The 56,529-nt window shown below is 64.4% G+C and carries 53 protein-coding genes and 2 tRNA genes (1 of these 55 cut by a window edge); 31 read left to right on the forward strand and 24 right to left on the reverse strand.

The annotated features are described in order from the left end of the window. Positions 1-44: 44 nt before the first annotated feature. Together QZV93_RS05205 and QZV93_RS17570 are read right to left on the reverse strand one after the other, a co-directional pair. Positions 45-1,358 carry a PLP-dependent transferase gene (locus QZV93_RS05205; protein WP_295556553.1) on the reverse strand — a complete coding sequence of 438 codons (1,314 nt, stop codon included), beginning with the start codon at positions 1,356-1,358 and terminating at the stop codon, positions 45-47. Between the two features lie 173 nt (positions 1,359-1,531). Beyond that, entirely contained in the window at positions 1,532-1,714 is a 183-nt protein-coding gene (locus QZV93_RS17570; protein ID WP_363156601.1) for a hemin uptake protein HemP, read from the reverse strand. 366 nt (positions 1,715-2,080) lie between these two features. Between QZV93_RS17570 and hutX the strand changes: the two genes are divergently transcribed. From hutX to QZV93_RS05225, 3 genes are all read left to right on the forward strand, one after another. After that, the gene (hutX, locus tag QZV93_RS05215) at positions 2,081-2,605 is read left to right on the forward strand and encodes a heme utilization cystosolic carrier protein HutX (protein ID WP_295556557.1); all 525 of its coding nucleotides are present in this window, start codon (positions 2,081-2,083) and stop codon (positions 2,603-2,605) included. 46 nt (positions 2,606-2,651) lie between these two features. Beyond that, positions 2,652-3,137 carry a hypothetical protein gene (locus QZV93_RS05220; RefSeq protein ID WP_295556559.1) on the forward strand — a complete coding sequence of 162 codons (486 nt, stop codon included), beginning with the start codon at positions 2,652-2,654 and terminating at the stop codon, positions 3,135-3,137. A gap of 221 nt (positions 3,138-3,358) precedes the next feature. Continuing rightward, positions 3,359-5,041 (forward strand): OmpA family protein, encoded by a 1,683-nt coding sequence (locus QZV93_RS05225; RefSeq protein ID WP_295556561.1) that lies wholly within the window; start codon positions 3,359-3,361, stop codon positions 5,039-5,041. An 18-nt stretch (positions 5,042-5,059) separates the two neighbouring features. On the opposite strand, the gene QZV93_RS05230 is transcribed toward QZV93_RS05225, so the two are convergent. Next, entirely contained in the window at positions 5,060-8,344 is a 3,285-nt protein-coding gene (locus QZV93_RS05230) for a tetratricopeptide repeat protein (RefSeq protein ID WP_295556562.1), read from the reverse strand. Positions 8,345-8,555: 211 nt separating this feature from the next. Between QZV93_RS05230 and rfbF the strand changes: the two genes are divergently transcribed. From rfbF to chrA, 12 genes are all read left to right on the forward strand, one after another. Then, on the forward strand, positions 8,556-9,329 hold the full coding sequence (gene rfbF / locus QZV93_RS05235; protein WP_295556564.1) for a glucose-1-phosphate cytidylyltransferase: 774 nt from the start codon (positions 8,556-8,558) through the stop codon (positions 9,327-9,329). Further along, a complete protein-coding gene (rfbG, locus tag QZV93_RS05240) occupies positions 9,320-10,420 on the forward strand; it encodes a CDP-glucose 4,6-dehydratase (RefSeq protein ID WP_295556673.1) in 1,101 nt (366 codons plus the stop codon). Before rfbF ends, rfbG begins: the two co-directional genes overlap by 10 nt. Further along, entirely contained in the window at positions 10,407-11,642 is a 1,236-nt protein-coding gene (locus QZV93_RS05245) for a class I SAM-dependent methyltransferase (protein ID WP_295556566.1), read from the forward strand. Before rfbG ends, QZV93_RS05245 begins: the two co-directional genes overlap by 14 nt. Then, on the forward strand, positions 11,639-12,181 hold the full coding sequence (gene rfbC / locus QZV93_RS05250) for a dTDP-4-dehydrorhamnose 3,5-epimerase (RefSeq protein ID WP_295556567.1): 543 nt from the start codon (positions 11,639-11,641) through the stop codon (positions 12,179-12,181). The genes QZV93_RS05245 and rfbC overlap by 4 nt, the downstream gene beginning before the upstream one ends. Continuing rightward, on the forward strand, positions 12,178-13,425 hold the full coding sequence (locus tag QZV93_RS05255; RefSeq protein WP_295556569.1) for a glycosyltransferase family 2 protein: 1,248 nt from the start codon (positions 12,178-12,180) through the stop codon (positions 13,423-13,425). The genes rfbC and QZV93_RS05255 overlap by 4 nt, the downstream gene beginning before the upstream one ends. 160 nt (positions 13,426-13,585) lie before the next feature. Beyond that, positions 13,586-14,734 carry a DegT/DnrJ/EryC1/StrS family aminotransferase gene (locus QZV93_RS05260; RefSeq protein WP_295556571.1) on the forward strand — a complete coding sequence of 383 codons (1,149 nt, stop codon included), beginning with the start codon at positions 13,586-13,588 and terminating at the stop codon, positions 14,732-14,734. 23 nt (positions 14,735-14,757) lie between these two features. Then, complete coding sequence (locus tag QZV93_RS05265; RefSeq protein WP_295556675.1) at positions 14,758-15,510, forward strand: CmcI family methyltransferase; 753 nt, start codon at positions 14,758-14,760, stop codon at positions 15,508-15,510. Further along, positions 15,495-16,034: a GNAT family protein gene (locus tag QZV93_RS05270; RefSeq protein ID WP_295556573.1), complete on the forward strand. Its 540-nt coding sequence runs from the start codon at positions 15,495-15,497 to the stop codon at positions 16,032-16,034. Before QZV93_RS05265 ends, QZV93_RS05270 begins: the two co-directional genes overlap by 16 nt. Next, entirely contained in the window at positions 16,031-16,756 is a 726-nt protein-coding gene (locus QZV93_RS05275) for a WbqC family protein (RefSeq protein ID WP_295556574.1), read from the forward strand. The genes QZV93_RS05270 and QZV93_RS05275 overlap by 4 nt, the downstream gene beginning before the upstream one ends. After that, positions 16,753-17,613: a phytanoyl-CoA dioxygenase family protein gene (locus QZV93_RS05280; RefSeq protein WP_295556575.1), complete on the forward strand. Its 861-nt coding sequence runs from the start codon at positions 16,753-16,755 to the stop codon at positions 17,611-17,613. Before QZV93_RS05275 ends, QZV93_RS05280 begins: the two co-directional genes overlap by 4 nt. Further along, complete coding sequence (locus tag QZV93_RS05285) at positions 17,610-18,755, forward strand: methyltransferase domain-containing protein (RefSeq protein WP_295556577.1); 1,146 nt, start codon at positions 17,610-17,612, stop codon at positions 18,753-18,755. Before QZV93_RS05280 ends, QZV93_RS05285 begins: the two co-directional genes overlap by 4 nt. 132 nt (positions 18,756-18,887) lie before the next feature. Beyond that, positions 18,888-20,261, forward strand: coding sequence for a chromate efflux transporter (gene chrA, locus QZV93_RS05290; RefSeq protein ID WP_295556578.1), 1,374 nt, complete (start codon positions 18,888-18,890; stop codon positions 20,259-20,261). A 25-nt stretch (positions 20,262-20,286) separates the two neighbouring features. On the opposite strand, the gene QZV93_RS05295 is transcribed toward chrA, so the two are convergent. Beyond that, positions 20,287-21,594: an outer membrane protein transport protein gene (locus QZV93_RS05295; RefSeq protein ID WP_295556580.1), complete on the reverse strand. Its 1,308-nt coding sequence runs from the start codon at positions 21,592-21,594 to the stop codon at positions 20,287-20,289. Between the two features lie 444 nt (positions 21,595-22,038). Between QZV93_RS05295 and QZV93_RS05300 the strand changes: the two genes are divergently transcribed. Beyond that, a complete protein-coding gene (locus QZV93_RS05300) occupies positions 22,039-23,895 on the forward strand; it encodes an EAL domain-containing protein (RefSeq protein ID WP_295556677.1) in 1,857 nt (618 codons plus the stop codon). A 45-nt stretch (positions 23,896-23,940) separates the two neighbouring features. Here the strand turns inward: QZV93_RS05300 and QZV93_RS05305 are convergent. After that, positions 23,941-24,025 (reverse strand) — tRNA-Tyr (locus QZV93_RS05305). A gap of 363 nt (positions 24,026-24,388) precedes the next feature. On the opposite strand from QZV93_RS05305, the gene rlmB reads away from it, so the two are divergent. After that, complete coding sequence (rlmB, locus tag QZV93_RS05310; RefSeq protein WP_295556679.1) at positions 24,389-25,111, forward strand: 23S rRNA (guanosine(2251)-2'-O)-methyltransferase RlmB; 723 nt, start codon at positions 24,389-24,391, stop codon at positions 25,109-25,111. Between the two features lie 79 nt (positions 25,112-25,190). Here the strand turns inward: rlmB and QZV93_RS05315 are convergent, their stop codons facing one another. Together QZV93_RS05315 and QZV93_RS05320 are read right to left on the reverse strand one after the other, a co-directional pair. Beyond that, the gene (locus tag QZV93_RS05315; RefSeq protein ID WP_295556582.1) at positions 25,191-25,511 is read right to left on the reverse strand and encodes a hypothetical protein; all 321 of its coding nucleotides are present in this window, start codon (positions 25,509-25,511) and stop codon (positions 25,191-25,193) included. Between the two features lie 205 nt (positions 25,512-25,716). Continuing rightward, the gene (locus QZV93_RS05320; protein ID WP_295556584.1) at positions 25,717-26,094 is read right to left on the reverse strand and encodes a hypothetical protein; all 378 of its coding nucleotides are present in this window, start codon (positions 26,092-26,094) and stop codon (positions 25,717-25,719) included. Positions 26,095-26,297: 203 nt separating this feature from the next. On the opposite strand from QZV93_RS05320, the gene galE reads away from it, so the two are divergent. The 3 genes from galE (at position 26,298) to QZV93_RS05335 (ending at position 28,664) form a co-directional block, all read left to right on the forward strand. Next, entirely contained in the window at positions 26,298-27,275 is a 978-nt protein-coding gene (galE, locus tag QZV93_RS05325; protein ID WP_295556586.1) for a UDP-glucose 4-epimerase GalE, read from the forward strand. Between the two features lie 70 nt (positions 27,276-27,345). Continuing rightward, positions 27,346-27,420: transfer RNA gene (locus QZV93_RS05330), tRNA-Thr, on the forward strand. A 212-nt stretch (positions 27,421-27,632) separates the two neighbouring features. Then, complete coding sequence (locus QZV93_RS05335; protein ID WP_295556587.1) at positions 27,633-28,664, forward strand: FliG C-terminal domain-containing protein; 1,032 nt, start codon at positions 27,633-27,635, stop codon at positions 28,662-28,664. A gap of 61 nt (positions 28,665-28,725) precedes the next feature. Here QZV93_RS05335 and fae read toward each other — a convergent pair whose 3' ends face one another. Then, on the reverse strand, positions 28,726-29,262 hold the full coding sequence (gene fae / locus QZV93_RS05340) for a formaldehyde-activating enzyme (protein ID WP_295556589.1): 537 nt from the start codon (positions 29,260-29,262) through the stop codon (positions 28,726-28,728). A gap of 226 nt (positions 29,263-29,488) precedes the next feature. Here fae and QZV93_RS05345 point away from each other — a divergent pair, with 226 nt between their 5' ends. Then, positions 29,489-30,367: a TIGR01459 family HAD-type hydrolase gene (locus tag QZV93_RS05345; protein ID WP_295556590.1), complete on the forward strand. Its 879-nt coding sequence runs from the start codon at positions 29,489-29,491 to the stop codon at positions 30,365-30,367. A gap of 41 nt (positions 30,368-30,408) precedes the next feature. Here the strand turns inward: QZV93_RS05345 and ribA are convergent, their stop codons facing one another. After that, a complete protein-coding gene (ribA, locus tag QZV93_RS05350; RefSeq protein WP_295556591.1) occupies positions 30,409-31,044 on the reverse strand; it encodes a GTP cyclohydrolase II in 636 nt (211 codons plus the stop codon). A gap of 275 nt (positions 31,045-31,319) precedes the next feature. Between ribA and QZV93_RS05355 the strand changes: the two genes are divergently transcribed. Continuing rightward, on the forward strand, positions 31,320-33,425 hold the full coding sequence (locus QZV93_RS05355; protein WP_295556593.1) for a glycoside hydrolase family 3 N-terminal domain-containing protein: 2,106 nt from the start codon (positions 31,320-31,322) through the stop codon (positions 33,423-33,425). A 56-nt stretch (positions 33,426-33,481) separates the two neighbouring features. Here QZV93_RS05355 and QZV93_RS17575 read toward each other — a convergent pair whose 3' ends face one another. From QZV93_RS17575 to QZV93_RS05375, 3 genes are all read right to left on the reverse strand, one after another. Next, positions 33,482-34,369, reverse strand: a complete 888-nt coding sequence (locus tag QZV93_RS17575) for a CoA-binding protein (protein WP_363156609.1) — start codon at positions 34,367-34,369, stop codon at positions 33,482-33,484. Further along, positions 34,354-35,154 (reverse strand): enoyl-CoA hydratase, encoded by an 801-nt coding sequence (locus tag QZV93_RS05370; RefSeq protein WP_295556683.1) that lies wholly within the window; start codon positions 35,152-35,154, stop codon positions 34,354-34,356. The genes QZV93_RS17575 and QZV93_RS05370 overlap by 16 nt, the downstream gene beginning before the upstream one ends. 85 nt (positions 35,155-35,239) lie before the next feature. Next, entirely contained in the window at positions 35,240-35,815 is a 576-nt protein-coding gene (locus QZV93_RS05375) for a hypothetical protein (protein ID WP_295556595.1), read from the reverse strand. 435 nt (positions 35,816-36,250) lie between these two features. Here QZV93_RS05375 and rplM point away from each other — a divergent pair, with 435 nt between their 5' ends. The 5 genes from rplM to QZV93_RS05400 all read left to right on the forward strand — a co-directional run bounded on the left by rplM (position 36,251) and on the right by QZV93_RS05400 (position 39,259). Then, positions 36,251-36,712, forward strand: a complete 462-nt coding sequence (rplM, locus tag QZV93_RS05380) for a 50S ribosomal protein L13 (protein ID WP_295556596.1) — start codon at positions 36,251-36,253, stop codon at positions 36,710-36,712. Between the two features lie 5 nt (positions 36,713-36,717). Further along, positions 36,718-37,197, forward strand: coding sequence for a 30S ribosomal protein S9 (gene rpsI / locus QZV93_RS05385; protein WP_295556597.1), 480 nt, complete (start codon positions 36,718-36,720; stop codon positions 37,195-37,197). A gap of 191 nt (positions 37,198-37,388) precedes the next feature. Beyond that, positions 37,389-38,114, forward strand: coding sequence for a TerC family protein (locus tag QZV93_RS05390; RefSeq protein WP_295556599.1), 726 nt, complete (start codon positions 37,389-37,391; stop codon positions 38,112-38,114). Beyond that, positions 38,111-39,040, forward strand: a complete 930-nt coding sequence (gene argC, locus QZV93_RS05395) for an N-acetyl-gamma-glutamyl-phosphate reductase (protein ID WP_295556601.1) — start codon at positions 38,111-38,113, stop codon at positions 39,038-39,040. Before QZV93_RS05390 ends, argC begins: the two co-directional genes overlap by 4 nt. Positions 39,041-39,136: 96 nt before the next feature. Next, a complete protein-coding gene (locus QZV93_RS05400) occupies positions 39,137-39,259 on the forward strand; it encodes a hypothetical protein (RefSeq protein ID WP_295556603.1) in 123 nt (40 codons plus the stop codon). Between the two features lie 15 nt (positions 39,260-39,274). On the opposite strand, the gene QZV93_RS05405 is transcribed toward QZV93_RS05400, so the two are convergent. After that, on the reverse strand, positions 39,275-40,342 hold the full coding sequence (locus QZV93_RS05405; RefSeq protein ID WP_295556605.1) for a COX15/CtaA family protein: 1,068 nt from the start codon (positions 40,340-40,342) through the stop codon (positions 39,275-39,277). A gap of 136 nt (positions 40,343-40,478) precedes the next feature. On the opposite strand from QZV93_RS05405, the gene QZV93_RS05410 reads away from it, so the two are divergent. Continuing rightward, entirely contained in the window at positions 40,479-40,697 is a 219-nt protein-coding gene (locus QZV93_RS05410; RefSeq protein ID WP_295556607.1) for a DUF2842 domain-containing protein, read from the forward strand. On the opposite strand, the gene QZV93_RS05415 is transcribed toward QZV93_RS05410, so the two are convergent. Together QZV93_RS05415 and QZV93_RS05420 are read right to left on the reverse strand one after the other, a co-directional pair. Further along, positions 40,657-41,784, reverse strand: a complete 1,128-nt coding sequence (locus tag QZV93_RS05415) for a polysaccharide deacetylase family protein (RefSeq protein ID WP_295556609.1) — start codon at positions 41,782-41,784, stop codon at positions 40,657-40,659. The genes QZV93_RS05410 and QZV93_RS05415 overlap by 41 nt on opposite strands. A gap of 78 nt (positions 41,785-41,862) precedes the next feature. Further along, positions 41,863-44,253 (reverse strand): exopolysaccharide transport family protein, encoded by a 2,391-nt coding sequence (locus QZV93_RS05420; RefSeq protein WP_295556611.1) that lies wholly within the window; start codon positions 44,251-44,253, stop codon positions 41,863-41,865. A 153-nt stretch (positions 44,254-44,406) separates the two neighbouring features. On the opposite strand from QZV93_RS05420, the gene QZV93_RS05425 reads away from it, so the two are divergent. The 3 genes from QZV93_RS05425 (at position 44,407) to QZV93_RS05435 (ending at position 47,857) form a co-directional block, all read left to right on the forward strand. Then, positions 44,407-45,078 carry a polysaccharide biosynthesis/export family protein gene (locus tag QZV93_RS05425; protein WP_295556613.1) on the forward strand — a complete coding sequence of 224 codons (672 nt, stop codon included), beginning with the start codon at positions 44,407-44,409 and terminating at the stop codon, positions 45,076-45,078. Continuing rightward, positions 45,078-46,250 carry a glycosyltransferase gene (locus tag QZV93_RS05430; protein WP_295556615.1) on the forward strand — a complete coding sequence of 391 codons (1,173 nt, stop codon included), beginning with the start codon at positions 45,078-45,080 and terminating at the stop codon, positions 46,248-46,250. The genes QZV93_RS05425 and QZV93_RS05430 overlap by 1 nt, the downstream gene beginning before the upstream one ends. A gap of 113 nt (positions 46,251-46,363) precedes the next feature. Next, positions 46,364-47,857 (forward strand): undecaprenyl-phosphate glucose phosphotransferase, encoded by a 1,494-nt coding sequence (locus QZV93_RS05435; protein WP_295556616.1) that lies wholly within the window; start codon positions 46,364-46,366, stop codon positions 47,855-47,857. On the opposite strand, the gene QZV93_RS05440 is transcribed toward QZV93_RS05435, so the two are convergent. The 9 genes from QZV93_RS05440 to QZV93_RS05480 form a co-directional block, all read right to left on the reverse strand. Then, positions 47,835-49,739, reverse strand: coding sequence for a cyclic nucleotide-binding and patatin-like phospholipase domain-containing protein (locus QZV93_RS05440; RefSeq protein ID WP_295556618.1), 1,905 nt, complete (start codon positions 49,737-49,739; stop codon positions 47,835-47,837). The two genes, QZV93_RS05435 and QZV93_RS05440, sit on opposite strands and share 23 nt — an antisense overlap. Positions 49,740-50,002: 263 nt before the next feature. Next, positions 50,003-50,443 (reverse strand): hypothetical protein, encoded by a 441-nt coding sequence (locus tag QZV93_RS05445; RefSeq protein WP_295556620.1) that lies wholly within the window; start codon positions 50,441-50,443, stop codon positions 50,003-50,005. A gap of 6 nt (positions 50,444-50,449) precedes the next feature. Beyond that, positions 50,450-50,683, reverse strand: a complete 234-nt coding sequence (locus QZV93_RS05450) for a hypothetical protein (RefSeq protein WP_295556621.1) — start codon at positions 50,681-50,683, stop codon at positions 50,450-50,452. A gap of 316 nt (positions 50,684-50,999) precedes the next feature. Then, on the reverse strand, positions 51,000-52,025 hold the full coding sequence (locus QZV93_RS05455) for an efflux RND transporter periplasmic adaptor subunit (protein ID WP_295556623.1): 1,026 nt from the start codon (positions 52,023-52,025) through the stop codon (positions 51,000-51,002). Positions 52,026-52,040: 15 nt separating this feature from the next. Further along, positions 52,041-52,808: an ABC transporter ATP-binding protein gene (locus QZV93_RS05460; protein ID WP_295556624.1), complete on the reverse strand. Its 768-nt coding sequence runs from the start codon at positions 52,806-52,808 to the stop codon at positions 52,041-52,043. A gap of 260 nt (positions 52,809-53,068) precedes the next feature. Further along, positions 53,069-54,262 carry an ABC transporter permease gene (locus QZV93_RS05465; RefSeq protein WP_295556625.1) on the reverse strand — a complete coding sequence of 398 codons (1,194 nt, stop codon included), beginning with the start codon at positions 54,260-54,262 and terminating at the stop codon, positions 53,069-53,071. A 199-nt stretch (positions 54,263-54,461) separates the two neighbouring features. Then, a complete protein-coding gene (locus QZV93_RS05470; RefSeq protein WP_295556626.1) occupies positions 54,462-54,965 on the reverse strand; it encodes a hypothetical protein in 504 nt (167 codons plus the stop codon). Between the two features lie 196 nt (positions 54,966-55,161). Further along, complete coding sequence (locus QZV93_RS05475) at positions 55,162-55,749, reverse strand: hypothetical protein (protein ID WP_295556628.1); 588 nt, start codon at positions 55,747-55,749, stop codon at positions 55,162-55,164. A gap of 190 nt (positions 55,750-55,939) precedes the next feature. After that, positions 55,940-56,529 carry the 3' portion of an alpha/beta fold hydrolase gene (locus tag QZV93_RS05480; protein WP_295556630.1) on the reverse strand. It continues 268 nt past the right edge of the window, so the window shows 590 of its 858 coding nt (coding positions 269-858); the start codon falls outside the window, past its right edge — the gene reads right to left on this strand; the stop codon is at positions 55,940-55,942.

The following is a 56,529-nucleotide window of genomic DNA, read 5'->3' on the forward strand; positions in this document are numbered from 1 at the left end:
TCGATGCGCGGCGTCACGACGACGTTGAACCACGACGACCGCACCTAGGCGGTCGCGGCAGCGAGGGCCTGGTCGAGATCGGCGAGAATGTCGTCGATGTGCTCGATGCCGACCGCAAGGCGCACGTAGCCCTCGGTCACGCCGGTTGCCGCCAGCTCATCGCCCGCAAGTTGCGAGTGAGTCGTCGACGCGGGATGGATGGCGAGGCTCCTCGCGTCGCCGATATTGGCGACGTGATAGAAGAGCTTCAGCGCATCGATGAAGCGCCGCCCGGCCTGACGCCCGCCCGCCAGCTCGAAGCCGAGGAGGCCGCCCTCGCCGCCCTTGAGGTAGCGCTCGGCGCGCGCACGCTGCGTGCCAGACTGCTGGGACGGGTGAATGACGCGTGTCACGGACTTGTGCTTCGCGAGCCAGTCCGCAACAGCGGCGGCGTTCTCGGAGTGGCGCGCGATGCGCAGCGGCACGGTCTCGATCCCCTGCAACAGCAGGAAGGCGTTGAACGGCGAAAGAGCCGCGCCGAGGTCGCGCAACAGCGTCGTGCGCGCCTTGATGATGTAGGCGATGGGACCAAGCGGCTTCACGGCCTCGTTCCAGATCGCGCCGTGATAGCTCGGATCGGGCGAAGAAAGCGCGGGCTGGCGATCGGGGTGCGCGGCCCAGTCGAAATTGCCGCCGTCAACGATGACGCCGCCGATCGAGTTGCCGTGCCCGCCGAGATATTTCGTCGACGAGTAGACGACGATGGCGGCACCGTGATCGAGCGGACGGCAGAGCACGGGCGCGGCCGTATTGTCGACGATGAGGGGAATCCCCAGCGGGCGGCCGATCTCCGCCACCTCGGCGATGGGGAACACGGTCAATTTCGGATTGGGCAGCGTCTCGGCGTAATAAGCCCGCGTACGGCTGTCGGTCGCACGGCGAAAATTCTCGGGATCCGTTGGATCGACGAAGCGAACCTCCAGACCCTGATCCTTCAGCGTGTTGGCGAAGAGATTCCAAGTGCCCCCATAGAGATCCGTCGAGCTCACGACGTTGTCGCCGGCGCGCGCCAGGTTCTGGACGGCGAAGGCGGACGCGGCCTGGCCCGATGCGACAGCGAGCGCAGCCACGCCACCCTCGAGTGCGGCGACGCGCTTTTCAAGCACGTCCGTGGTCGGGTTCATGATGCGCGTGTAGATGTTTCCGAGCTCCTTCAGCGCGAAGAGATTCTCGGCATGCTCCGTGTCGCGAAACTGATAGGAGGTGGTCTGGTAGATCGGCACGGCAACGGCGCCGGTGGTAGGATCCGCTCTCCATCCGGCGTGCAGCACAATGGTCTCGGCACGCGGCGCTTTGTCCGCCTCTTCGCTTTTGCTCACGACTTTCCTCCTCACGGCATACAGCCTTGCTTGCGGCTGACATTTAGCCCGAAGCGAGGCCTACGTCATGGGGGTGAAGAGGGAAACTCCTCCAACTTTTTGGATGGCGGCTCGTCAGACGACCCAGAGAAATCGTCGAACCTGTCTCAAGAGTGCGATCATGTTGGTACCTATTATTTGGTCAGTATGAGCCGCCCGTTAGCGGTGATGCGCAGATGATACTCGGACCCGTCGTGCTCGAGGATGGCTTCGCTGCCACCCATAAGAAGCTCAGAAACGACGTAACGAACGGGTGGCGCCGCGTGCTGACGTGGTGGCCTGCTGGAAGCCGGTTTTCTGCTCTCGTCCGGTGACATCGCGTATTCAGATCCTAAAAAGCCGCACCCGCGGAATCGCTTGCCGACGGCCGACTCGAACCGGTTTTATTTGTTGACTATGTAATTCAACTTTAATAGGGTGTGCAAGTCCGCAAACGCGATGCGGGCAATCGGGCGGCGCAGAGCTGCCCGCGAGTTTCTCTCGGTGAATTGTCATGGCGCATGCCGCAGCGATTCAATGAGTCTTGGGGCCCAGTATCCTCCCGCACTGCCTGGGACCCCCAAGTTGGCGGCGGCGTGCTTTTCCGGTTGTTCTTCCGAGGCCGGATCGGGCGCTGCCGCCCTTTCTCTTGGATAGCTCGCTACGAGTCGCGGCCGCATAGCGCGCAAACCGGAGAGACATCGATGGCAACAGCGACACAATCTACATATCAGCGCGAAGATGTGTTCATGCCGCTCGCACAACGGCTCGCGGCCAACGCCGACGGTATTCTCGAGGATATCGCGCGCACCTATTGCGTCAGCACGCTCGATGTGGTGCGCGCGCTTCCGGACGCCAACCGCAAGATCGTGACAGCCGACCGGCTGGATGTGATCCTCGAGGCGGTGTCAACGTGGGGACCGATCCTTTTCATCGTGCATACGCCCGACCTCGTGCTCGAATGCGAGGGTCCGCTGCCACCGGCGAGCTATGGCCGCGGCTATCTGAACTTCCACGGAGAGAGCCCGATCGGCGGGCACATTCGCCCAGCCCGCTGCCAGGAGATCGCGTTCATTTCCAGACCGTTCATGGGTCGCCTATCCCACTCCATCCAGTTCTTCAATTTCGACGGCGACGGGATGTTCAAAATCTTCGTGCGCCGCGATGAAAGCCGCAACCTCGTTCCCGAGCAGGTGGCGCGCTTCGAAGCGCTTCGCGCCGCATTTTGATACGCGCGCGCAACACACGGCTCGGATGTCCCGGGAGAGCATCGTCATGTGCAACAAAGATCAGGCGCTCACGCCCATACAGGCCACCAATCTCGGCGAGGTGGAGCGGGAGTGGCTTTATCTCGTACGCCTGCAATGCATGAGCTATGAACACAACCATGCCGAGGGTTGGGACCGCGCGATCAGTCACGCCGAAACGAAATATGGCGCGGACGACGGCCCTGCAATCGCGTCGCGGATCGCCGTTCTCATTCGTGCCATGCGCGCAGAACGGCGCGGCGGCTTCGGCTATCTGTCTCCGTTCTGTCCGAACTGCCGTCACAACGTGACGGAGGACGAATGGCAGCTCGTGATGCTGATGCAGACGGGCTACCGGGGCGATGCGTACGACATCGACGAGGCCGCGGCTGAATTTGCGCGGCGCACCGAGGCGCCGGTGCTGGCGGCGGCTGCCAAACGCTTCGGAACGGCCGTGGCTGCAACGCTCTCGTCCCGCCGTGCTCCCGCAACGAGCATCGTCCGGCTGCACTAAAGCGCAACGCCCCATCGGCGTGGGAGGGCTCGGCCGGAGGCTGCGCGGCATCGCTACTGAACGCCACACTCTCGCCACGTTTTGCCCAGGTTCGCGGTTTAGATGCTTGCCACGACAGCTGACCGAGGCGTTGGCCGGTCCCAAGATCGGGGCGCCTCGTCAGCCGGTGCATTTTCACGTGGCGGACGCCTGCCTCGCGGCGTCCCAATATTGGATCGTCTATGACCCCATCTTCCCGCGCGCCCCTCTCCTCCTCTCTTCTCGTGGCCATTCTCTCCTTCGTCGCACCTCCCGTCGGGGCCCAGGTTCCGCCGTCCGACGGCGCCGCTCCGGCTGGCGCCGAGCCGCAACGGATGGCGCAGAACAGCGACACTCTTTCCAAAAAGGAACAGATCGAAGCTGCACGAGCAAAGAAGATCAAGGACAAGCAGGATGCCGCCAAAGCCGCGCAAGCGGCTAAGAAGGCTCAAGCAGAGGCTGCCAAAGCGAACGCCGTCAAGGCCAAGCAAGATGCTCAGAACGCGCGTCTGAAGGCGATCAAGGACAAGCAGGACGGCGCCAAAGCCGCGCAGGCAGCCAAGAAGGCACAAGCAGACGCCGCGCAGGAAAAGGCTCGCAAGGCGCAGCAGGATTCCCAGGCTGCGCGTGCGAAGGCTATCAAGGACAAACAGGACGCCGCGAAAGCCGCGCAAGCATCAAAGAAGGAGCAGATTGAAGCCGCGCGAGCCAAAGCGATCCGGGACAGGCAGGAGGCTGACGCGGCCCGCCGCAAAGCCATCAAGGACAGGCAGGACGCCGTAAGGGTCGCGCCCCAGCCGTCGAAGAAGGAGCAGATCGAGGCTGACCGGAACGCCAACCGCCCGCCCGCCAAATACGATCGCGCCAATGCGGACCTGGAATTCGAAAGAGCACGCAAGCGCGCTCAGGACAAGAGCGGCGGGCCGCGTGGCGAAAAGTGGACGCCTTCCGCCGCGAACAAGTTCGAAGCGCTACGCAACAAGCGCACGACGCGCCAAGCCGGCTCGCGCAACATCATCATCGAGCCAGACCGGCGCGTCATCGTCCGCAACGACGACCGCGTCTACATCCGCCACGACGACGGCGCCCGGTTCGCCCGTAAAGGGCATCGAGAGCTGCGGCGCGAGCGGCGCAAGGACGGCTTGCTCACTGTGGTGACGATGGGCGTCGCGGGTGCTCTGATCTACTCGCTGATGGACGACGAAGGACGCGTCGTACGCCGCAGCCGCAGAGACCGGGACGGCCGCGAGTACGTGTTCTTCGACAACCGGCGGTCCTATTCCCACCGGCCGGGCTATTTCGGTCCAGGCGCCTATCGCGAAAGCTATATCGACCTGCCGCCGCCGGTCGTGCGCATTCCCCGCGACCGCTATATCGTGGACTACGACCGCGCCTCTCCCGACGATCTCTACGATACGCTGAGCGCGCCGCCCATCGAGCGCCTGGACCGCGGCTACACGCTCGACGAGGTGCGGCAGAACTACCCCATTCTCGAACGCATGCGGCGCGTCGATCTCGATACCATCAATTTCGAGTTCGCGTCCTGGGAGGTCACGCCCGACCAGTATCCCACGCTCGAGCGGCTGGCGCGTGCCATCCAGCGCGTCATCGATCGGTCGCCTGGCGAGCTGTTCATGATCGAGGGGCACACGGACGCAGTCGGCGACGACGTCGACAACCTGTCGCTCTCGGACCGGCGCGCCGAAGCGGTCGCCATCATCCTGACCGACAACTTCGGCATCCCGCCGGAGAACCTCACCACGCAGGGCTATGGCGAGGAATACCTCAAGGAGCAGACCGACGGGCCGTCGTGGATCAACCGCCGAGTCTCCGTGCGGCGCGTCACGCCGCTGCTCTCTCGCGAGGGATGGGACGCCCCCGAGTGAGGCGGATGGTGCCGGTCGTCAAACCTTGATGGCGATGATCTCCATCGTGCTCGGGGCCTGCTCGCCGACGGCATACTCGGCAAGCTTGAAGCCGTGCGCCTCGAGCAGCTTCACAAGCCGCTGGCGCGTAAAGATGTGGTTGAGCTCCAAATCCCCCCAGTGGGGATTCGAGCCCGAGGCATCCATCACGCGCCACGCTACAGTGTCCCTGTTCGGCATCGACAGGAACAGAACGCCGCCGGTGCGCAGCATGCGGTGGGCTGCGGCCAGAAGCCGTTTCGGATGCGGCGCGTTCTGAAGCGCGCCCGTCATGCTCATGACATTGAAGCGGCCCGTGGACTCGAGATCCTCTGCGCCGCCCCAGTAGGCCTTGAAGCCTAGCCGGAGCAGGAGCTCGACGGTGTCGATGCGCGGATCCGTGCCGAGGGTCGCGTAGCCCCACTCGGCTGCGGTAAAGAGCAGCGAGCCATTCCCCGCGCCGACATCGAGCCATTCTCCCGTGGGCACGTAACGAGCCACGCGCTCGACGATGCGGGCCGAGATCCTGCGCTGGCCTTCGATGTCGTAGCCGACCTCCTGGTGAGGCGGCGTCGTCGACAGGGCGATGTCGCGTGCCTCGGGCGTGAGATAGCCTTCCGTAAACACATGACCGCAATCCGTGCAGCTCCGCCACTTCACGGTCGGCGGCAGCTCGGCCTTGTAGAGGGGATGATCGGTGACTTTGGCCTCGATCTGGTAGGGGATGTCGCCGGCCTCGCACAGCGGACAATGGGCATAGGCGACGCGCGCTTCACCTAAAAGCTGCGCGGGCGCGGTTGCGGCCTCAGCGCTGCCCGGCCGGCTTTCCGTCACTGCAAAAGCGCGAGGCGCCTCTCCACGTCTCATGATATCCACCATCGTTTCATAGGCACGTTCAAGGTTGCGGGTGTAGCGCGCCGTGTCGAAGAGCGGACTCGTGTCACGCTCCACGGATATGCGGTTCCGGATCGAGTCGAGCTTCGTCCTGTCCTCGGCCAAGGAGAGAGCGATGCGTTCGTAATCGTCGAGGCTACCGGCGATCAGATCGGAAAGGTTCATCGCGCTGAGAAGGCTCGCAGCGACGCGTCCCGAGAAGGTTTCGCCGAGACATGTCAGCACCGGCAGACCCGCCCACAGCGCGTCGCTGGCCGTCGTATGAGCATTGCAGGGGAGCGTATCGAGAAACAGATCGGCGAGGCGGTGGCGCGCGAGATGGCGCTCTATGGGCATGCGATCGGCAAATACCAAACGCGACGGGTCGATCCCCCTTGCCTCGGCCTCGCGCATGAGATTGCGCTGGCAGCCGCTGTCGGGCGCAAGAATCCAAAGCACGGAGCCCGGCACCTTGGCGAGCAGGCGCATCCAGACGTCGAACACTTCGGAGGTAATCTTGTACGTGTTGTTGAACGAGCAGAATACGAAGCCGTTCTCGGGCAGACCCAGCTCTGCGCGAGTGAACGTATCGTCGGAAATGCGACGCTGCCTGTCGTTCGGCTGGTAGCAATTCGGAAGCTGGACGATGCGCTCGGAGTAGTCGTCCTGGTGCTCGTTGGGCGTAATGATCGCGTCGGCGACGATGTAGTCGATGAAGTCGGCCCCCATGGTCGCGGGGTAGCCCAGGTAGTTGACCTGGATCGGCGCCGGCCGATAGGCGAGAATTTCCGTGCGCGCGTGGCGCGTATAACCTTTCAGATCGACCAGAATGTCGATGCCGTCGTCGTGGATGGCTTTCGCGGCCGCCCGATCGGTCATGCGGTTGATATCGACGAAACGGTCGAAGGACTGGATGATGCGGCGGCGCATATCGCTGCCATCGTCCGGGCTGTAGCAATAGCCGAACAATTCGAACCGGCTGCGATCGGTGGCTTCCAACACCTCGGCGAGCAGCATGGCGGTCGCATGCGAGATGTAGTCCGCCGAAAGATAGCCGATGCGAATTCGGCGGCCGTGCTCCGTACCCGCCGACCAGCTTTTGAAGCGCAGCTCGTCAGGGACAACCCAAGTCTGTGCGAAACGGCGGCCAGCCTCGAGTTGATCGGCCCTGGTCGAGGGCATCGAAATGAGCAGGAACGGCGCAACGCCGCCCTTATTGGTGGTGCGAAGCAACTCGAGGCAGCGCTGCTCGTGCTCGTGGATCTCGCTCCAATCGCACAGCGCGCTCAGCAGATTGGCGAGCTCGAAGCGATGCGCGAGAGGCTCCGGCGCGCTCTCGATCGCGCGCACGAACGAGGCCCGCGACTCCTCGTATCGCCCCAGCAGCTTGTAGAGGCTCGCCAGATTGTAGTGACCGTCGGCGAGCCCCGGATCCAGTTTTACCGCGTGCTCGAAGGCCGTCAGGGCGCCCGCGTGCTTGTCCATCTTGCGGAGCAGCGCGCCTACGTTCTTGTAGGCCTCCGCCCGTTCCGGATCGATCGAAAGGCCCTTCTGATAGCAGAGCAACGCCTCGTCCCGGCGCCCGGCGCCATCGAGAAGGGCCGCGAGACTGAAGTGGTAGTCGGCCGTGTCCGGCATGCTGGCGATGGCACGGCGCGCGAAGGGGATGGCCTCCAGAAAGCATTTGCGAGAGCGCAGAAACGCCGCAACCTCGTCGTAGTGACGCGCCCGCTCGGCCGGATCGCCGGATGCGGCCTCGACGAGCGCACTCGTGTCGTCCATGCGCCCGCCGGCCGCAAGAATGTGGCGCTCGAGCTTGCGTGCATCGGCGTGTGCGGGATCGATGGCGAGAGCGCGCCGGCAGAGCGCCATGGCATCAGCCAGATTTCCGGATTGCAGCCGGAGCTCGCTCATCCTGGCCAAAACCGCGGGCTGCTCGGGCTTGAGCTTCAGCGATTCCTCGTAGGCGCCGACGGCCTCGACCGAATGGCGCGCGATGCGGAGGAGGTCGCCGAGAATCGCGCGGGACTTGGCGTCCTCCGGCTCCAGGCTCACGCACTGCCGGCACGCCTCGATGGCTTCGTCCAGGCGGCGCGCCTCTCCAAGGATGACGGCGAGATTGAGCCAGGCCTTGGACGCCTTGGGGTCGATCTCGAGACTTTTGCGGATGTAGTCGATCGCCTCGTGCCGGGAATCGGTCCTGAATGCGATCAATCCCAAATTGTGCAGGCTCGGAGCGTGGCGGGGGGCGCGCGCGAGGACTCGCTTGTGCGCGTCGGCGGACTGCTGCAACCGTCCCTCATGGAGGTGCTGCAATGCCTCGCGAAAATCACGAAGAGCCAGAGAATCCTGGCTATCGCCATGCGCCGCGTGCGCCTTCGACTGCATGAGCCGCCGCTGTTTCCGGGTCATTTTCCCTCGACCAAGGGTGTGGCTAACGCATATCCGAGTCCTCGCTTATAGGAAGCAAAACCTGCGTGGGGCTTGTGCGGAGCTTTCGTCGTGGGGCGTGAGCAGCCGGCCGACGCTCGGCGCGGTACGGCGTGCACAAGCCTCGCTCAAGATTGGCGACAGATAAGGACCCAATCCCAAACCTTCATCGTTGCCGCGGGAGCTCTCTCGAATGAAGGTCGTGATTCTCGCCGGCGGTCTCGGTTCGCGCCTCGCGGAGGAGACCAGCGTGCGTCCCAAGCCGCTGGTCGAGATCGGCGAGAAGCCGATTCTCTGGCATATCATGAACATCTATGCCCATCACGGCCTCAAGGACTTCATCGTCTGCGCCGGCTACAAGGGCTATATGATCAAGGAATACTTCGTAAATCTCTGCCTGCATCACAGCGACATCACGGTCGACCTCTCCAAGAACGCGGTGAAATACCATCGGGCGCAACGCCTCGACTGGCGCGTGACCGTGGTCGATACCGGCATGCACTCGATGACGGGCGGGCGGCTCCGGCGCGTGCGCGACTATCTCGATCCGGATGAGCCGTTCTGCATGACCTACGGCGACGGCGTGAGCGACATTGACGTAGCGGCGGAGATCGCGTTTCATCGCGACCATGGCCTCAAAGCGACGATGTGCGCCGTCACACCGCCCGGCCGTTTCGGCGCCGCCGTCGTCTCCGATGACCGGGTGACGTCGTTCATCGAGAAGCCGCGCGGAAACGGCCAGCGCATCAACGGCGGATTCTTCGTGCTCGACCGTTCGGTGATCGACCTCATCGACGGCGACGACACGATCTGGGAAGCAGGCCCGCTCGAATGGCTCGCCACCAACGGGCAACTCGCCGCATTCAAGCACGACGGCTTCTGGCAACCCATGGACACGTTGCGCGAGCGGGTGCAGCTCGAGGACCTCTGGAACTCCGGAAAGGCGCCATGGAAAGTCTGGAGCTAGGGGCGTTCTGGGCCGGCCGACGCGTGCTCCTGACCGGGCATACCGGCTTCAAGGGGGCGTGGCTCGGCCTGTGGCTCGAGAAGCTCGGCGCGGTGGTGGGCGCGGTTGCGCTCGAACCGGAAACGGCCCCTTCTCTCTACGACCGCCTTTCCCCCTGGAAAAACGCAGAGCATCACATCTGCGACATTCGCGATTTCCTGGGACTCAGGTCCCTCGTTACCGCGTTCAGGCCGGAGATCGTGGTCCATCTGGCGGCCCAGGCGCTCGTGCGCCGCTCCTACGAGGATCCGCTCGGCACGTTCTCGACCAACGTCATGGGTACGGCGAACGTGCTCGAAGCAATCCGCGCATGCCCGTCGGTGCGAACTGTGCTCGTCGTGACGTCGGACAAAGTGTACGCCGAGAACGGGAGCAACCAGCCCTTCGTCGAGACGGACCGGGTCGGCGGCAAAGATCCCTACAGCGCGTCCAAAGCCTGTGCCGAGCTGGTCTGCGACAGCTACCGGGCCAGCTTCCTCGAGGATCGCGACCTGCGTCTGGCGACCGTTCGCGCCGGAAACGTCATCGGCGGTGGAGACTGGTCGGAGGACCGCCTGGTGCCGGACTTCATCCGTGCGCTCGAACGGAGCGAGCCGATCGAGCTGCGCTATCCCCATGCCGTGCGCCCCTGGCAGCATGTGCTGGAGCCGCTCGGCGGCTACCTGATGTTTGCGCGGGCCCTCTCGACCGATCGCGATCGCGTCTTGCCGGATGCGCTCAACTTCGGGCCGGACGCGGACAGCTTCGCAACCGTTTCCGAGCTTGCGGATGCGCTCGGGGATGCGCACGGCATCCCGAATGCGTGGCGACCCGCTCGCGGACCGCATCCCGACGAAGCGGCGGCGCTGCGGCTCAGCTCCGCGCTCGCGCGGCAATCCATCGGATGGCAGCCGCGCCTCGGACTTCGCGATGCGATCGATTGGACGGCGGCATGGTACAAGGCCCACCGTGACGGCGCCGACATGCGCGCCTTCTCCCTCGGCCAGATCGCGGCCTACGAGCGCGCAGCCGACCTGCAGCCCGCTAGCGAGCGCGACCATGAGCCCGCATAGCTGCCGGTTCTGCCAGGCGCCGCTGACACAGCGCTTCGCCGATCTCGGCCGGACGCCGCTCGCCAATTCCTACCTCGGCGCCGACCAGCTTCAGCGCTCGGAACCGTCCTATCCGCTCGTGGTCTTCGTGTGCTCGGATTGCCGGCTCGTACAGGCGGATGCCTTCGTGCCGCCCGAGGACATCTTCGGTCACTACGCCTACTTCTCGTCTTACAGCGAAAGCTGGGTCCAGCATGCGCAGCGCTTCGCGAGCATGGCGCGCTGCCGGTTCGGCCTGACAGAGAGCTCGCAAGTGATCGAGGTGGCGAGCAACGACGGCTATCTGCTGCGCCATTTCGTCGGCATGGGCGTTCCCGCGCTTGGCATCGAGCCGGCCGAAAACGTGGCAAGCGTCGCGCGCGCGGCCGGCGTGCCGACCGAAGCGCGCTTTTTTGGCACAAGCACCGCGGCCGACCTTGTCGCGCGCGGGCTCGCCGCCGACCTCGCGGTCGGCAACAACGTGCTCGCTCACGTGCCGGACATCAACGATTTCGTGGGCGGGCTCGCAGGGGTTCTGAAGCCGGACGGCGTCGTCAGCGTCGAATTTCCGCATCTTCTGCGCCTGATCGAAGAGGTGCAGTTCGACACCATCTACCACGAGCATTTCTACTATCTGTCCCTGCTCGCGGTGGAGAAGGTGTTCGCGGCGCACGGCCTCAAGGTGTTCGACGTCGAGGAGCTGCCGACGCATGGCGGGAGCTTGCGCGTGCTGGCAACGCGCGTGACCTCGGACGCGCATGTGACCGGCGCCGGCCCCGCGAAGGTGCGCGCCGACGAAGCCGCTGCGGGTCTCGGCCAGCCCGGCATCTACGACAGCTTCCAAAGCCGCATCGCGCCGATCAAGGTTGGGCTCATCGCCTTTCTCATGGACGCTAAGGGCGCCGGCAAAACCGTCGCAGCATACGGCGCGGCCGCGAAAGGCAACACGCTCCTCAATTTCTGCGGCATCGGCACCGATCTCATCGACTACGTCGTGGATCGCAATCCGCACAAACAGGGCCAGTTCCTGCCCGGCAGCAAGTTGCCGATTTATTCGCCCGAAAAGCTCGCCGAGACCCGACCCGATTTCGTGCTGATCCTGCCGTGGAACATCAAGAACGAGGTGATGGCCGCCAACAGTCAGGTCCGCAGCTGGGGCGGGCGCTTCGTCATCGCGGTTCCGAAACTGACGGTGCTCGCATGAGGATCATCCCCACCGCAGTCGCCGGCGCTTTCGTCGTCGAGATCGACGCACTCAGCGACGAGCGCGGGATGTTCGCGCGCACCTTCTGCGCCGAGACGTTCGCGGCGCATGGACTGGCGTCGCAATTTCCCCAGTGCAATGTCTCGACGAATACCAAGCGCGGCACACTGCGGGGACTGCACTATCAGGCCGAGCCCAAACCCGAGGCGAAGCTCGTGCGGGCCACCTCAGGCCGCGCCTTCGATGTTGCGGTCGACCTCAGGACGTCGTCGCCGAGCTATCTCAAGTGGGCCGCGGTGGAGCTCGATGCCGGCAGGCGCAATGCCTTCTACATCCCGGCAGGATGCGCGCACGGGTTCGTGACGCTCGAGGACGATTGCGAAATCTTCTACCAGATGTCAGAGGTTTATGTGGCCGAGCTTCAGCGTGGCGTGCGCTTCGACGATCCGGCGTTCGCGATCGCATGGCCGCTCGCACCCACCGTCATCAGCGCGCGGGATGCGGCGCTCGAACGCTATCGGCTGGAGGCCCATTCATGAGCGGCGTCAAACTCAGCATCTGCATTCCGACCTTCAATCGCGAGGCCTATCTTCGGAACGCGCTCGATCATTGCGAACGTGACTACAAGTTCGACTTCCCCTACGAGATCGTCATCTCGGACAACGCGTCGACGGACAACACAAAAGCCGTCGTCGAGACGTTCATCGCCAAGGGCCTGCCGATCCGTTACCACCGGCGTGCGGTCAACGGCGGCTCGGGGCCCAATCTCGCGTGCGCCTTCCACCACGCGGTCGGGGACTACGCGATCTACCTCGCCGACGACGATTTCCTGATCGCGGACCGCGTCACGGAGGCGATGGCCTACCTCGATGCCAATCCCGACGTCGCGGCCTGCCACGCGCCCTGGTACCTCTACGACGAGGTGGCGGACAAGGACGTGACGCAGTTCTATGCGGTCGATGCCGACAAGAAGTTCCCGCAGGGGAGCTTCGCCGACCTGTTCCAGTTCATTTTCGAGCGCCACATCTTTCCGGAGATCGGCATCTATCGCGCCTCGGCCTTGCGCTCCGCATGGGTGCCGCGCGAATTCTGCTTCTGGGCGTTCTCCTATCTCGCGCACTTCCTCGACCAGGGCGCTGTCGCGTTTCTCAAGCAGCCGTTCTACCGCTCGGTCACGCGCTCGAAGATCGCGCCCAACCGCCAGCAGGCCGGAAACGACGGCGTGATGACTGGGTGGGACAGCTATCGCGGCGGCCTCGAGTACTTCCTCTACGTCGGCCTCAAGCGCGGCAAGATCAGCAACACGCGCGAGGCTCGCGCGCTCTACGACGAGAAGTGCCGGATCTTCATGCTGAACCGCATGGCGGTGGCCGTCCGGTTCTGGGTGGCGCGCAAGGATTACATCAAGGCCTACGAGCTCTATACGCGCATGGCCATCGGCGGCATGGGAGAGCATCCCGAGCTGACAAAAATTCGCGACGCGCTGCCTCTCATGGCGGCGTTGCAGACGCTTGCCTACCAGGTCAACGCGACGGCGGATATCGACCGGCTGATCCTTGCCGGCACGACCGATCCCGCCGCAATCGAGGACATGCTGCGCAGCTTGGGGCTCGAGCCACAGATCGAAGTGACCACCGAACCGCCTCAGCACGATCGGGCCAAGGCCCCGCGCTCGGCCGTGTTCGCCGGCAACCCCGCGTTGCGCGAGAGGTATCTCGCTCTCGGCTACAAGCCCAACCTCATCTTCACGGACGGCGATCTTTCGCAGCACACCATCCTTTGACCTTTGAGGGTGGAAATTGAACGCCTCTTAGACCGACATTCCCGCTTCTGACGGGCAGGGTGCAGCCCAGCCTCGCGCCAGCTTCAAAGGCTAGGGTCGCCACAGTTTTGCGTGCCCGAGCTTCGTGAATTTCTGCTGGCCTGCACGAAGGGACAGGGGCGTGACAAACCGAATTCTCTATACGAAACCATCGATTACAGCGGTCGAGACGTCCTACGCCGCGGATGCGGCAGCCAATGGCTGGGGCGCGCGCTGCTATGACTACATCGATCGTTTCGAGCGCGGCTTCAGAACATACCTCGGAAGCCACTTCGCCATCGCGACGTCGAGTTGCACGGGCGCCATGCACATGGGGCTTTCGGCGCTCGGCATCGGCCCCGGCGACGAGGTGATTTTAGCGGACAGCAACTGGATCGCGACCGCGGCGCCGATCGTGCATCTCGGCGCGACGCCCATCTTCGTCGACGTGCTCTCCGACACGTGGTGCATCGATCCCGCCGAGGCCGAGCGGCACATCACGCCCAGCACCAAGGCGATCATCGCCACGCACCTTTACGGCAACCTCTGCGACATGGATGCGCTGCTGGCCGTCGGGCAACGCCACGGTATCCCGATCATCGAGGACGCGGCGGAGGCGATCGGATCGCAATGGCATGGCCGGCGTGCCGGCTCCATGGGGCTGTTCGGCACCTTCTCCTTCCACGGCACCAAGACGCTGACCACCGGCGAAGGCGGCATGCTGGTCACGAGCGACAGCGCGCTCTACGAACGCCTGCTGACGCTCAGCAATCACGGGCGCGCGCGCGGGCAGACAAAGCAGTTCTGGGCGGACGCCATCGGCTTCAAATACAAGATGTCGAATATCGAAGCGGCCATCGGCTGCGCACAGCTGGAGCGCATCGAGGAACTCGTCGCGCGCAAACGGGAGATCCTCTACGCGTACATGGTGCGGCTCTCCTCGATCCCCGGTATCTCGATGAATCCCGAGCCCGAGGGCACCGTCAACGGCGCCTGGATGCCGACCGCCGTGTTCCATCCTGTGACCGAGATCACGCGCGAAGCGCTGATCGCCGGCTTCGCGGCTGCCGACATCGACGCGCGCGTCTTCTTCCATCCGCTGTCGAGCCTGCCGATGTTCGAGGGCAAGCCTCAGAATGTCAATGCGTGGAGCATTCCGGAACGGGCGATCAACCTGCCGAGCTATCACGACATGACGGACGCGGAGATCGACCGCGTGGCCTCGACGCTGGTCGTGGTGGCGCGCGCTCATCGCGGCGACAGCAGCGCGCGGCTGCAACAATCGGCATAGGGAACGGCGAACGCATGAACGTCATGGCGAGCAAAGACGACCGCCTCGAGTTCGAAGCCCACAAGCGCGAGATGTCGCTGGCTCTCGGCCGGGACGAGACCGCCTTTCAGCACGCGGTCGATACGCTCGTGCATCTCGACAAGTACGACTACGCCTATCTCTGGAGCTGGATGGGCGTGCCCATCATCCAGATGCCGGCGGACATCCTGGCGACGCAGGAAGTGATCTGGAACACGAAGCCGGACATCATCATTGAGACGGGCGTGGCACGCGGCGGCTCGATGATCTTCATGGCCTCGCTGCTGCAGGTGATCGGCAAAGGGCGCGTGATCGGCGTCGACATCGACATCCGTGCGCACAATCGGGACTCGATCGAGACGCACCTGCTGGCACCGCGCATCTCGTTGATCGAGGGACCTTCGACGGCGCCGGAAACGCTGCAGCGCGTTCAAGCGGAGATTCCTGCCGGCGCTTCCGTGATGGTGGTGCTCGACAGCGACCACAGCCGCGATCACGTGCTTTCCGAGCTGCGTACCTATGGGCCTCTCGTCACCGAAGGCCACTATCTCGTCGTCGCGGACACGCTGCTCGGCCGCCAAGACATGTCGCAAGCACCGACCAAGCGCTCCAAGGTTTGGTATCCGGGCGACGAACCCTATGCGGCGCTCAAGGCGTACATGGGCGAGACCGATCGGTTCGAGATCGACGAGGCTCTCAACGGCAAACTCGTACTCTCGAGCTCGCCCGGGGGATATCTCCGATGCACGCGCCCGTGACATTGGAGCGGCCTCGTGTCGCTTTTCGCGACGTGCGCGAGGACGATCTGCCGATGCTGTTCCGGCTGCGGCGCGACCTGGCTTTGCAATCTCTCCTGCTCACGGTGCCCGATGCCCTCGACGACGCGGCCGTCAACGGCTGGATTGCGAGGCGGCGAAACGAGCCCGGCGGTCTGTTCCGGATCGTGGAGGATGCCTCCTGCGGCGAGGCCGCCGGTTACGTGCAGATCGGCAACGTGCACCGACGCAACCGCAGCGGATATGCAGGCATCTGTCTCGCCGGCAACGCGCGCGGGCGCGGGCTCGGACAGGCGACACTCGGCAAGCTTATCGCCATTGCCCACGACGAGCTGGGACTGATCAAGCTTCTCTCCGAGGTGCGCGCCGACAACTTCACGGCGCTGCGCTACAATCTACTTTTGGGCTTCAAGGTCGTCGGCACGCTCAGGACGCATTTCACCACCGCCGAAGGGGTGCAGCACGACGTGCTGTTGCTGGAACGGCTTTCCGGGCACGCGTCATGAGCGCCGTCGTCATCACGCAGCCGATGCTGTTTCCGTGGCCCGGATTTTTCGAGCAGCTCATGCTCGCGGACACCTTTATCTACCTCGACGATGCGCAGTTCTCGAAAGGGAGCTTCACGAACCGCATCCAAGTTCTGCGCGGCAACGAACGCGCATGGATGACGATCCCGCTCGCGGGCAAGGGAAGCTTCCAGAAGATCAGCGATCTTTCGGCGGCGGGTGACGACTGGAAAGCGAGCCATCGGGCGCTGCTGTGCCAATCCCTGATCGACGCACCCTACATCGACGACGCGCTGGCGATCTTCGATGCCGCTTACAGCCGGCCCTCCCTGATCGAGCTCCTGATCGCCAGCATCGAGGAGCCGGCACGCTATCTGGGGATCGGCACGGGACGCCGGATATTGCGTACGAGCGGGCTCGGCATCGAGGGTACCTCGTGGCACCGCGTGCTCGATCTCGTGCTCTCCCAGAGCGGACAGCGCTATCTTACCGGGCATGGCGCCGCCAACTATCTCGACCACGCGGCGTTCGAGGCGCACGGCGTCGCGGTGGAGTACATGAACTACAGCCGCACGCGCTGGCCACAGCCCGGCGGATCTTTCACACCTTACGTAACGGTGCTCGATCTTATCGCGCGTACGGGCCCTGCAGCGCATCGCCATCTCAATGCCGCCACCCTCGGGTGGCGCGACTTCCTCAAGCAGGAAAAGGTCCCATCATGACAAACGGCATCGCGACCATTACAGACAGCGCGCTCGCGGACTTTTCGAGCAAGGGCTATACCGTCCTGCCGCAGTTCTACGACGCCGCAAGCGACATCGCGCCGATCCAGGAGGGCATTCGGCAGATCCTCGAGCTGACGTGCCGGAAGTACGGCGTCGATGCGCCGACGGGCACGGCGGTGGAGGCCATGAGCCTGGCCTACCCGCGGCTCATCGCCAAGAACCGGGCGTGGGGCGGAGAGATCTACGATGCCGTGAAGCAGATTCCCGCATTCATGCGCCTCGTCACCGGCGCGCGGAACGACGAGACCTTCACGGCGCTGCGGCCCGGCAGCATCCCCGGCATCGCCGCCGGCGGCTACGGCATGCGCATCGACAACCCCGGCGAAGAAAAGTTCCGCGCCCAGTGGCATCAGGAGTTTCCCTCGCAGCTGCGTAGCGTCGACGGCATCGTGTTCTGGACGCCGCTTCTTCCGGTGACCGCCGACATGGGGCCTGTTCAAATCGCCGAAGGTTCTCATGCGGAAGGGCTCGTGCCGGTCTATGAGGACGATGCGGGCGCTGGCAAGACGGGCGCCTATGCGCTGCATCTCGACCGCGCCGAGGAGAGGCTTGCCCGTTACAAGATCGTGGCGCCGCTGACGATCCCGGGCGACCTCGTGCTCATGGATTTCCTTACGTTGCACCAGTCCGGGCATAACGTGTCGATGACGCCGCGCTGGAGCATCCAGTTCCGGTACTTTAATTTCGCAGAGCCGGTCGGCATCCGCATCGGGTGGAAGGGATCCTTCGCCGCCGGGGTCAAATTCGCCGACGTTCTCCCTGAGCTGGTCGCGCGCCGCGAGGACGCAGCATGAGGGCTTGCCGCGTCTGCGGCGAGACGATCTCGACGCCGGCCTACGATGCGCCAGCGCCAGCGCTCACCTCGATCATGACGCTGCTCGACATGCCGACGCGCGTATTCGTTTGCGACGGCTGCGGGCATGCGCAGTGCGACGATGTCCCGGATATCCGGGCATTCTACGACACCGTGTACCGCATCTCGCTCGCGAGCGACGGGCATGATCAGATCTTTGCCGTGCAGACCGACGGAACGATCCTCTATCGCACCGATCATCAGGCCGCCATCGCGCTCAAGCTGTTGGAGCTCCCGCCTGGCGCGCGGATCCTCGACTATGGAGCGGCCAAAGCAGACACGTTGCGCAAGATGCTGGCCGATCGTCGGGATCTTGCCCCGCACGTCTTCGACGTGAGCAACGACTATGCCGACGCGTGGGAGAGCTGGGTTCCGAAGGACGCCCAGGCCGTCTATTCGATCCCTCCCGCATGGAACGGGCGTTTCGAAGCCGTCATGAGCCATTTCGTTATCGAGCATGTGCCAGATCCGGTCGGCTTTCTGCGTGACATTGCCGTCCTCCTCGTGCCCGGCGGCCAGCTTCTGCTGTCGCTCCCCGATGTTGACGCAAACCCCGGCGACATGGCGGTTGCGGATCACCTCAATCATTTCAGCGAGGCTTCGCTGAGGCACGCGCTGACGGCCGGGGGCTTTCGCCTCAAGGCTCTCGACCGGACTTCGTTCCCGGGCGCGTTCTTCGCGATCGCCGTGCGCGAGGCGCAAACGGAAGCTCCTGATCCCGCGCTCGCTGGCGAGGCCGCGGAACGTGCGCGCGAAATCTGTGGCTTCTGGGAAAAGGCCGCGGCGCATCTCGACGCGGAGGGCGTGCGTTTGGCCGGCCAAAAGGTGGTCATCTATGGCGCCGGTTTTTATGGAAGCTGGATCATGAGCCGCGTCGGCCGTAGCGTCGATGTGGTGGCGTTCCTCGATCGCAATCCCCACCTGCAGGGTGCGACACATTTCGGCCGGCCGGTGATCACGCCGGAAAAGATTCCAGTCGATGTCTCCGCAATGTTCGTCGGACTCAATCCGCTCAAGGCGCGCGACGCCATTGCCGCGCAGCCATGGCTCCACCGGCCCGGGCTCGCGCACATCTGGCTGTGATGCCCGCAGCCGGCAACGGCTGGTCGCACCCGCAGTTTGCTGCTGTACGACGGTGTCGATCATTGCTACCAGGGCGCGGCGAGAGCTGCCTCATGGGGCTCTCCGTCATCTCATCGTCATAGGTGTGCGGGCATGACTGTTGCTGCCGAAAAAGATACGCCTGCCGCTCCAACGTTTGCCGAGGCGTTGCGCGTGTGGGCCAAAGTCGGTCTTCTGAGCTTCGGCGGGCCGGCCGGCCAAATCGCCCTGATGCACAAGGAGTTCGTCGAGGAGCGCCGGTGGATCGGCGAGCAGCGTTTCCTGCACGCCCTCAACTACTGCATGCTGCTGCCGGGGCCAGAAGCGCAGCAGCTCGCGACCTACATCGGCTGGCTTCTGCATCGCACCAAGGGCGGTCTTGCGGCGGGCCTGCTTTTTATCTTGCCCGGCGCCCTGGTCATGCTCGGCCTCAGCATCCTGTACGTGCTCTATCGCCACGTACCGCTGATCGAAACCGTGTTCTTCGGCGTGAAGGCGGCTGTTCTGGCGATCGTCGTCGAGGCGGTGCTGCGCATCGGACGGCGGGCGCTCAAGAACCGGGTCATGATCGGAATCGCGCTTGCGGCTTTCATCGGCATCTACGTCTTCCGCATCCCGTTTCCGCTCATCATCCTTGCCGCCGGCATCATCGGCTGGATCGGCAGCCGTTCCGCCCCGCATCTCTTTGCCGGAGGTGGACATGGGGGAAAAACCGCACCCGACTCCAAGGGCGTCGTGGACGTCATGTTCGAGCGCGGAGAGCTGACCCACGCGGATCCGTCGTGGAAGCGTGCGCTGCAGGTGCTCGCAGTCTGGGTGCCGATCTGGCTCGGACCGCTGCTTCTGCTTTGGCTTGCGACGGGCTCGTCGAGCGTCTGGACGCAGATCTGTGCTTTCTTCAGCGCCATGGCGGTTGTCACGTTCGGCGGCGCGTATGCCGTTCTCGCTTATGTGGCCCAGGCCGCAGTGGCAGATTTCGGGTGGCTCGCACCCGGAGAGATGGTCGACGGCTTGGGCCTCGCCGAGACGACGCCGGGGCCGCTGATCCTGGTGCTGCAGTTCGTCGGCTTCATCGCCGCCTATCGCGATCCGGGTGTGCTCGATCCGATCCTCGCCGGCACCCTCGGCGCCCTGCTCACCACGTGGGTCACGTTCGCGCCCTGCTTCCTCTGGATCTTCCTCGGTGCGCCCTACATCGAGGCCTTGCGTGCAAATGCGGCGATCTCGTCGGCGCTCTCGGCGATCACGGCGGCGGTCGTCGGAGTCATCCTGAACCTCGCCTTATGGTTCGGACTGCATGTCGTGTTCAAGGAGGTGCGGGCGATCGAGATTTTCGGCATCGGCCCGGACTTGCCCGTGCTCAGCTCCATCGATTGGCGGGCGGCGGCGCTCTCGGCTGCTGCGATGGTGGCGATGCTGCGCTTCAAAGCCGGCATGATCCCGACTCTCGCCGCCTGCGCCGTCGCGGCCCTCGCGCTCGGGGCGTGACGGCCTCGATCCAGACCGCCGGGGCTCACCAGCGCGTCTTCAAAGACAACGCCACGATGTCCGCATCCTGATCTGCGGTGCCGACAAAGCGCCTGACGGGGGTGGTCGCTGTGCCCGGCGAGCTAGAGAGGCTGTCGATCGGCGCGTCGTCGAAGAAGATGTGCGTATAGGCGAAGTCGACGCTCGTCGCGGCCGTGAGCGCCATTGTCGCTCCCGCGCTCAACCAAACGCGGTTGCTGTCCGCAATATTGATTTTCCGCTGGCCGGCCTCGCGGATCGGCGACACTTCGTACGCCGCACCGGCGCGCAGCGTCAGGCTCTTGGAGTAGTCCCACTCTCCGCCGAGCGCAAAGAACCAGCCATCGTTCCAATTGAATTCGAGGATGTTGACCGTCTGGCCCGGCGAGACCGGCAAAATTGCCGGACCTCCGGCGGAGGCCGCAATGAAATCGACTTCATCGAGGACGCTCCAGTTCGTCCATTCGACCGTGCCGAGAAGACGCGTGGTCGTGCTTAATGCCTGTCGCACGCTGAAGGTCAGAATGTCCGGTGTCTCGAGCTTGGCGCGGAAATCGACCGGAGCGAACGCGACGGTGCCGAGAAACGTGCCGGTGGTCAGCCTGCCGCGAGAAGCCGTTGCCTCGCCCTCGACCTCGTGCGAGACCGCCGAGCGAAAGCCGAGGCCGATGCTCGTCCACTCGCTGGGCTGCCAAAGCACGCCGACCGTGTATCCCACGCCGATGTCGTCACCATCAATTTCCGAGCTGCCTTGCGTCGGGGCGAGCCCGCCCGAGGGGTTGGCCTTGATGTTCAGCGACAGATACTGGATCTGGGGACCGGCGCCGATGGACAGGCCGGGCGCCACCCTGTAGGACGCCATCAGGGTTGTATTGACCGTCAGAAGCTCGGATGAGCGGAAGTGATACTGTCCCGACCAGGTTTGGTTGTCGACCTTGTTCTTGGAACCAAACGGCGAGTTGATCGCCAACCCCAAAACGAAGTCGTCGTTCATGCGCCAGGCGGCGTATGAGGATGCGAGCAGGACAAGCGGATCGATTTCGCCGCGATCATTGACTTCGGTGGTCGATGCACCCAGCACCGATCCCGGAAGCACGCTGATGCTTTCCGCGCGAACGTCGAAATCCGCACTGATCAATGCCGTATGGCTTTCCGTCAGGAGGCCATAGTCCGCGGTGGCAATTGCCGCCGGATTCCAGAAGCTGGAGCTCAGGTCGCCGCCCGCTGCGGAACCCGCAAACGAAGCCCCCTGTGCCGACGCCGATTGCTCGCGAATTCCCAAGCCGCCTGCCAGCGCCTGACCCGCAACCGCCATTCCGGCGCACGCTGCAGCGACCCCCCTCAATCGACCGCTCTCGCAGCGCTTGTCGCGCCGCGAGCCCCCCGCGCGAAACATCTCGTCCCCCCAAATATCTTTGCTTTTCTTACGCATGAAAAAACGGCGCCGCGCCCACGGCCTCGTGTGCGATATACAGCGTCCAGCTATTTGGATTTCTATCCGGTTAATAACGGCGCGCGCCGCGAGCTTCGGGGCGAGCCCGTATCAATTCCGCATCTGACCCAGGATAGTCATGCGGCGTCTCTCCGACCCAGTTTCACGGTCAGAGGAAATATTAAGTCATCCATATTACGATTCCGACCCAGTTTGCGTTAGGTCGTTGATGTGAATACATTATTTTCCAGCATTATTGCGCTGTTCTCCGTTGCGTCGGAAAGCCCGTCGCTTCTGAAGGCGAAGCATCATGCGTTGTCGCGCCAGATGCCGATGATGTATCTCATTCTCCTTGCAAATACATGGGCTCTTGCCGCGACGCACCTGTCGATAGCGCCAGCGTGGCTGACGATCGCCGTACCGGCGGTCTTCACATTGATCTGCGCAATTAGGATCAATCACTGGCTGCGGTCGCGTGGCGAGCCGTCGCCGGAAGCTGCCTTACGCGAGCTTAACCGCACCAATCGCTTGGCATTCGTCATTCCGATCGTCTTCACGACGTGGTCGTTTCTGCTTTATCCCTACGGGAACGCCTATTCGCAGTCGCATATCGCCTTCTATATGGCGATCACGGTCATCGCCTGCATTTTCTGCCTCATGCATTTGCGATCCGCGGCGTTTGCCGTAACCGCGATCGTCAACGGGGCTTTTGTCGCGTTTTTCATGTCGACGGGCCAGCCGACGTTCATTGCGATTGCGATCAACATCGTGCTGGTGTGCATCGCCATGCTGACCATTCTGGTCATCAACCATCAGACCTTCGCGCGCATGATCGACGCGCAGGACCAGACGCTGGCTCTCAGCAATGAGAACCTGCGGCTCGCCAATCTCGACAGCCTGACCGACCTCCCGAACAGGCGGGCCTTCTTCGCCCAGTTGGATGAAGCGCTCGAGTCGGCGCGCGCAAATAACACCCGCCTCGCCGTCGGCGTGATCGATCTCGACGGGTTCAAGCCCGTGAACGATCTCTATGGCCATTCGACCGGCGACCGGCTGCTGGTTGCGGTCGGCAAGCGCCTCGCCTCGCTCTTTGGCGGTGACGACATGTTCCTGTCGCGCCTCGGCGGGGACGAATTTGCATTCCTCATGTCCAACGCGCCTGACGACCAGGCGGTGGTCGCACGCGGCGACGAGATCTGCGCGGCGCTGCATGCGCAGTTCGAGCTTCCCGACGCCACCGTATTGATCTCGGGCTCGGTCGGGATCTCGATATTCCCCGAGCTGGCATCGACAGCCGAACAGCTCTTCGACAACGCGGATTATGCGCTTTATCACGGAAAGCGCGCCAAGCGCGGCAGCAGCACCCTTTTCACGGCGACGCATCACGCGCAGATCCATCGCGACGCACGCATCGAACAAACGCTGCGGCAAGCCTCGCTCGACAACGAGCTATCCGTTGTCTTCCAGCCGATCGTGGATATGCGCACGGGCTTGCCACTTGGCTTCGAGGCGCTGGCGCGTTGGAACAGCCCGGTTCTCGGTCGTGTCTCTCCCGCTCATTTCATCCCCGTCGCCGAGCGCGCCGGTATCATTGGAGCGCTCTCTCGCGCGCTCCTGAAAAAAGCCCTGTCGGCCGCGTCCGCGTGGCCTGACGATCTCCGCCTTTCATTCAACCTGTCTGCGCACGACCTGAACGCGGCGGACAGCACCATCGCGGTGATGAGCATCATCCAGAAGAGCGGGTTCGATGCGGCCCGCATTGATCTCGAGATCACGGAGACGGCGTTTGCCCACGATTTCGAGCAGGTGCGCAGTTCGACCGACATGCTGCGTCTGATGGGATGCGGGATCTCGCTCGACGATTTCGGAACGGGATATTCCAGCCTCACGCAGCTCCATGCCTTGCCGCTGACCAAGATCAAGATCGATCGCAGTTTCGTGACGCGGCTTCATCAGCGCCCCGCCAGCCGTAAAATCGTGCGGTCGCTATTGGCCCTCGGGAAGGACATGGGCCTCGACTGCGTCATCGAGGGCATCGAAAGCGAAGAGGAGAAGCGCGCTCTCGATGAGCTCGGAGGCGCGATCGCTCAGGGCCACTACTATTCAGCCGCCGTTCCGGCCAGCGAGGTCCCTGGCTACCTCGCGTCGGTGCGGCCGGTCACAAGCCTCGCTTCGGCCGGGTGAGGCACGCGCGCGGGCCGCGTTATCGCTACGGATCATTGGTAGGATTGGTGGAGGGGGCTGGATTCGAACCAGCGTAGGCGAAGCCAACGGATTTACAGTCCGTCCCCTTTAGCCACTCGGGCACCCCTCCGTGACCAATCCTCATGCAGCCGACAACCGGCGCGCTGCGCCATCCCGAAAGCCGGTTCTGCAAACGAAATCGCCCTGCGCTCGCCGAGCGGCAGGGCAACGCCCGTCCTTATGGTAATCCGGCCTCGCGATGTCAATTGGAAAAGCGCGGAAAAACCCGTATGGGACGGGTTCGACCGGGCCTCGCCCCAACCGGAGTTCTCCCCCCATGACAGATCGCCCAGCCAACAAGAAGGGGCCGAAAAACCGAGGGTTTGGAGGTTTCAAGGGCGGCTCACGCGGCGGGTCTCGGCTGTACACTTCAAAAGGGGCGGGCGGGCGGTCTCCTGCACGCGGTGGCGTCCCTCCGCCCGATGACGGATTGGTGCGGCTGTTCGGCAGCCACGCAGTTGAAGCAGCCCTCAAGAACCCCGCGCGGCGCGTCCGACGGCTGCTGGTGACCGAAAACGCCGAACGGCGCCTTGCCGAAGTCATTGCAGCCCGAGGCGTTCTCATCGACCGGGCGACGCCTGGAGACCTCGATCATCTCCTCGGCGCCGATACCGTTCACCAAGGACTCCTGCTCGAAGCCGAGCCGCTGCCGGAGCCGAGTCTCGATGAACTCGTGGCGCGGGCGGCGACCTTGGGGCCGCTGGTTCTGCTCGATCACGTCACGGATCCGCACAATGCCGGAGCGGTGCTTCGCAGCGCCGCCGCTTTCGGCGCGGCCGGCTTGATCTTCACGCGGCGCCATAGCCCGCCGCTCAACGGGGTACTGGCGAAAGCCGCCTCGGGGGCGCTCGATCTGGTGCCAGTGCTGCCGGTGCAGAACCTCGCGCGCACGATGCTCGACCTCAAGGCGCTCGGGTTCCGCCTGATCGGCCTCGAAGGGACCTCGCAGGCGAGGCTCGAGGACGAGCCGTTCACGGGTCCCACCGCGCTCGTGCTCGGCGCGGAGGGCAAGGGATTGCGCGAACTCACGCAGCAGACCTGCGATGCGTTGGTGTCGATCACGACCGCCGGGGCGCTCGCCAGCCTCAACGTCTCGAACGCGGCGGCGGTGGCGCTGCACTGGGCGGCGCTCCAGAGGCGGCGCGGCTCTGCGTAAAACGAAAAAGGCGGCGCCCAGAACGGTGCCGCCCTTCCTTTGTCTCGTTGCGATCAGATCAGACCGCGCGTGGCGGGACCTAGTCGCAGTACGTCGGACGCCAGCAGGTCCAGCGGCCGCCGCGGCAAACCGTGTCGCCCCAGCTGTTGGTGAAGCAGCGGCGGTTTTTCCAGCCGCACTCCTCGGGGCCGGGATAGCAACGCTCGCGGGATTCATAATAGTAGTCGTCGCGATCGCGGGAATGTGCGTAGGCCCCGAGCAACCCGAGGCCGATGATGCCAGCGGCGATACCTGCCGCCGTGCGCCCGCCCCGACCTGCCTCCGCAGGCTGGATCGAAGCCGCGGTTACGCCGGCGACCAGCATCAGCGCCATCAGTGCGCTCATCATCTTCTTGATCATATGGGTCTCTCCCCAGAGTCGAAAGGCGCGGCTGTGAGCAAACGCACCTCGACGGCAATAAGTTCAGATTGCAGTTCATCATATGCCCCATGAATGGGGCATGAACGCGGAGCCATGGTGCCCGAAAGACGCCAAAAAAAGCCGCTTTGAAGGCGGCTTTTTCCGTACCTCTCATCGAGATGCATGCGGGCGGCGTGCGCCGGGCTCACCAGTGATGGCGGCGGTACTTGCGCTTCACATAATGACGCTTCGGATAACCCCAAGCCTGATAGTAGGGCGGCAGCGAGGCATACGGGCGATAGTAGTCGCGGCGAATGCGCAGCTCGTAGGTCGGGCGCCAATAACCGGAGTTGTAGGAGGGATAGTAGCGCCGCGGCGTCGCGTAATAGGCGTAGCGATCATACTCCCAATCCGACCGATAATGGCGGTGGTAATAGGGATCGTACGTGCCGACCCAACCGCGATGGTTGTAGTCCTGATGGGGATGATAGTGGTGATGGCGGCGGTGGCCGGCCTCGGCAGCGGCCGGGATCAGCGCAAGGCCGATGGCAGCCAGAAGCAGGGCGAAGACCCGTGAACGCATGACAATCTCCTCGCAGTCGGTCTCAGCAAATTTCTCCATCACTTTAGCCTGAAACGCATAACATTGCTTTAACTTCGTGAGCGTGACGCCGCCTCCGGCGCGGGTTAACACGTGTTCACGCATCACAAGCGCGCTGTCTTTCCGTATGCGGTTGCACCTCCCGCCCTACAGTTTGTGAACCAATTCCGTGTTATGCGGCGGACATGACCGTACTCGTGACAGGCGGCGCCGGATACATCGGCAGCCATATGGTGCTGGCGCTTCTCGACGCCGGCGACAAAGTCGTTGTCGTCGACAATCTGTCGACCGGATTTCGCTCGGCGGTCCCCCCGCCCGCGCTGCTGATCGAAGGCAACATCGGCGACCAGGCTCTGGTCGAGCGCGTCATCGGCGAGCATGGCGTGCGCGCCATCATCCATTTCGCGGGATCGATCGTCGTGCCGGACTCGGTCGCCGATCCGCTCGGCTACTATCTCAACAACACGGTGAACTCGCGCGCGCTCATCGAGAGCGCCGTGAGAACCGGGGTCAAGAACTTCATCTTCTCCTCGACGGCCGCGGTGTACGGCAATCCGAAATCCATTCCCGTCAGAGAGGACGCCGAACTCAAGCCGGTCTCTCCTTACGGCATGTCGAAGCTGATGACCGAACTCATGCTTGCGGACACGGCGTTTGCGCACGACTTCCGCTATGTGGCGCTGCGCTATTTCAACGTGGCCGGCGCCGACCCGTCTGGCCGGACAGGTCAATCGACACCTCGGGCGACGCATCTCATCAAAGTTGCGTGCGAGACGGCGCTCGGCAAGCGCCCGTCGATGGACGTGTTCGGCACGGATTATCCCACCCCGGACGGGACGTGCGTTCGCGACTACATCCACGTGTCCGACCTCGTTGCGGCACACGTTGCCGCTCTCAAACACCTCGAGGCGGGCGGTGCTTCGGACATCTTCAACTGCGGCTACTCGTCCGGATATTCGGTGATCGAGGTGATCGAGGCCGTGAAGCGCGCGGCAGGCGGGCCGTTTCCCGTCAACCTCGGGCCGCGCCGGCCCGGCGATGCGGAGGCGATCGTCGCGGACTCGGCCAAGATCCGCGGCCAGCTCGGCTGGAAGCCCGATCTCGCCAATCTCGATCTCATCGTCACGCATGCGCTGGCCTGGGAACGCGGGCTCAAGCGGTGAGGCAGAAGGGGCTTTTTCGCGCCCCTCAAGTTCGATACAAGGGGCGCGTTCGAGCCTAACCTATGGGTTCGCCGGATTAGCTCAGTGGTAGAGCAGCGGTTTTGTAAACCGTTGGTCGGGAGTTCAAATCTCTCATCCGGCACCATTCTTTGATCGGCGGGCGACGACGCCTGCAGCCGAGCGGCAACGCATTTCTCCTCGTCGGCGCATCGGCCAGCACCCGCACAGGTCGGGAAAGCCCGCGCTGCTCAACCCAGAGCAAGCTGCCAACTTTAGTCCAATGCTGCTAGGCTTTCGTCAGCGTCGGGATGATTCGCGGCGCTGCAATGGGGCAAATTACACTTTCTTGGAGGTGCATTGGCAGCGGAACGCCAGCAGCGCGAACAGCCCAATCCCGGCCTCCAAGGGACGGCGAAGGCTGCGGCCCTCCTCCTTGCCATGAACAAGGAACTGGCCAGCCGCGTCCTCAAACATTTCGACGAGGAAGAGGTCAAGATCATCGCGCAAGCCGCGACCGATCTCGGGTCGATCTCCAAGGACGCCATCGACACGATCATAGAGGAATTCGCCAACGACCTGAAAAATGGCGTCGACCTCATGGCGACGAGCCAGAAGGTTCAGGAGCTCCTGGAAGGCGTTCTGACGCCCGCGCAAATCGAAGCTCTCATGGCTCAGACCGGAACGAAATCCGGGCACGGCGTCTGGCAGCAGCTTCAGAAAATCCCGGACATCGCTCTGAGCCAGTACCTGCAAAAAGAGCATCCGCAGGTGATCGCGCTGGTTCTTTCGCGCGCCGCGCCCGTAACGTCCGCAGCCATCCTCAAGCTCCTCGACAGGGCGCAGACAACGGAAGTCACGGCGCGCATGTTGAGCCTTCGGCCCGTCGCAGAGCGGCCGCTTGCTCTGCTCGAATTCTCGTTCATACAAGATATTCTGCTCAATCGCCGGAGCGACTCCGACCTTTCGCCTCATACGCGAATGGCTGACGTGCTGAACAAGATGGACCGCAAACTGATGGACGAATGTTTGCAAGCCATCGGCGTCTATAACGAGAAAGACGCGGAACTCATCCGCCAGCAACTGTTCACGTTCGACGACCTCGGCAAGCTGACACCTGCATCGCTTGTCACAGTGTTCGATTTGATAAACGTCGACGTCATCGTCAAGGCGCTGTTCGGCGTCCCAAAGCCATTGGTCGCAAAGATACTGGAAGCCGTTCCAACCCGCGCACGCCGCTCAATCGAGGTCGAACTCGAAAGCGGGCCAGCGGTCAAGACGAAAGAGGCGCTCAAGGCGCAGCGAACAATCGCGGATGCGGCATTGGAACTGCTCGAGCGCGGCGCCATCGAGGTGCACAGCGAGGAAACGGAAGACGAGGCCGTGTCCTGAGATTCAAGCGCAGCAAGCGGAGGCCCAGTCTTCCGGACAAGCCTCCGCTTGGTAGCTCCTCCTACTCGTCGAGCACGCCTTCGAGCGCGTAGTGCCGAATCTTGTCGCGGTTGGCGATCAGCTCCGCGACCGTCGGCTCGCCCTTCATGGCGCGGGCGATGGCGATCTTGGTTGCCTCGTAATTGGTGCGGTAGAGATCCTTCTTGTCGAGGTTGGGATCATCGGGGCAGCGCGGGTCGAGCCAAACGGTAATGATGATGCAGATGTCGTTGGCGATCTCGGCCGGAATGACGCCGTCCTTCAGGCAATCGACGATCGCATCGCCGAGCGCCGCCTGCACGACACCGCCGAAGAGATCGACGTAAGCCGCGCTCGAAATCGTGACCTTGGAGGTCATCATGGTTGCCGGGCGGACCATCTGGTTGAGGTCGCGGATCACGAAGAAACGCGTGTGACCCACCGCTTGCCCCATCATGGTGGCGAACGCGGTGCCGACCGGACCCTTGACCGAACCGATGACGACCTCGGGCATGGCGTCCGTGACTTGTCCTTCTTTCGCCAGCACCGTTGCTTCGCCGGCGCGGAACCAGATTTCCATCGTGTGTTGCTCCCTGTTTTCTTGGCCGCGATCGGCGGCACGATATCCGGGATAGCGGGCTTCGGTGGGGTGCTCAAGCGGGGCCGCGCGTATTTGTGCCGATGGTTCCGCACCGGCTCCAATGACACAAAAAAGATGACGGCGGGACCAGAACAGGTTTTAAACCGTTGGCCGCGCGGTCAAGCCGCCGGCCGCCATCCCCTCATCCCGTCATCCCCGGACCGTCATGTCATCGTCCTCGCGCGTCCCCCCGATCATCGCCAGCGCCGGTCACCTTCTCGAACGCTATGACGTTCTTTTCTGCGACGTGTGGGGCGTGGTGCACGATGGCGTTCGTGCCTATGCGCGGGCGACCGAGGCGCTGATCCGCTTCCGCGAGCGCGGGGGCACGGTGGTTCTGCTCACGAACGCCCCGGTGCCCATTCATCGGGTGGAGGCGATGCTCGAAGCCCGCCACGTTCCGACGGACGCCTATGATGCCATCGTGTCGTCGGGCGAGATCGCGCTGGCTCATATCACGGAGAAGGGCTACCGGCGCGTGCACTTCATCGGCCCAAGGGCACGCGATGCGGCGTTCTTCAACGCGGCGACCGCGACGGACTCGCCGCTCGACGCAGCGGAGGCCATCGTCTGCACGGGGCTCGTAGACGACGTCAACGAAACTGTCGAGAGCTACCGGGACGTGCTTGCCGGCGCGCGCGAGCGCGAGCTGCCGTTCGTGTGCGCCAACCCGGATCTCGTGGTCGATGTCGGCGGGCGCTTGTATTTGTGCGCGGGCGCGCTTGCGGATGCCTACGCGCACCTCGGCGGCGACGTTTACTGGGCCGGCAAGCCGCATGCCTCGGCCTACGTCACGGCACAGGAGACGGCGGAGCGAATCCGCGGCGCGGCGGTTGCCGCGAGCAAGATCCTCGTCATCGGGGATTCCGTCAGGACCGATCTCACGGGAGCCAAATTGGCCGGGCTCGACGCTCTGTTCGTCGCCGGCGGCATCCATCGGCAGGAGGTCACGACGGACAGCGCGATCGACGCCGACAAGCTCGCAACGCTCTTTCCCTCAGGGGCGCCGACCGCGCTCGTCGCGATGGCCGAGCTGGCGTGGTAGGGGCTACCGCCCTCGCCACAAGACTTGGAGCGAGGGGGACTCTAGAGCTTGTGGGACATGCGACGGCGTTTGGTGTCGAGGTAGTGCTCGTTGTGGGCACTGGGACGCACCACCACGGGCACGCGATCCACGACCTCGATGCCGGAATCCTCGAGCGCTTCGATCTTCGCGGGGTTGTTCGTCATCAGGCGAATCTTTGCGAAGCCGAGATCGCGCAGCACCTCGGCCGCCAGCTCATAATTGCGCGCGTCGATGGGCTCGCCGATCTCGATGTTGGCGTCAACGGTGTCGAGCCCTTGATCCTGAAGCGCATAAGCCTTGATCTTCTTGAAGAGCCCGATGCCTCGCCCCTCGTGGAACGGCAAATAGATGAGGACGCCGTTCGGCGTTTCTGCGATGCGCTTCAGCGCGGCATCGAGCTGGGCGCGGCAATCGCAGCGCAGCGAATGGAAGATGTCGCCGGTCACGCAGCCGGAATGCACGCGCACGATCGGAATCTCACCCGCGTCCTTGCCCTTGCCGCGGTTGATGAGCGCCATGGCTTGCGTGTGCTCGTGCTTGCCCTGGTAGGCACGGGCCTCGAGCACGACCTCGCGTCCATCGAGGTCGATCGGCAGCATCGTGCGGGCGCAGCGGTCGGTATCGAGCTTGTTCTTCATGTGGACGCCGGCCGGCATCTCGTTCTCCTGGTTATTATGACCGGCTCTTGTTGTGAGGGGTCGCGGGGTGGACATGTTGTAGCACATGAGGCTTTCCACAAGATGCGAAATAGACGCGAGCCCGGCCACCCGTATACCATGCCTCTTTGGATGCTGGACAGGGCCGCGCATCGATGAGACTTCGCCTTATCCTTTTGACGCTACTTACTTGTTTTTCGTCCGCGACCGCCCATTCCACCCCATCGCCCAGCCCCTCTCCGGCCCGTGCGATCGCCTCCGAGATCGACGCCAAGGTGTCGGCTTTGCTGGCCCGGATGACGCTCGAGGAGAAGATCGGCCAGCTCAACTTCCCCTCGCTCGCCTTCCCCCACGATGCGCAGCTCGAAGCCGTTAGACGGGGGCGCATCGGCGCCATGCTTAACGTGGTCAATCCGGATCACATGCGTGATTTCCAAGCGGCGATGGCGCAGTCGCGCCTCAAAATCCCCATGCTGTTCGCGCTCGATGCCATCTATGCCTTTCGGATCGCTTTCCCGGCGCCGATCGCCTGGGCGGCGACGTGGCGGCCTGAACTGGCGCAACGCGCGGCGGAGCTGGTTGCACTCGAAACGGCGCAGACCGGCATCAATCTGACGTTCGGGCCCATGGTCGACATCTCGCGCGATCCCCGCTGGGGGCGGGTGATCGAAGGCGCGGGCGAGGATCCGTTCCTTGCGGCGGCGTTCGCCTCCGCGCGCGTCACCGGCTATCGCAAGGGCGGGCTCGCGACTTCGGCCAAGCATTTCGTCGGCTACGGGGCGCCGGAGGGCGGACGGGATTACAATGGGGCCCAGATCTCCGCAGCGGAACTTTTCGATCGCTACATTCCGCCGTTCCAGGCTGCCATCGCCGCAGGGACCGAAACCGTGATGGCCTCGTTCAATACCGTCAACGGCATCCCGGTGACGGCGAACCAATGGCTCCTTTCAGATGTCCTCAAAAATCGGCTGGGCTTCGACGGGATCGTGATGTCCGATTTCGCGGCCGTCACCGAACTCGTCAATCACGGCGTCGCCGCCGATCATGCGGATGCCGCGCGCAAGGCGTTCAACGCAGGTATCGACCTCGACATGGCGGGCCAAGCCTACGACCGCTATCTGGGAGATGCGATCGCAGGGGGGCGCGTCTCGACGGCACAGATCGACGCTGCGGTGCGCCGCGTTCTCACGGTCAAATACCGGATGGGCCTTTTTGCGGATTCCCCCGGCGGGGTGCGCAAGATCCCCGCGCGCCCGAAAGAGGAGGCCGTGCGCAAAGCGGCGCGCGAGGTCGCGCGGGAAAGCTTCGTGCTGCTCAAGAACAGCGGGGCGACGCTCCCCATCACGCCCAAATCCGGCACGGTCGCCCTCATCGGCGCGGCGGCGATCGCCACCAACGATCATTCCTGGTACGGCCCGGCGCTGCTCGAAAAGCCGAAGACCGAAACGCTGCTCGACGCGCTCAAGGCGCGCATGGGACGGGGGCAGTCACTGCTGTTCGCCGAGGGCTTTGCCGACCCGTGCGGACTTGCGTTCAAGGATAAGGCCGGCGCCGTCGCGACGGCAAAGGCGGCGGATCTCGTCGTGCTTATGGCGGCCGAAGATTGCGTGGCTTCCGGAGAAGGCGTCTCGCGTACCGACCTCGGGCTTTCCGGCGTGCAGGAGGAGATGCTCGACGCGCTGGTGGCGGCGGGGAAGCCAATCGTGCTCATCGTCGACACCGGGCGTCCGCTGGCGCTCGCGGACGTCTCCGCGAAGGTCGCGACGCTGATGGTGACCTGGCACCCTGGGACCGAGGGGCGGGCGGCGCTTGCGGAAATATTGACCGGACAGTACGCGCCATCCGGCAAGCTGCCGATGACGTTCCCGCGCTCCGTCGGGCAGGTGCCCATCTCCTATAGCGATCTGCCCACCAGCCGGCCGATGACCGGCGACGACCACTCGTTCGGCGACCGCTATACGACAGGCTATATCGACGAGCGTCCGACACCGCTTTATCCGTTCGGGCACGGGCTCAGCTACACCACCTTCGAATATTCGCATCTCGAGATCAGCGCGCCCCGCATGGGACGCGGGGGCAAGGTCGAGGTGCGCGTCGACGTGACGAACACCGGCATGCGGTCCGGGCAAGAGGTGGTGCAGCTCTACACGCGGCAGCTCGTGGCTGCGCGCTCACGCCCGCTGCGCGAGCTCAAGGGTTTCGAGAAAGTGGCGCTGAAGCCGGGACAACGGCGCACGGTGCGCTTCGTGCTCAATGCCGCGGACCTCGCTTATCACGACGACGACGGCAAGCCGGTCATCGAGCCGGGCAAGTTCGATGTGTTCGTCGGCGGAAGCGCGGCGGCAGACCTCGAAAGCTCATTCGAGATCGCGGCGGACTAGTTGATTTCAGTCCGGCCTTGCGGCGTGTCAGCAGCACGAAAGGCCAAAAAACGCCGTCACGATCCGATCAGGCGCGCGTATTCGATCTTTGGGCAGCGATCCATGACCACCGTGAGGCCTGCAGCTCGCGCCTCTCGCGCAGCCTCCTCGTTGATCACTCCGAGCTGCATCCATACCGTCTTGATCTTGAGCCGATCCTTCTCGCGGATCGCCGCGCGCACCACGTCGAGCGCCGCGCCGGGCTGGCGGAAGATATCGACCACATCGACCGGCTGGCGGATGGCCGCGAGATCTGCTTTTGCGACGGTACCCAGGACCTTGCGGCCTTCGAGCTTCGGGTTGACCGGTATCACCTTATAGCCCTTGGCCTTCAGGTAGCCCATGACGCCATAGCTCGGGCGGCTCGGGTCGTCGGAGGCGCCGATGACGGCAAACGTGCGCGACGACGTGAGGATGGCCGCAATCTCTGCATCACCCGGTGCGGTAGCGGCCTCAGCCGCATCGTACGGCAGCGTCACGTGCCCCGCGGCATCGAGCGGCATGAATGGGTTGTAGGCCACTTCCCAGACATGGCCGTCCGGATCGGTGAAATATCCGGATTGCCCGCCCCAGAAGGCTTTCTGCGACGGCTTCAGGATCGTGGCACCGGCGGCCTCGGCCTCCCCCAGCACACGTGCAACCTCCTCCTCGGACCGCACATTGTGGGCGACGGAGATGCGCGAAAAACCCGAGCCTTTGTCCGATACGCCAGCGTCGTCGGCGAGTGCCTTGCGACCGAAGAGCGCGAGCACAACTCCGCCCGCGTCAAAGAATGTTACATTCTTGTTCGAGGCGGACGATGCCTTGAACCCCAGCTTCTCGTAGAAGGCGCGCGCACGCGCGATGTCGGCGACGCCGAGCGTTACAAACGAGATGCGCGGCTCCATGATCAGCTGCCCTTCCACGCGGGCGGGCGCTTCTCCAGGAAGGCACCGATGCCTTCGGCCGCATCCTGAGCCATCATGTTTTCAACCATGACGGACGCTGCGTAGGCATAGGCCTCGCCCAGCGGCTGCTCGACCTGCCGGTAGAACGCCTCTTTGCCGATGGCGACCGTCACCGGCGATTTCGAGGCGATCGTGCGCGCCATAGCGAAGGCCTCGTCGCGCACGCGCTCGAGCGGTACGACCCTATTGACGAGGCCGTAGCGCTCGGCGTCCTCGGCGGAGAGCAGCTCACCCAGGAGCAGCATCTCCATGGCGCGTTTGCGTGAAACGTTGCGCGAGAGCGCGACCATCGGCGTCGAGCAGAAAAGGCCGATATTGACGCCGGGCGTGGCGAAGGTCGCCGTCGTGGCAGCGACGGCGAGATCGCATGTGGCGACGAGCTGGCAGCCGGCGGCGGTCGCGACACCTTCGACGGCCGCAATGACGGGCTTGGGGCAACGCACGATGGCCTGCATGAGGCGCGCGCAGGCTTGCATGGTCTCGGTGTAAAACGCACGCCCGCCGTCTGCATCGGCGCGGTGGCGTGTCAGCTCCTTCAGGTCGTGCCCTGCGGAAAAGGCGCGTCCTTCTGCGGCGATGACGATCGCGGATACGGACGGGTCCTGGGACAGCTCGGCAATGCTGCGGTCGAGCGCAGCGATCATGCGGCGCGAGAGACTGTTGCGGGTTGCCGGCGACGCCAGCGTGACCAGCGCGAAGCCCGGCTCGGGCCGCGCAACGTGGAGGGGTGGCGCCTCAACAATCTCGGTGTCGCTGATCACGAGAACGCCGTCTCCCGGTTGCACCAAGCTCCTCGCGCCGCCACCCTCTCACGAGGGCTGGCCGCGACTACGGCGCGGGCGGATCGCCGTCCTCGGGGCCGCTCTCGCCGGCTTCCTCCGGAATGAGGGCTTCGATCTCGGCGACGTGCTTCTTCACGACGTCGATGTTACCCTTGTGCTGCAGCGGCTGCGACTGCGCGATCTCCTGCGTTAGGTCGTCGACCGCCAGCTTCTTGTCCTCGGCCGGGATCGAGTCATCGGCTTTGATGTCCTCGAGCTCCTTCTTCATTTTCTCGACCGGGTCGGTAAAGGTCCCCGAGGCGCGATCGAGCCCGTCGAGAACGACCGTGATATTGGCGCCGACGTCCTCGAACTCGGCAAAGCTTGCGAAGCCGTGTTTCTTGGCGATGTCCTCGAGCTGTTTGGTCAGGGCCGCATCGGGCGATTCTCCGCCTTCGACGAGCTTGCTTGCGAGAGGCGCAAAATCCTTCTGAGCAGCGATGAAGTTGGCCACCATCTGATCGGTGAGCTCGATCTGCTTGAACTCCTGCGCTCGAGCGCCCAGCGCCCCGGCGAACGCTACGCCCGCAACAAAGGCGAGACCGAACGCCATTGACTTGAGGCGCGTGAAGATAGTGCTCATAGGGCGTAACCCTCCCATCAGGTCAGAATCGCATTGCTTCCCCGGCGTCGCAGATGCGCACTTAAGATTACAACTGAGACGGATCTAAGAACGGACGCCAGGTCCCGTTGTTCCGACGCGCTATCCGCCTCGAGCCGAGGCCCGGGCGTGCGTCGGCGTCTCGAGACACGTTGCCGCTTCTGGGCTACACCCGCGGGCGAGCGGCCGCAAGAACGCCCAGCCTCAGGTTTGGCGACCGATCGCTCCATGAGTGTGGTAATATACGACCATATTTGTGGTATTATATTACATCTATGCTTATATTGCTGAAATTGCTGCTTAATTTATTTCACCTCGCAAATTGACGGGTGCCCCTGGCTCACGTAGATAGCTTGCTTCGCAACGGCGACGCTATGCGCGCCGGTTTTTCCAACACGCAGGCAGGAATCTCCCGCCATGAAGACTTTTGTCGCCAAACCCGGCGAGGTGCAGAAGAATTGGGTGCTGATCGACGCCGAAGGGCTGGTCGTCGGACGCCTCGCTGCCCTCATCGCCACCCGCCTCAAGGGCAAGCACAAAGCCATCTACACGCCGCATGTCGATTGCGGCGACAATGTCATCGTCATCAATGCCGATAAGGTCGCCCTGACCGGCAACAAGCGCGATGGCAAAGAGTACTTTCGCCACACGGGCTACCCCGGCGGCATCAAGTCGACAACCCCGAAGCGGATCCTCGAAGGACGCTTCCCCGAGCGGGTGCTCGAGCTCGCCGTCGAGCGCATGCTCGCGCGCGGCCCGCTGCAGCGCAAGCTGATGCGCAACCTCAAGATCTACAAGGGTGCCGAGCATCCGCACGCGGCGCAGACGCCGACGACGCTCGACATCGCAAAGCTCAATCGTAAGAACTCGAGGGCCTAATAGCCATGGTGCAGGAAAGCAAATCCCTGGATGATCTCGGCGCCCTCAAGGGGGCTGCCGCCGCAGATGCTCCGGTGCACGTGCAGAAGCTCGACAGCTTCGGGCGTGCCTACGCAACCGGCAAGCGTAAGGATGCCGTTGCCCGCGTCTGGATCAAGCCGGGCAAGGGCGTGATCACGGTCAACAAGAAGGACTTCAAGCAGTATTTCGCACGCCCTGTGCTGCAGATGCTGCTGCAGCAGCCGCTGGCTGCCGCCAACCGCGCGACGCAGTTCGACATCGTCGTGACAGTGGCCGGCGGCGGTCTCTCGGGTCAGGCCGGCGCCGTACGCCACGGCATCTCCAAGGCGCTCACCTACTACGAGCCGGAGCTGCGCGGCGTGCTGAAGAAGGGCGGCTTCCTCACGCGCGACAGCCGCACCGTCGAGCGCAAGAAGTACGGCCGCATGAAGGCTCGCCGCAGCTTCCAGTTCTCGAAGCGCTAAAGGCTTGCAAGTGCTTATGGTTACGCTCCCGGCAGCGCTTATGCCGGGGCGTCCATCGCGCCCCAACCCTACGGGATTTCTTGGCAACGGCCCGCTCTCGCGGGCCGTTGTTTTTTATCTAAATATGGTGTTGTTCTCTGCTGCCAAATTTGGATGGGCGCCAGGTCCATCTTCCCGGAAAGGCGAAGTTGATGCTTGAAGCCCTGCTGATTGAGCTCGAACACATCACAAACCCCGCGTGGTGGGCGGCGAACGCCGTCCCCCTCTTCAACATCCTGATGATCGACCTGACGCTCGCGGGCGACAATGCGATCGTGGTCGGCATGGCCGCCTCGCGGGTGCATCGCTCGATGCGCGCCAAGGTCATCTTCTGGGGCATCGCCGGCGCCGTGGTGCTGCGCATCCTCTTCTCGGGCATCGCACAGCAGATGCTGCAGGTGATCGGGCTCACGCTGGCCGGCGGCCTTCTGCTGCTGTTCGTCTCCTGGAAAATGTACAAGCAGATCATGGAGGGTCAGGAGCATTCGATCGAACATGTCGAGAGCCAGCTCGCCTCCAATGGGGTGCCCCACAACGAGACCAACTTCTGGTCGGCGCTCTGGACCATCATCCTGGCCGACGTGTCGATGTCGCTCGACAACGTGCTCGCGGTCGCAGGCGCCGCGGGTGAATCGACGCTGGTGCTGGTGATCGGCCTCGCCATCGCCATCGTATTGATGGCGGTTGCGTCGACCTATATCGCGAAGCTGCTGGCCCGCTATCCTTGGATCGCCTGGGTCGGCCTCATCATCATTCTGTACGTGGCGCTCGACATGATCTACCGCGACAGTCACAAGATCGTCTGTGCCGCCTACGGCGTCGGCTGCTCGGAGACCATCTTCCAGGGCATCCTGCACCGGCTCGGGCTCGGCGGATGAACGCACGCGTCTTCATCGACGGAGAAGCGGGAACGACGGGGCTCGAGATCCGCGAGCGGCTGGCGGCGGAACCGGCCATTTCGGTGGCCAGCATCGCTGCCGAGGCTCGCAAGGATCCCGATGCGCGCCGCACGCTCATGGGCGAGGTGGACCTGGTGGTGCTGTGCCTGCCCGACGCCGCAGCCGTAGAGGCCGTGGCGCTGGCGGGGACGCTCGGCAACCGGGCGCCCAAGATCGTCGACGCTTCGACCGCGCACCGCGTGTCGGAAGGCTGGGTGTACGGGTTTCCCGAACTGGACCGCCACCAAGCAGACGCGATCCGCTCGGCCCGTCAGGTCGCCAATCCCGGATGCTACCCCACCGGAGGCATCGCCCTGCTGCGGCCGCTCACCGATGCGGGGCTGCTGCCGTCCGACTATCCGGTGACCGTGAACGCCGTGTCGGGCTACTCCGGCGGCGGTAAATCGATGATCGAGGCCTACGAGGTAACGAAGTCGGCCCCCGACTTCGAGCTCTATGGCCTTAGCCTTGCGCACAAGCACGTGCCCGAGCTCACGCGCTACAGCGGCCTCTCGCGGCAGCCGATCTTCGTGCCCTCCGTGGGCAACTTCCGGCAAGGCATGCTGGTCAGCGTGCCTCTGCATCTGGATACGCTTCCGGGCAAGCCTTCGGGCGCCGATTTGCAGAAGGCGCTGGAAGACCACTATCCGGACGCGCAGCATGTCCGCGTCGTGCCGGCGGCGGAGAGCGCCAAGCTTGGCGGGCGGCTCGATGCGCTGGCGCTCAACGGGTCGGACAAGCTCGAGCTCTATGTGTTTGCCAACGAGGCCCAGCGCCAAGCCGTGCTGGTGGCGCGACTGGACAACCTCGGCAAAGGTGCGGCCGGCGCCGCTGTGCAGAATATCCGATTGATGCTCGGGGTTTAGAGCGTTTTGGACTGGGCAGCGTCGGCTGTCACGCGCGGAACAGCGGCGATTTGCGAACCGGACCAATCTGCGGCACACGCCGTAGGAGGTCTTGCCATGGCTTTGGTATCACTGGTCGTCCTGATCGTGGGCGCGTTCGCAATCGCGGTTTATGCGTCGGAGAAGCGCTTCGGCGAGCCGCGCCGGAAAATCGGCCGGAAGTCCGATCGCGACGGCTGAGGCATCGGCCGGCGATCAGGATCCGCGCGAGACGACGTGAAGGTGGCGAACCGCGAGCACGAGTAGGATCGCGGCGCAGGACTGATGTGCGATGCCGAGCGACAGGGGCACGGCTTCGAGCAGCGTCCAGATGCCGAGTGCAGCCTGGCCGAGCACGCCAAGCATCAAAAGGCCGGCGGACATCAGCGTCTCTCGCGTCGCGACGCGCGACGAAAACGTTCGCCATGCCTCCCACGCCACCAAAGCCACGACGGCATAGGCGACGAGGCGATGATTGAACTGCGCCGTCACCGGGTTCTCGAACGGATTGTGATACCAGGGTTCGATGGCCATCAGGTCGTGCGGGAACAGCGTGCCGTCCATGGACGGCCACGTGTTGTAGACAAGGCCGCCCTTGAGGCTGGCGACGAATGCGCCGAGCACCACCTGCAGGAAAATGGCGCCGACAATGAGCAGCGGCAGGGTTTTCAGGGCGCCCGGTGCAGCTAGGCTCTCGATTTCAGGACGGCCAAGCTCGAACGCGAGCCAGACGACGAGCGCCAGGATCAGGAACGCGACCGTGAGGTGGAGCGCGAGGCGATACTGGCTCACGTCGACGCGATCGACGAGGCCGGACTTGACCATGTACCAGCCGATGACGCCCTGCAGGCCGCCAAGCGCGAGCACGCCTGCGAATTTCCACTGAAAGCCCGGACGCAGCGCGCCAAGCATCCAGAACACGGCCAGCGGGAGCGCGAACGCAAGCCCGATGATGCGTCCGAGAAAGCGGTGGCTCCATTCCCACCAATAAATGGCCTTGAAAGCCTCGAGCGACATGCCCTTGTTGACCAGGTGGTACTCGGGAATCTCCTTGTACTTGGCAAATGCCTCCTGCCAATGGGCGTCGTTCAGCGGCGGGATGGCGCCGAGGATAGGTTGCCACTCCGTGATCGAGAGGCCGGAGTCGGTGAGACGTGTGGCGCCGCCCACCGTGATCATGGCCAGCACAAGGCCCGCGACGAAAAACAGCCACAGGCGCACGGCGCCGTCCCATTGGGCCGCAGCCGCTTGCGTCTTGCCGTTCATCGTGCCGATCGCCGCCATGCGCTTTTTCCTTGGTCTTTCGCCCCGGTGTGATAGGCCCAAGCCGCGCCCCGATCAATGCGATGATCGGGCGCTGGAGAGCCAGCCGGACTCCTGAGCCAAGTTAAGGAAAATTCTGCGGGATTTCAGGCCTTACATGACCGTTCGCACGCGCAAGCTCGTCGGCGCCATCGCGCTTCTGGTGTTCCTCGCCGTCTATGCACTCGCGGCCATGATGGTAGCGGTGGTGCTGCAGGTCAGCGCCAGCAAGTTCGCAGAGCTGGTCTATTACCCGGTCGCGGGGCTGCTGTGGGTGCTGCCCGCCATGTGGCTCGTCAGATGGATGCAGAGCCCGGACGGGTCGCCGCGCCCGTGACGGTGCCCTCGGCCTGTGCCATCGCCCGAAGGCCTTTGAGACGGGCGAGCGCCGCTTTCGCGGTATCGAAGACAGCGAACGGCACGCCGGTCATCATGGCCGAGACGTAGCGTGCCTCCTGGAAGTCACCGTTGAGCGAGACACGCGGAAGCCCCGTCATCGGGTATTTCGCGCGCAGCACGTCCTTGTGCGTCGTCACGGCTGTTTCGAGACCGAGCGAGCGGGCGAGCGCGAAGTCTCGCTCGCCAGCGCTTCCGGCATCTCCATACGGGAAACTGAAGTGGCGGCACGGGCGACCCAGCTCATGCTCGATGCGGGCCACACTTTCCGCGATCTCTGCGCGCGCGTCCTCCTCGGAAAGCCTCGCGACGGCAAAATGCCGACGGGTGTGGGCGCCGATGGTGACGAGCGGATCGGCTGCCAGCTCCCGCAGCTCGTCCCAGCCCATGATGAGGTCGCGGCAGAGCGTCGAGGTGTCGTAGCCCGCGCGCTCGGCGATCTCGTGCACGGTGGCGCGGAGCTCGTTTTCGGGACGCCCGCGGAGGAACCAGTAGATCTCGTGGAATGCGCGATTTTTTTCCTCAGGCGTCGCGCAGTCGAACGCGCGCTCGACGCCCCCGAGATCGACGCGGATCCGGCTCGCCTTGCGGATCGCGTTCTCGAGCACCAGCCACCAGAGATCGCCGTTGCCGTCGGGATAGTCGGTTGGAACATAGATGGCGAACGGGGCGCCGTGCTTCTTGAAGACGGGATAGGCGTGGTCGCGATTGTCCCTGTAGCCGTCGTCGAGCGTGAAGCATGCGAACGGCTGCGCCGGCGCGGCGGACTTCAGGCGGCGTGCGGCCTCGTCGAGAGAAACGATCTCGTGACCTGCGCGGCGCACCGTCTCGATCGCCGTCTCCAGGAACGCGGGCGCGATCTTCAGGATGCGGTTGGGCTCGAAGGCTTGCGGCGGCTCGGGGCGCACGTTGTGCAGGGTGAAGATCACCCCCTTGCCGCGCGCGCGTGACGGCACGAGCGCGCCGAGCCCCGAATAGTGGAGCGCGGACAGCCCGAACTGCATCAGCGCGGTGGCGGTGGAGCGCATAGCGGGCCCGGCGGCGGTTGGTCTCTACACGCGAGCTAAGCGGGTCTTCGTTCAGATCCTGTTAACGGGCGCGCGGCCTCAGCCGGCACGGGCGATTTTCTGGCGGTTGCGAGCGATGGTCTCCGAGGGATCGAGAGCGAACAGCGCGATGCCGTCGACCTCGAAGCCCAGGAACGATCCCGCCCCGTCGGCGCGCAGCTTCGCTTTCTGCGCCGGATCGGCCACCAGCGTTACACCGCAGTCGAAGCGGCCTTGGATGGCCTCGAACAGTCGCCGGGCCGGCTCGGTGCGGGCCACCACGACGATGTGCTCGTAGACGTCGTCCAGAGCGTCGAGCAGGAAGTTGATGCTGTCGCTGTCGATAGCCTCGTCCGGGTTCTCGGCGCCGCGACCGCAGGGGATGATGTGCACGTCGCTGTCACGCAGGGAGCGGACCACATCCTCGAAGCGCACTCGCCCGTCGGCCAGCTCGGTGAAGCCCGGCCACGATGGAAGGCCAAGCGGCTCGGCGATGCCCGCGCCGTTGAGGCTCCAGTCGACCATGATGACTGCGTGCCCGTTGGTTGCGATATGGCGACAGACAGCAACCGCCTCGCGCGCGAGTGAAAACACATCGGCGGCGCCCGTAAGCATTGTACGCGTGCCCGAAAGAGCGCCCTTGCGCAGTTTCTCGATCCGCTCGGCCATCGCTTCGTTGCTTGCGATCTCGGTGATGACGCTCGCAGTCGATGGGGACAAATCGCGCGCGACCACAGGGACCGATGCTGGCGCTGCGACCGGTCCTTCCGCCACGGTGCGCGGGGGTTCCTCCGATGCGGCGATCTGCGGCTGGGGCGTTGAAATCTCGACCTCGTCGGGTTCGACGGCGCCCGCGGGGGGCACATCCGGGACGGCCTGCGGCGGCGCGGGCGGCGCCGGCTTGACGGGCCGCACGGCCTCGACACTTTCGACGGCCGGCTCCTTGCGGGGGACCGGAAGCACCGGCTGCGACCGCTCCATCTGCTCGCGCTGCAGGCGGGCACGTTCCGTACGGTGCTCGGCGCGCCCCGAGGCGGACGAGGCGACCCGCGCATCGCCCAGGAGTCCTCGCGTGACGACGAGGGCGAGTCCGATCATCATGGTGGCGACGGCAACGAGCAGCGCGGTGGCCCCTTTTCTCGGAAATACCGGAACGCTCGACGGCCGCGCGCCGGAGACGATCTGTGCTTCGACGGGAATCGTGCGGGCATCGTCAGCGCGCACACGGTTGGCCTCATACTGCGCGCGCAAGCGGTCGAGCTCCGTGCGCTTTGATCTGGCGTCGGCCTCGAGGCTTCTTAGCTTCGCCTCCTCCGGGCCGGAGGTGACGATGCGCGTCTTGATATCGGCGACGCTTTTCTGAATTGCCTCTTCCCGCAGCGCCGTGACCTTCGCCTCCTTGCCGAGGCCATCCACGATCTTTGCCACCTCGTCGGCGATCTGGGTCTTGAGACCCCGGAGATCAGCGGAGAGCTGGCGCATGCGCGGATGACCAGGAAGCAGCGTCGCGGACAGCTCCGAAATCTGGCGTTCGACGCGGACGCGGCTTTGCACGAGGTTCTGGATCAGCGGTGACTTCTGCACGTCGGCCAGCGTCTCAGCGCTGCCCAGGTCCTGCATCTCGCGAGCCTGCTTGGCGCGGGCCTCGGCTTCGCTGCGTGCCGCCTTGACGCGTGACAGCTCGGCGTTGAGCTCGGAGAGCTGCTGCTCGTTCAGGCCGGTCGCCTGCTGACCGCCCTTGAAGATGTTGGCCTCTCCACGAAATTTCTCGACGGCGGCCTCGGCCGCAGCCGCTTCGTCGGCGAGCTTGGAAATCTTGGGCTCGAGCGCCTTCTGCACCTCATCGGTCTCGGTGATGGTCTGATGGGCCATGTTGACGCGATAGGTCTCGGCAATGCGGTTTGCGACGGCCGCCGCCAGATCGGGATCGATTGACGTGAAGCGCACGCCGATAAAGCGGCTCTCCTTCGGTGAATAGACCTCGAGACGCTTGAAGTAGCTTGCGAGGGCGCGATCCTGATCGCTCTCCTTCGAACTCGGAGCACCGACGCCGACAAGGCGCAGCAGCGCCGAAAGCCTGTCGGGCGAGCCTTTGGCGCTGTTGAACTCGGGCCGGTCCGCGAGCTTCATATCGCGAACGATCGCCTCGCCGAGGTCGGTCGACATGAGGGCGCGCACGTGGGTGTTGATCGCCTCCTTGTCCATGCGCACGGTGACGCTGTCGGAGGCGCCGGAGCGCGAGGGGTCGGTAAAGGGATTGCTGGCGCCGATCGATTCGATCGCGAGTTGTGTCTCCGACACGTAGCGAGGGGCAATCTGGGCGAGCACACCATAGGTGGCAGCGGCCAACGCCACGGCCAAGACGGCGAGCTTCGGCAGGCTTCCGATCGCCGCCCGCCAGAGCGAGCCGAGATCGATATCGTCCGGACGATGGTATGTGGCTCGCGCCATTTTCGCTTTTGTCCCGCGAATCTTCTTGTCCCGGAATACACGGCGTCGCGTTAGAATTTCCTTAAGGTTCCCAAAATCGGGCAACTCCTTAGATTTTCTTAACCCTGGCTCCCTAACACTGGCCGCTCCACGATTTCACCAAGCGGTCGAACCATGCGCGCCGGAGTCAAAGCCTTCATCCGAGTTGCCTCCTGCGCGGCCGCGTTCGGTCTTGCGGGCTGTTCGCACGACCCCGACGTCATCGTCTCCGCCGCACTCGAGAATATGGGCCGCCAGGCCGAGACGGTCGTCTACGCCGATCCCCCGCCGCCCGCCGATGCGGCCTGGGAGGCGCCTGTCGTCCATGCGGGCTACGTTGCGGATGCCGGCGGGCCTTATCTGCTCGACACGGGCGACCGGCTGCGCGTCTTCATCTACGGGCAGCCCAACCTGTCGCGTGCCTATACCGTCGACCAGGAAGGCATGATCACCGTGCCGCTGATCAACGAGGTGGCGGCTCGCGGGCGCACGACGCGCGAGGTCGAGGACACCATCCGCCATCGCCTCGGCGCCGAGTTCGTGCGCGACCCGCAGGTAACGGTCGACATCCTTCAGAACCGGCCGTTCTTCATCTACGGCGAGGTGCGGACGGGCGGGCAATTTCCCTACGTCTCGGGCATGACCGTCGAGACCGCCATTGCCATCGCAGGTGGCTATACCGATCGGGCGAGCACGCGCAGTTTCCGGGTCACGCGCGGCGGCGGCGGCGGGCCTCAGCTCGACGTCCCGGCCGATTTCCCGGTGCAGCCGGGCGACGTGGTCTACGTCAACGAGCGCTTCTTCTGATGCCGCCCGCAAGCGAGGCCAGCGCCGGCGCGCTCCGCATCCTGCATGTCATGCGCGCGCCGGTCGGGGGGCTGTTCCGCCACGTGCTGGACCTCTCGGGCGAGCAGGCACGGCGCGGACACTCCGTGGGCATCGTTGCCGACAGCACAGCCGCGGATGCGCTGACGGTGCAGCGACTCAACGCGATTGCACCCAAGCTGAGGCTTGGGCTGTCGTTGATCCCCATGAGCCGGCGGCCGGGCATCGGCGATCTCGGTGCCCTGCGCCGGATCGTGAAGATCGCGCGGGCACTGGACCTCGACGTGCTGCACGGGCACGGCGCCAAGGGAGGGGCTTACGCGCGTTTCGCAAAGGCCTGGATCGGGGCGCGCGGCGGCGAACGGATCAAGACGTTCTACACTCCGCATGGCGGCAGCCTGCACTACAAGCCCGGGACGCCGGCCGGGACGCTCTTCATGCTGCTCGAGCGGATCATGGGGCGGATGACGGACGGGTTCATCTTCGAATCGGATTTCGCGCGGCAAGCCTATGCCCGGCTGGCAGGCGAAGGCGGAGCGCCGCGGCGGGTGATCCCGAACGGTCTCGGACCGGAGGACTTCGTTGCACGGGCCCCGGCGGACGATGCAGCGGATTTCCTGTTCATCGGCGAGCTTCGGCATCTCAAAGGTGTCGACGTGCTGCTCGAAGCGCTTGCCCGCATCTCGCGCGTGCCTGCCGTCCGGGCCGTGATCGTCGGTGGCGGACCCGAGAGCGACGCGTTCAAGACGCAGGCGCATCAGCTCGGGCTCGATGTGCGGGCGTCGTTCCCCGGAGCGATGCCTGCCGCGGACGCATTTCCTCTCGGACGCTGCCTCGTGGTGCCATCGCGTGCCGAGAGCTTCCCCTACGTGGTGCTCGAAGCAGGTGCGCAGGGCAAGCCGCTGATCGCCACGAACGTCGGCGGTATTCCCGAGATCGTCGCCGGATCGGAGACGAAACTGATCGCAGCGGGCTCCGTCGATGCGCTTGCGGCGGCGATGGAGAGCGTGCTGGCGGATCCGGCCACTGCGCTGGCGCAGGCCTCGGAGCTCAGGCGCCTCGTGCAAAGCAAGTTCACGGTGGCGGCGATGACAGACGCCGTTCTCGATTTCTATCGCGCGCCTCATGGCGCCGATCCGCAGCCGGCGCGCTGAACGTCGCCATCTATCCGTTGCCTGACCATCTGCGTCCGCGTGGCATGGCGACTGCACCTCTTGGCTCATCGCCGGCATCTTGCCGAGCGTTCGTCACAAAATGAGCCAAAGCCGTGTTCTCGACTGTCCCGCCCCCCGCCGCATTGACCCTTTCCGGGGCGTATCCCGCCTCCCTCCAGCTTTCGGATGTCAGAGTCGGGCGCATCTCGCCCATCGTCGTCGGGGGACTCGTGCGCCTCGCCGACTTCGCGCTCACGATCTTTAGCGGCTTCCTCGTCGCAGCGCTCTACCATGGCGAGACGGAGGTTCTGGCCGATCCCCTCTATGCCGCCATGATAGCGATCGCCGGCGTCAGTGCCGTGCTCGCCTTCGACCGGCTCGGCCTCTATTCCTCGCAAGCTCTCGCAAAGATGCATCGCAGCCTGCCCCGGCTCATGCTCGGATGGTTCGCCGCTTTCGCCGTGGTCGGCGGCGTCGCGTTCTTTCTCAAGGCGGGCGCGGATCTCTCGCGCGGCTGGCTCGCGCTGTGGCTCGTCTCCGGTGCCGCCGTGCTGGTGGCCGAGCGCGCGGGCGTGAGCCTCGTCGTGCAACGGCTCGCGAAGGCGGGACGCCTGCAGCGGCGCGCCGTCATCTACGGCACGGGGCCGCTCACCGAGGAGCTGATCCACAAGCTCGAGGCCGATCAAGGGATGGAGCTCCGGATCATCGGCGTGTTCGACGACCGCACGGACGCGCGCGGTCACGCTTCCGCCAGCGCCTATCCCCGCCTCGGAACGCTCGACGATCTCATCAGCGTCTCGCGGATGCTTCGCGTCGATCTCGTCATCGTCGCGCTTCCGCTCGCCGGCGAGAGCCGGTTGCACGACGTCGCAAACCGCATCTCGGAGCTACCGGCGGATATCCGCTTGCCGGCGCAAGCGACCCAGATCCGGCTGGCGCGGCGTCTCTACTCCTATGTGGGTCCGGTGGCCATGATCGATCTGCACGATCGGCCGATCGCGGACTGGGGGCATGTGGCCAAATGGACGTTCGACAAATTCATCGGGCTGTGCGCGCTTGTGCTTCTCGCACCCGTGATGGCGCTGGTCGCCATCGCCATCAAGCTCGATTCCCCCGGCCCCGTACTGTTTCGCCAGAAGCGCTACGGGTTCAATAGCGAACTGATCGAGGTGCTGAAGTTCCGCTCCATGCACACGGCGCTTTGCGATGCCACCGCGGACCGGCTGGTGACGAAAAGCGATCCACGAGTGACGCGCGTCGGGCGGATCATCCGCAAGACCAGCCTCGACGAGCTGCCGCAGCTTTTCAACGTGCTCATGGGCACGCTGTCTTTGGTGGGTCCGCGCCCGCATGCGGTCGCCGCCAAGGCCGAGGACCGGCTCTATGATCAGGTCGTTTCGCGCTACTTCGCCCGCCACAAGGTGAAACCCGGTATTACGGGCTGGGCGCAGATCTCGGGGTGGCGCGGCGAGACCGATACGCGCGAGAAGATCGAGAAGCGCGTTGAGCACGATCTCTACTACATCGAAAACTGGTCGGTATTCTTCGACCTCTACATTCTCGCGATGACGCCGCTCGCCCTCCTCAAGAGCGAGAACGCGTACTAAGGGCTGCCGCGAACCAGGGCGGCAGGCCGGCGGCGGCACGTGAGCCGATGCGCTCGCACGTCCATCGATACGCCGCCTTGTACAGCTCGTGGTGGCGGTGCCAATCGAGGAAACCCATGCCGTCGGGGATCGGCGGCTGCAGCGAAACGTCGTCGGCCTCCAGCTCTCGCAAAAAGTCGCGGCGGTTGGCCATCAGGGCGCGCATGAGCACGGCGACGAGGCCGGGCGCCTCGGGCAAGCGGTCGCGGCGCAACGGGTTGAGCACCAGTCGGATCAACTCGCCGCGCGACGGCAGAGCCTCGTAATCGACATCATAGCGGTCGAGCTCCGGCGGCTTCAGGCTGACCACGACATTGGGGCCCCTCTTCAAGTCGCGCATGACCTTGACGGGCACGTTGTCCAGGAGGCAACCGTCGACCAGCATGTCGCCGTCCGGCGTATAGACCGGCGGCAGCAGCACCGGGATCGAGGCCGACGCGCGGATGGCGCGCCATAGGGGGCCGGTGCGATGCACGGCGAGACCAAAGCGTGAAAGGTTGGTCGAGACTGCAAAGAACGGCAGCCACAGATCCTCGATGTCGGTCGAGCCGAACAGGCGCTTGAGCTCGGCATCGAAGGCCGTGTGATCGAGGAGTGCATAGCGCGGCAGCGTGTAGCGGCGAAGCGCGCGATTGGCGACGAACATCTCCCCGACCCGGTCGTCGATGTCGTCGGGCGGCGCGTCGAGCACGAACGCCGCCGCCAATGCGGCACCTGCCGAGGTTCCCCCCATGATGTCGAACGTCAATCCGGCCTCAGAGAGAGCCTTGAAGACTCCGGTATGCGCGGCCGCGAGGGCGCCACCTCCGGCGGCGACAAGACCGACCGCACTGCCGTCGATGAAGCGCACGAGGCGGTCGATATCGTCGGTCCGGTCGAGCGCGACGTGATGGTGCATGGCGATCTCGCGAGAGGCCATCCATCGCGCCGTGCCCGAGACCTTGCCGCGGCGCGGATGCAAGAGCACGAGGCGCGTCGCCTCCGGCGTCACGAATCGCGCCGCCAGCCGCTCGACGGCATTCGGCTCGGCCCCGTCGGCGTGATGGGCCACCGCCAGGACGAGGTCAGCGTGGCGAATGGCTTTTTCCGTCCATGGCGATACGGCATCGTCCGCGACCAGCAGCAGGTGCTCGTGGGCGGCTTCGAGTGCATTCAGGCGCGCTATGGCGTCTGCGCTTTCGAAAGAACGATCGCTGCCCAGGTGGCTCTGCGCCGTTTCGCTCGAGAGCACGACGCAGCGCGCGCGCCGGGCCAGAGCATCTCCCAGCTTGGCGACAAACTCGGTGCTGGTGCGCGAAGCGCCGGCGGAAACGATGCAGATGGTGCGCGGCAGGGGCACCAGCCGGGTTGCCGACGCAGCCGCGCTCGACGTGGTGGCGGCCAGGCGGCGGGCGAGCGTTGCGGTCAGCGTGCCCCAGATCCCGGGATGCGCCTCCACGAGCGCATCGAACTCGGCGCGCGGGAGCGCCAGCACCAGGCTGTCGCGCATGGCCGTTACGGTCGCAGTGCGCGCGCCATCGATCAGGAATGCGATCTCGCCTACGGGCTGGCCAGGGCCGATCTCGCTGACCGGGTCGTGTCGCCCCTCGAGCGTGACGGCAAAACGTCCCGAGACCACGACGTAGAGCGCGTCGGCCTGGTCCCCTTGGCGCATGAGCACGTCGCCGCGGCGGAGCGTGTGAAGCGCAAGCCGCTGGGCCAATGCCTGGCGCTCGTGTTCCGACAGGCCGGCAAAGAGGTCGACGTCCGGGACCTCGTGGAGGGTTCTTGCGTGCGCGTCGGCCTCCCGCACCCGATCCTCGGATGCTCGGTCTTCCGACGCTGAACTGTCGACAGGGCCCATGGACGTCCGATCCCTTTGCTCGGCCGTCTCAGTATAAGGCGATGCGTCCGGATCCGAAGGAGGGTCCGCGAGATCTGTTAATCAGGGAGGGGCGGCAGCCGGTGTTGCTCTGCAGCGAGACGGGCAAGCCCTACGACGAGAAGCGCCAGCGCGGGGAGAAACACCGCGACGAAGGCAGCGACGATGGCAAGTGTTGAGCCCATGCCCGTTATATAGGGGACAGGGCCGGCCGGATCACCGCTAAAGTGAAAGGCTACGGAGAATTAAGCGGCAACCGTGCGCGCGTCGTAGCCCTCGGCTGCGGCGGCGAGCGCCTCGCTCACGGCGCGGGCCATCTTGACGGGGTTGAAGCCCCACTTGGCGTTGAGGCGCATCTTGGCAGCGGCCTCGAGCGCCATGACGATCGCGGCCTGGCCGTGGAGGGCAATCAGATCGCTCACGTGACGCGTCTGGCAGGCGGTCAGGAAGCTGCGGAAACGCAGGAGAACAGCCACCTTGCGCACGCGGGCGCGGGGCGAGATCTGCCAGAAATCCTGCTCGACGCGGCGCAGGTCCTCGTCGGACAGCGTCACCGTCGGCAGCAAGAGACCGTTGCCCGCAGAGAGGATCTTAAGAGCGAGCGCGAGCTCGCGGGCACCGACGAGCGGCACGTCGCTGGTATCCACGGCGCTCTCTGGGGCGGGATTGTCGATGGCTTGCGACATGGTGCTTCAGCTCCGCTTCGAGGCCGGGTTCGCGCGGGCGAAAACGCTCCAGGGCGACCCATGCAACAGAATGATGTCTCTCGGACTACGCGATTCGACGATGAAATCCACATCGAGACCGACGAGGCGGCCATTCGGATTCTGGATATCCGTCTTCGCGAAACGATACTTGCGACCATCGGAGGCGCTGATGACACCAAAGCCGATGCTCTCGTGAAACTTCGTGATCTGTCCTTGCATTGCACGCTCCATCTCGTCGGTCTCAACCCGCCGCGGCGGTGTCTTGCAAGACCATGCCTGAGATGGACAGCACGTGCTGTTCCGGTCGATACATTCCCAATCTTTTCAAGGCTGTCAATCGGCTTTTTCGCGCTGCAACATAAAAAGGGCCGCCCTTGCAGGCGGCCCACAGCTTTTGTCGCAGGGGGAGCGAGAAATCCCCAAACTTTATGCCTTTGCCGGCCCCGAGCCCTATTTCAGGCCCGGAGCGATCTCCAGCCCCGCGAGGGCGATTGGTCTGCGTCCGCGGGACGGGGGAGACGCGGGGTTCGATGCCTCAGTTGTTACGAAAAAAGGCATCTACCCGCATGCCGGGCTTCAACGCCGCGGCCGTCCCCTGCAGTTCGATGGTCACCTCCATCACCTCGACGTCGGTCGGACGCAGAGGTCCGCGCGGACCAATCTTGGCGGAGCCGAGGGTCGGGGCGATGTTGGTCACCTTGCCTTCGAACCTTTCGTCGCCGCGGCTGATGCTCTTCACATAGGCGACCTGGTTGATCTTGATCTTGTCCACGTCACCCTCGTCGACCTCGGCCTTGACGCGCACGATGCTCATGTCGCCCATGACGACAAGCGGCAGCTCGGGCGACGGGGCTACGACTTCGCCGGCCTTGGCGTTCACCTCGAGGATGGTTCCGGCGGAGGGGGCGCGAATGCGTGTCTTGTCGAGCAGCGCTTCGGCCATGCGCACTTCGGCGCGAGCCTGGCTCACGCCGGATTCGGCGCGGCTCGGGGCGGGCAGGTTGGCCTTCGACTGCGCCTTGACGTAGGCGATGCGCTCGCGTTCGAGACGCTCGTTGGCGTCCTTCAGGCGGCGGCGCGCGTCGCTCACGGCCGCGTCGCTGCCCGTGCCGCCGCGCTTGGCGGAGATGGCGTAGTCGAGTTCGATGCGAGCACCCGTGACGGCGCGCTCGGCGGAATAGATGGCGTCCTCGGCCTTGCGGACGTCCTCGCGGCCGGCGCGGAAATCCTTCTCGCGATCCTCGCGCAGGGCCTCGGCCTCCGTTTCAGCGGACGCGAGCTTGGCGCGGGCTTCGGCGTCATCGAGACGGAGCAGAAGCTCGCCCTCCTCGACCTTGTCATCGACGGCGACGAGAACTTCCTCGACGCGGCCAAGGTATGTCGCGCCGAGACGGATCTCGCCCGACTTGGGCTCGACGCGGCCGGGAGCGGCGACGTTGTAGTCCTTCGTCTCGAGAGCAAGCGGCTCCTCGACCACGCTATTCTTGTACTTGTCGTAGGCCAGGTAGCCGCCGGCACCGGCGAGCCCCAGGAGGAGAATGAGATTGACGGGCTTCAGCATGGCAGATGATCTTCCTTAAGCTGCAACATTCTTTTTCTTGGATGACTCGTCGGGGCCGCCCTTGTTGGGCGAGCGGTCGTCTCCAACGATGCGTCCATCCTCAATGGTGATGATGCGGTCTGCATAATGGAGCGTGCGATGGTCGTGGGTGACGGCCATGACGGCGCGCGTCGGATCCTTGGCCACCTCCTTCAGAAGCTCCATCACGGCTTTGCCGTTCTCGCTATCGAGTGCGGCCGTAGGCTCGTCCGCGAGCACCACCGACGGGCGGCCTGCGAGCGAGCGAGCAATGGCGACGCGCTGCTTCTCGCCGCCCGAAAGTTTCGACGGATAATTGTGCAGGCGATGGCCGAGGCCAACGGCTTTTAGGGCTTCCGCCGCGGTCTCCACCGGGTCGGCAGAGCGCGCGTCGCGCACGTCGAGCGCAACCAGCACGTTCTCGAGCGCGGTCAAAGTCGGAAACAGGTTGTAGCTCTGAAACACGAAACCGATATGGAGACGCCGGATCTCGGCCAGCTCCTCCGACGCAAGCCCGACGGCCTGATGACCCGCGAGGTGCAACTCGCCGCTGGTTGCCGTCAGAATGCAGCCGAGGATCGAAAGAAGAGTGGTCTTGCCACTGCCCGATGGGCCCATCAGCAGCGTCAACTCTCCGGGGCGGAGGTCCATGCTCACACCCTTCAGGATGTGCAGCTCGCCCGCGCCCGTGTTGATCGATTTGACGATATTGCGAGCTTCGAGAAGCGGACGCTGCCCGTTCGATGCTCTGTCAGACTTGGACATCTCAGCGAAGTCTCCCGAATGCGGAACGCAGAAATCAGTGCAACGTGTTTGGCATCAGTGGCTCGTCGCGTCTGTTACGCCTGTCACATGAAATGCCGTTTGCCGTGACGAAACCCGTGAAATCGTTCTTACAACGGATCTTCCAATCCCGGGAAGCAAGCGCGACGTTTGCTCCACCGTCCTCTCCTCCATGGAGGAGATCCGGAAAGCACCTGCCGCCTTCCGGATCTCCTTTTTCCATCACGTACCGGTGCCCGCCCTTATCTGTTGAAGACGCCTGCAGGATCGATGCGCGTAACTTTGCGGATTGCGGTGATGGCGGCGAAGATGCACATGCCGACCGTCAACGCGAAGAGATAGGCGGCTATCTTGGGTGTCATGACGATGGTTAGCGTCGGCACGCGCACCGACAGCCTGTAGATCGCCAGCATGGCGAGCAGCATACCAGCGGCATAACCAAGGACCGCGCTCAGCATCGCCTGGATCAGAATGACGGCGTGAATGTAGCTCGCGGACGCGCCGAGAGCGCGCAGCGTCGCGAACTCGTTCAAGTGATCCTTTGTGCTGGCGTAGAGCGTCTGCGCAACGATGACGACACCGACGATAGCGCCGAGCACCATGCCGGTGATGAGCGCGAGACCGGCGCCGGTGGAGAACATCCAGTAGTTGATCGAGCGGCGCGTGAACTCGTCGTGAGTCAAGACCTCGACACCCTGCATGCGGTCTTGCAATGCCGTACGAACTGTCTCCACGTTCGCACCGTGCTGCAGCGTGACGAGGACGTATGTCGATTGCGCGGCCCCGGCACCCACGAACTTGCGCGCCGTGTTGATCGGCGTGAATACATAGGGGAGCGTCGTGAAGGAGCGGATGCCCTTGGTGACGGCCGTCACCTTGATGCGCTGGCTATTGATCTCGGCGTAGCTGTTGCGCCCTTCGATGCCGAGATCCTTGAAATAGGAACGATCGACCGCGACGGCATTCGGCGCTTCGAGATCTTCGACCGCGCCTTCGTCGAGGCTCCACGGACGCGTACCGCCATTGGCCCAATCGAGCCCGACGAGAATGAACGACTTCCGGCCGCCCTCCGGCTTGCGCCAGGATGCGAAGCTCACGATCATGTCTTCGGCCTTTTGCACGCCCGGCGTCGAAAGCGCCGCGTACTTCTCATGGCCGATCAGCAGGGAGGGGTCGTCGAAGCTTTTGGTGCCGAAGGGCACGATCCAGAGATCGGCGGGCGCCTTGTCGAGCACTGTCGCGATCTTGTTCTCGCTGCCCTTGTAGAGGCCGACCTCGATGGCGACGAGCACCACGGAGAAGACGATGCCGACCAAGGTCACGATCAGGCTCATGCGATCGTGAAAGAGGTTCCGGTAGGCGATCTTGGGCGCCATCTTAATGACTTTACCCTGAGCAGCCGGCGCTGCTGCACCGCCTAAAATCCTCTTTAACATGTCCGACTCCAATGAAGCTCGGGAGAGTTGTGCGCTGAACTCGTTGCCGCGTCCAGCGCCTGCGCTCGCTCGAATCAGCTTTTATTCCATCACAATGCGTCGTGTGACGCCGAATCCGGCCCGGCACGATCGCGTCATACTCGATACGCCCTGAGGTCGATTGTTACGCTTCGGTAAAGTCCCGAGGCGCTGCCCTCGATTACTTCTCGCAGCCGACCGTTACGGTGGTGCCGATCGCGGGAACGAACTTCTTGCAGTTGGCCGCCTCGGCAGGCGCCTCGGCGGTCACGGTGGACCCGGCCGACGGGTGTTCCGTTTCAGCCTGGGACTCGGCGTGCTCCGCCGTCCCGGCGCTGCCCTCATCCTGAGCGGGAATCGATCCCTGGATCAGCGCCGAGCTTCCGGTCACAGGCGCGGTCTCTTGGGCGGTGGTCTCGGCCTTATCGGCGGCCGCCTTCGGCGCCGGGTCGGCCTTGACCACGTGCTGCGACTTTTCGGGCTTGCGTGACGCCTGAGCGGCCGGGGCCTTCTTTCGCGAGCCCGGCCCATGATATGCGCCACCGCCGCCGTGGGACGGCGTGGCGACGAACGTACCAAGCGGGCCACCGAAGCCCAGGCGCACGCCGCCGCCAGCCTCGGCTGCGGATGCCAGCGCCGTGGTCGCCACGAGGGCGGATGCAAGGGCAATGACCTTCGCATTCATTGTGGTCTCTCCTCGAACTCTGCTTGTGCCGGGATCATGGACACCGGCGTCGCATTCTCAACAGAGAATGCCTGCACGTGCGGCCGAGCGCTGTTCCTGGTGGGACAAAAACTCCATTTTCAAAACGTTGCCTAAACAAAAGAGCCGGCCCACGAGGGACCGGCTCCGATGGTGACTCTGTATTTCTGACTTCGGTTTAGCAACCGACATCCACTGCGACGCCGAGGGCCGGGACGTACTTCTTGCAGGTCTTGGGGGCATCCGGCTCGGCCGTGAGATCGGTGGTGGAGGCCGAGGTGTCGTCGCTCGAAGCAACTGCCGCGGTGTCGACCGGCTTGTCCGTTTCGACCGGGGTGGCGTTGGCCTGATCGACATCGACCTGGGTCAGGGCTGCGGAGCTCGAGGGAGCGGGTACGTAGGTGCTCGGCGTGGTGCTGGTGGTTGTCGTCTCGGCGACCTCATCACCGTTGGCTTCGGCTTTGGCGGCATCGGCCTTTGCCTGAGCCTGAGCCTGAGCCTGGGCCTTGGCGCGTGCCTGGGCCTGTGCCTTTGCGCGGGCCTGGGCCTGAGCCTTGGCGCGTGCCTGAGCCTGAGCTTGCGCCTTAGCGCGGGCGCGCTGCTGGGCTTCTGCCTTCTTGGCCTGGTGGGCCATGGCGCCGACGGCGAGGACACCGAGGCCAATGCCCAGTGCGACGCCACGTCCACCAGCCTCGGCGGCCGGGGTGATTGCCATGCTGGCGGCGACCGTTGCTGCGATCAGGCGGATGTTGAGCTTCTTGGCCATTTTCGTCTCCATCAGGTGTCTCTGGAGCTGATGGATCGTTTGGCCATCAGCGCTCTCTTGAAGCTCACAGTGCCGGAAGCGGGGTCGCGGCGCTGTTCCACCCGGCACAAGCCGTCGAATTTGCCGATTTTTTTCGATCTGAGACCGGCGGCCGCCCATCTCTCGCATTAATGCATTGATTTTATTTGTTTTATGCCGCTACGGGAGCGAAGCTTCCCGCTCCGCGAAGCTGGGCCACGGCGGGTTTGGTGCGGATGGTGTCGGCGATCGAGCCGGCGATCCGGGACACGAAGGCCGTCGTGCGGTCGAGGACCACGTGGCGCTGCCGGTCGACGGTGACCATGTGGTAGCTGTCCTCCAGCACCACGAGATCAACCGGGCCGCCCAGCTCGCGTTGCAGATACGCTGCATTGTCGAGGCCGGCGTAGTCGTCCTCGCGCGCATGCAGGATCAGCACAGGCTGAGTGATGGAGCCGAGATCCTTCATGACCTCCTTGGCCAGACGGCGGCGCTCCAGCACCGCACCGCCCGGTGTGGAGGACGGGGCCATCTTGGATCCTTCCGAAGCCATGGCGCTGGTAATGAAATCGCGGATGCGCTTGTCCTTGATGCCGACGTGGATCGGCACCGGGAAGCGAAACATGTTGGCCACCCATTTGCTGTCGATCATGCGGAAGAGCGGCAAATACCAGGGGATCTGGCGCCCGGAGAGCCAAAGCGTCGGCGAATAAAGCGCTACGGCGTGGACCTTGTCGGGGTGACGGGCGGCAAGCATCAGGC

It is taken from the genome of uncultured Hyphomicrobium sp. (assembly GCF_902826555.1).
In the GTDB taxonomy this organism is placed as follows: Bacteria; Pseudomonadota; Alphaproteobacteria; order Rhizobiales; family Hyphomicrobiaceae; genus Hyphomicrobium_C.

Bases quoted from the DNA above. Each gene is read 5' to 3' on its own strand.
- rpsI (WP_295556597.1), top strand. From the start codon at position 36,718: ATGGTGCAGGAAAGCAAATCCCTGGATGATCTCGGCGCCCTCAAGGGG.
- QZV93_RS05460 (WP_295556624.1), bottom strand. From the start codon at position 52,808: ATGTCCAAGTCTGACAGAGCATCGAACGGGCAGCGTCCGCTTCTCGAA.
- QZV93_RS05225 (WP_295556561.1), top strand. From the start codon at position 3,359: ATGACCCCATCTTCCCGCGCGCCCCTCTCCTCCTCTCTTCTCGTGGCC.
- QZV93_RS05410 (WP_295556607.1), top strand. From the start codon at position 40,479: ATGACCGTTCGCACGCGCAAGCTCGTCGGCGCCATCGCGCTTCTGGTG.
- QZV93_RS05275 (WP_295556574.1), top strand. From the start codon at position 16,031: ATGAGCGCCGTCGTCATCACGCAGCCGATGCTGTTTCCGTGGCCCGGA.
- ribA (WP_295556591.1), bottom strand. From the start codon at position 31,044: ATGCCGGCCGGCGTCCACATGAAGAACAAGCTCGATACCGACCGCTGC.
- rplM (WP_295556596.1), top strand. From the start codon at position 36,251: ATGAAGACTTTTGTCGCCAAACCCGGCGAGGTGCAGAAGAATTGGGTG.
- QZV93_RS05405 (WP_295556605.1), bottom strand. From the start codon at position 40,342: ATGGCGGCGATCGGCACGATGAACGGCAAGACGCAAGCGGCTGCGGCC.
- QZV93_RS05345 (WP_295556590.1), top strand. From the start codon at position 29,489: ATGTCATCGTCCTCGCGCGTCCCCCCGATCATCGCCAGCGCCGGTCAC.
- QZV93_RS05375 (WP_295556595.1), bottom strand. From the start codon at position 35,815: ATGAGCACTATCTTCACGCGCCTCAAGTCAATGGCGTTCGGTCTCGCC.
- QZV93_RS05450 (WP_295556621.1), bottom strand. From the start codon at position 50,683: ATGCAAGGACAGATCACGAAGTTTCACGAGAGCATCGGCTTTGGTGTC.
- QZV93_RS05245 (WP_295556566.1), top strand. From the start codon at position 10,407: ATGAGCCCGCATAGCTGCCGGTTCTGCCAGGCGCCGCTGACACAGCGC.
- QZV93_RS05300 (WP_295556677.1), top strand. From the start codon at position 22,039: ATGCCGATGATGTATCTCATTCTCCTTGCAAATACATGGGCTCTTGCC.
- QZV93_RS05475 (WP_295556628.1), bottom strand. From the start codon at position 55,749: ATGGCCAAGAAGCTCAACATCCGCCTGATCGCAGCAACGGTCGCCGCC.
- QZV93_RS05255 (WP_295556569.1), top strand. From the start codon at position 12,178: ATGAGCGGCGTCAAACTCAGCATCTGCATTCCGACCTTCAATCGCGAG.
- QZV93_RS05295 (WP_295556580.1), bottom strand. From the start codon at position 21,594: ATGGCGGTTGCGGGTCAGGCGCTGGCAGGCGGCTTGGGAATTCGCGAG.
- QZV93_RS05425 (WP_295556613.1), top strand. From the start codon at position 44,407: ATGCGCGCCGGAGTCAAAGCCTTCATCCGAGTTGCCTCCTGCGCGGCC.
- QZV93_RS05270 (WP_295556573.1), top strand. From the start codon at position 15,495: ATGCACGCGCCCGTGACATTGGAGCGGCCTCGTGTCGCTTTTCGCGAC.
- galE (WP_295556586.1), top strand. From the start codon at position 26,298: ATGACCGTACTCGTGACAGGCGGCGCCGGATACATCGGCAGCCATATG.
- QZV93_RS05220 (WP_295556559.1), top strand. From the start codon at position 2,652: ATGTGCAACAAAGATCAGGCGCTCACGCCCATACAGGCCACCAATCTC.
- chrA (WP_295556578.1), top strand. From the start codon at position 18,888: ATGACTGTTGCTGCCGAAAAAGATACGCCTGCCGCTCCAACGTTTGCC.
- QZV93_RS05265 (WP_295556675.1), top strand. From the start codon at position 14,758: ATGGCGAGCAAAGACGACCGCCTCGAGTTCGAAGCCCACAAGCGCGAG.
- QZV93_RS05420 (WP_295556611.1), bottom strand. From the start codon at position 44,253: ATGGCGCGAGCCACATACCATCGTCCGGACGATATCGATCTCGGCTCG.
- QZV93_RS05390 (WP_295556599.1), top strand. From the start codon at position 37,389: ATGCTTGAAGCCCTGCTGATTGAGCTCGAACACATCACAAACCCCGCG.
- QZV93_RS17570 (WP_363156601.1), bottom strand. From the start codon at position 1,714: ATGTCACCGGACGAGAGCAGAAAACCGGCTTCCAGCAGGCCACCACGT.
- rfbF (WP_295556564.1), top strand. From the start codon at position 8,556: ATGAAGGTCGTGATTCTCGCCGGCGGTCTCGGTTCGCGCCTCGCGGAG.
- QZV93_RS05320 (WP_295556584.1), bottom strand. From the start codon at position 26,094: ATGCGTTCACGGGTCTTCGCCCTGCTTCTGGCTGCCATCGGCCTTGCG.
- QZV93_RS05415 (WP_295556609.1), bottom strand. From the start codon at position 41,784: ATGCGCTCCACCGCCACCGCGCTGATGCAGTTCGGGCTGTCCGCGCTC.
- fae (WP_295556589.1), bottom strand. From the start codon at position 29,262: ATGGAAATCTGGTTCCGCGCCGGCGAAGCAACGGTGCTGGCGAAAGAA.
- rfbC (WP_295556567.1), top strand. From the start codon at position 11,639: ATGAGGATCATCCCCACCGCAGTCGCCGGCGCTTTCGTCGTCGAGATC.
- QZV93_RS05430 (WP_295556615.1), top strand. From the start codon at position 45,078: ATGCCGCCCGCAAGCGAGGCCAGCGCCGGCGCGCTCCGCATCCTGCAT.
- QZV93_RS05285 (WP_295556577.1), top strand. From the start codon at position 17,610: ATGAGGGCTTGCCGCGTCTGCGGCGAGACGATCTCGACGCCGGCCTAC.
- QZV93_RS05230 (WP_295556562.1), bottom strand. From the start codon at position 8,344: ATGACCCGGAAACAGCGGCGGCTCATGCAGTCGAAGGCGCACGCGGCG.
- argC (WP_295556601.1), top strand. From the start codon at position 38,111: ATGAACGCACGCGTCTTCATCGACGGAGAAGCGGGAACGACGGGGCTC.
- QZV93_RS05465 (WP_295556625.1), bottom strand. From the start codon at position 54,262: ATGTTAAAGAGGATTTTAGGCGGTGCAGCAGCGCCGGCTGCTCAGGGT.
- QZV93_RS05315 (WP_295556582.1), bottom strand. From the start codon at position 25,511: ATGATCAAGAAGATGATGAGCGCACTGATGGCGCTGATGCTGGTCGCC.
- hutX (WP_295556557.1), top strand. From the start codon at position 2,081: ATGGCAACAGCGACACAATCTACATATCAGCGCGAAGATGTGTTCATG.
- QZV93_RS05470 (WP_295556626.1), bottom strand. From the start codon at position 54,965: ATGAATGCGAAGGTCATTGCCCTTGCATCCGCCCTCGTGGCGACCACG.
- QZV93_RS05280 (WP_295556575.1), top strand. From the start codon at position 16,753: ATGACAAACGGCATCGCGACCATTACAGACAGCGCGCTCGCGGACTTT.
- QZV93_RS05455 (WP_295556623.1), bottom strand. From the start codon at position 52,025: ATGCTGAAGCCCGTCAATCTCATTCTCCTCCTGGGGCTCGCCGGTGCC.
- QZV93_RS05400 (WP_295556603.1), top strand. From the start codon at position 39,137: ATGGCTTTGGTATCACTGGTCGTCCTGATCGTGGGCGCGTTCGCAATC.
- QZV93_RS05440 (WP_295556618.1), bottom strand. From the start codon at position 49,739: ATGGGCCCTGTCGACAGTTCAGCGTCGGAAGACCGAGCATCCGAGGAT.
- QZV93_RS05445 (WP_295556620.1), bottom strand. From the start codon at position 50,443: ATGTCGCAAGCCATCGACAATCCCGCCCCAGAGAGCGCCGTGGATACC.